Origin of the sequence: Acetobacter sp. (assembly GCF_047723915.1) — a bacterium.
GTDB lineage: Bacteria > Pseudomonadota > Alphaproteobacteria > Acetobacterales > Acetobacteraceae > Acetobacter.
Window position 1 is genome coordinate 1 of the sequence record NZ_JBDOBQ010000027.1, and the last position, 41959, is coordinate 41959.

At 62.9% G+C, this 41959-nt stretch carries 37 protein-coding genes; 24 read left to right on the top strand and 13 right to left on the bottom strand.

Features of this window, described 5'->3' with window-relative positions; translation table 11 throughout:
* Both ABF990_RS12270 and ABF990_RS12275 read left to right on the top strand, forming a co-directional pair.
* On the top strand, positions 1-809 hold an 809-nt coding region (locus ABF990_RS12270), incomplete at its 5' end, for a DNA/RNA non-specific endonuclease (protein ID WP_415500390.1).
* A gap of 126 nt (positions 810-935) precedes the next feature.
* A complete protein-coding gene (locus tag ABF990_RS12275) occupies positions 936-1625 on the top strand; it encodes a YfdX family protein (protein WP_415491434.1) in 690 nt (229 codons plus the stop codon).
* A gap of 172 nt (positions 1626-1797) precedes the next feature.
* Here ABF990_RS12275 and ABF990_RS12280 read toward each other — a convergent pair whose 3' ends face one another.
* On the bottom strand, positions 1798-3216 hold the full coding sequence (locus tag ABF990_RS12280) for a helix-turn-helix domain-containing protein (protein WP_415491435.1): 1419 nt from the start codon (positions 3214-3216) through the stop codon (positions 1798-1800).
* A gap of 131 nt (positions 3217-3347) precedes the next feature.
* Between ABF990_RS12280 and ABF990_RS12285 the strand changes: the two genes are divergently transcribed.
* Genes ABF990_RS12285 through acs form a run of 4 tightly spaced genes read left to right on the top strand, consistent with a single transcriptional unit; the run spans position 3348 to position 9090 of the window.
* Positions 3348-4910: an MmgE/PrpD family protein gene (locus ABF990_RS12285; protein WP_415500391.1), complete on the top strand. Its 1563-nt coding sequence runs from the start codon at positions 3348-3350 to the stop codon at positions 4908-4910.
* Between the two features lie 52 nt (positions 4911-4962).
* Positions 4963-6129, top strand: coding sequence for a 2-methylcitrate synthase (prpC, locus tag ABF990_RS12290; protein ID WP_415491437.1), 1167 nt, complete (start codon positions 4963-4965; stop codon positions 6127-6129).
* The gene (gene prpB, locus ABF990_RS12295; RefSeq protein WP_415491438.1) at positions 6126-7058 is read left to right on the top strand and encodes a methylisocitrate lyase; all 933 of its coding nucleotides are present in this window, start codon (positions 6126-6128) and stop codon (positions 7056-7058) included. Before prpC ends, prpB begins: the two co-directional genes overlap by 4 nt.
* A gap of 49 nt (positions 7059-7107) precedes the next feature.
* Positions 7108-9090, top strand: coding sequence for an acetate--CoA ligase (gene acs / locus ABF990_RS12300; protein WP_415491439.1), 1983 nt, complete (start codon positions 7108-7110; stop codon positions 9088-9090).
* A gap of 88 nt (positions 9091-9178) precedes the next feature.
* On the opposite strand, the gene ABF990_RS12305 is transcribed toward acs, so the two are convergent.
* Together ABF990_RS12305 and ABF990_RS12310 are read right to left on the bottom strand one after the other, a co-directional pair.
* A complete protein-coding gene (locus tag ABF990_RS12305; protein ID WP_415506627.1) occupies positions 9179-10345 on the bottom strand; it encodes an acyltransferase family protein in 1167 nt (388 codons plus the stop codon).
* Positions 10346-10387: 42 nt separating this feature from the next.
* On the bottom strand, positions 10388-10684 hold the full coding sequence (locus ABF990_RS12310) for a hypothetical protein (protein WP_415500393.1): 297 nt from the start codon (positions 10682-10684) through the stop codon (positions 10388-10390).
* 239 nt (positions 10685-10923) lie between these two features.
* Between ABF990_RS12310 and ABF990_RS12315 the strand changes: the two genes are divergently transcribed.
* The 5 genes from ABF990_RS12315 to ABF990_RS12335 all read left to right on the top strand — a co-directional run bounded on the left by ABF990_RS12315 (position 10924) and on the right by ABF990_RS12335 (position 16562).
* Positions 10924-12207 carry an MFS transporter gene (locus ABF990_RS12315; RefSeq protein WP_415500394.1) on the top strand — a complete coding sequence of 428 codons (1284 nt, stop codon included), beginning with the start codon at positions 10924-10926 and terminating at the stop codon, positions 12205-12207.
* 132 nt (positions 12208-12339) lie between these two features.
* The gene (locus tag ABF990_RS12320; protein WP_415491442.1) at positions 12340-12927 is read left to right on the top strand and encodes a DUF1643 domain-containing protein; all 588 of its coding nucleotides are present in this window, start codon (positions 12340-12342) and stop codon (positions 12925-12927) included.
* Positions 12928-13107: 180 nt separating this feature from the next.
* On the top strand, positions 13108-14328 hold the full coding sequence (locus tag ABF990_RS12325) for an aminopeptidase (protein WP_415491466.1): 1221 nt from the start codon (positions 13108-13110) through the stop codon (positions 14326-14328).
* A gap of 12 nt (positions 14329-14340) precedes the next feature.
* Positions 14341-14889 carry a hypothetical protein gene (locus tag ABF990_RS12330; protein ID WP_415491443.1) on the top strand — a complete coding sequence of 183 codons (549 nt, stop codon included), beginning with the start codon at positions 14341-14343 and terminating at the stop codon, positions 14887-14889.
* Positions 14890-15014: 125 nt separating this feature from the next.
* Positions 15015-16562 (top strand): hypothetical protein, encoded by a 1548-nt coding sequence (locus ABF990_RS12335; protein ID WP_415491444.1) that lies wholly within the window; start codon positions 15015-15017, stop codon positions 16560-16562.
* Positions 16563-16888: 326 nt separating this feature from the next.
* On the opposite strand, the gene ABF990_RS12340 is transcribed toward ABF990_RS12335, so the two are convergent.
* Both ABF990_RS12340 and aspS read right to left on the bottom strand, forming a co-directional pair.
* Positions 16889-17791: an EipB family protein gene (locus tag ABF990_RS12340; RefSeq protein ID WP_415491445.1), complete on the bottom strand. Its 903-nt coding sequence runs from the start codon at positions 17789-17791 to the stop codon at positions 16889-16891.
* 73 nt (positions 17792-17864) lie between these two features.
* Complete coding sequence (aspS, locus tag ABF990_RS12345) at positions 17865-19661, bottom strand: aspartate--tRNA ligase (RefSeq protein ID WP_415491446.1); 1797 nt, start codon at positions 19659-19661, stop codon at positions 17865-17867.
* 223 nt (positions 19662-19884) lie between these two features.
* Here aspS and ABF990_RS12350 point away from each other — a divergent pair, with 223 nt between their 5' ends.
* From ABF990_RS12350 to ABF990_RS12410, 13 genes are all read left to right on the top strand, one after another.
* The gene (locus ABF990_RS12350) at positions 19885-20487 is read left to right on the top strand and encodes a 50S ribosomal protein L25/general stress protein Ctc (RefSeq protein ID WP_415491447.1); all 603 of its coding nucleotides are present in this window, start codon (positions 19885-19887) and stop codon (positions 20485-20487) included.
* A 98-nt stretch (positions 20488-20585) separates the two neighbouring features.
* Positions 20586-21167 (top strand): aminoacyl-tRNA hydrolase, encoded by a 582-nt coding sequence (pth, locus tag ABF990_RS12355; RefSeq protein WP_415491448.1) that lies wholly within the window; start codon positions 20586-20588, stop codon positions 21165-21167.
* Positions 21167-22261, top strand: coding sequence for a redox-regulated ATPase YchF (gene ychF / locus ABF990_RS12360; protein WP_415491449.1), 1095 nt, complete (start codon positions 21167-21169; stop codon positions 22259-22261). Before pth ends, ychF begins: the two co-directional genes overlap by 1 nt.
* An 85-nt stretch (positions 22262-22346) precedes the next feature.
* The gene (locus tag ABF990_RS12365) at positions 22347-23711 is read left to right on the top strand and encodes a glutamate-5-semialdehyde dehydrogenase (RefSeq protein ID WP_415491450.1); all 1365 of its coding nucleotides are present in this window, start codon (positions 22347-22349) and stop codon (positions 23709-23711) included.
* A 28-nt stretch (positions 23712-23739) separates the two neighbouring features.
* Positions 23740-24426: a nicotinate-nucleotide adenylyltransferase gene (locus ABF990_RS12370; RefSeq protein WP_415491451.1), complete on the top strand. Its 687-nt coding sequence runs from the start codon at positions 23740-23742 to the stop codon at positions 24424-24426.
* An 86-nt stretch (positions 24427-24512) separates the two neighbouring features.
* Positions 24513-24965 carry a ribosome silencing factor gene (gene rsfS / locus ABF990_RS12375; protein WP_415491452.1) on the top strand — a complete coding sequence of 151 codons (453 nt, stop codon included), beginning with the start codon at positions 24513-24515 and terminating at the stop codon, positions 24963-24965.
* Between the two features lie 189 nt (positions 24966-25154).
* Complete coding sequence (locus tag ABF990_RS12380) at positions 25155-25610, top strand: 23S rRNA (pseudouridine(1915)-N(3))-methyltransferase RlmH (protein ID WP_415500396.1); 456 nt, start codon at positions 25155-25157, stop codon at positions 25608-25610.
* 152 nt (positions 25611-25762) lie between these two features.
* A complete protein-coding gene (locus ABF990_RS12385; RefSeq protein ID WP_415491454.1) occupies positions 25763-27256 on the top strand; it encodes an FAD-linked oxidase C-terminal domain-containing protein in 1494 nt (497 codons plus the stop codon).
* A gap of 15 nt (positions 27257-27271) precedes the next feature.
* Positions 27272-28501, top strand: coding sequence for an FAD-binding protein (locus ABF990_RS12390; protein WP_415491455.1), 1230 nt, complete (start codon positions 27272-27274; stop codon positions 28499-28501).
* On the top strand, positions 28494-29819 hold the full coding sequence (gene glcF, locus ABF990_RS12395) for a glycolate oxidase subunit GlcF (RefSeq protein ID WP_415491456.1): 1326 nt from the start codon (positions 28494-28496) through the stop codon (positions 29817-29819). Before ABF990_RS12390 ends, glcF begins: the two co-directional genes overlap by 8 nt.
* A gap of 107 nt (positions 29820-29926) precedes the next feature.
* The gene (locus tag ABF990_RS12400; RefSeq protein ID WP_415491457.1) at positions 29927-30670 is read left to right on the top strand and encodes a (Fe-S)-binding protein; all 744 of its coding nucleotides are present in this window, start codon (positions 29927-29929) and stop codon (positions 30668-30670) included.
* Positions 30667-32094, top strand: coding sequence for a lactate utilization protein B (locus tag ABF990_RS12405; RefSeq protein WP_415491458.1), 1428 nt, complete (start codon positions 30667-30669; stop codon positions 32092-32094). The genes ABF990_RS12400 and ABF990_RS12405 overlap by 4 nt, the downstream gene beginning before the upstream one ends.
* Complete coding sequence (locus tag ABF990_RS12410) at positions 32091-32681, top strand: LutC/YkgG family protein (protein ID WP_415491459.1); 591 nt, start codon at positions 32091-32093, stop codon at positions 32679-32681. The genes ABF990_RS12405 and ABF990_RS12410 overlap by 4 nt, the downstream gene beginning before the upstream one ends.
* Positions 32682-32909: 228 nt before the next feature.
* Here the strand turns inward: ABF990_RS12410 and murA are convergent, their stop codons facing one another.
* The 8 genes from murA to ABF990_RS12450 form a co-directional block, all read right to left on the bottom strand.
* On the bottom strand, positions 32910-34172 hold the full coding sequence (gene murA / locus ABF990_RS12415) for a UDP-N-acetylglucosamine 1-carboxyvinyltransferase (RefSeq protein WP_415491460.1): 1263 nt from the start codon (positions 34170-34172) through the stop codon (positions 32910-32912).
* A 4-nt stretch (positions 34173-34176) separates the two neighbouring features.
* On the bottom strand, positions 34177-34731 hold the full coding sequence (dcd, locus tag ABF990_RS12420) for a dCTP deaminase (protein WP_415491461.1): 555 nt from the start codon (positions 34729-34731) through the stop codon (positions 34177-34179).
* Positions 34722-34934, bottom strand: coding sequence for a hypothetical protein (locus ABF990_RS12425; protein ID WP_415491462.1), 213 nt, complete (start codon positions 34932-34934; stop codon positions 34722-34724). The genes dcd and ABF990_RS12425 overlap by 10 nt, the downstream gene beginning before the upstream one ends.
* Before the next feature lie 237 nt (positions 34935-35171).
* Positions 35172-36971: a carbohydrate porin gene (locus tag ABF990_RS12430; RefSeq protein WP_415500397.1), complete on the bottom strand. Its 1800-nt coding sequence runs from the start codon at positions 36969-36971 to the stop codon at positions 35172-35174.
* 410 nt (positions 36972-37381) lie between these two features.
* Positions 37382-38242, bottom strand: a complete 861-nt coding sequence (gene hpnK, locus ABF990_RS12435) for a hopanoid biosynthesis-associated protein HpnK (RefSeq protein WP_415491464.1) — start codon at positions 38240-38242, stop codon at positions 37382-37384.
* Between the two features lie 84 nt (positions 38243-38326).
* On the bottom strand, positions 38327-39754 hold the full coding sequence (gene hpnJ, locus ABF990_RS12440) for a hopanoid biosynthesis associated radical SAM protein HpnJ (protein WP_415500399.1): 1428 nt from the start codon (positions 39752-39754) through the stop codon (positions 38327-38329).
* A 127-nt stretch (positions 39755-39881) separates the two neighbouring features.
* Positions 39882-41081 (bottom strand): bacteriohopanetetrol glucosamine biosynthesis glycosyltransferase HpnI, encoded by a 1200-nt coding sequence (gene hpnI / locus ABF990_RS12445; protein WP_415492540.1) that lies wholly within the window; start codon positions 41079-41081, stop codon positions 39882-39884.
* Positions 41082-41165: 84 nt separating this feature from the next.
* Complete coding sequence (locus ABF990_RS12450) at positions 41166-41828, bottom strand: ABC transporter substrate-binding protein (protein WP_415492541.1); 663 nt, start codon at positions 41826-41828, stop codon at positions 41166-41168.
* Between the last annotated feature and the right edge of the window lie 131 nt (positions 41829-41959).

A 41959-nucleotide genomic window follows, 5' to 3' on the forward strand; every position in this document is an offset into this window, starting at 1 on the left:
CCAGTGCCAGTGCCAGTGCCAGTGCCAGTGCCAGTGCCAGTGCCAGTGCCAGTGCGGCGGATGACGCCCCCCAGTGTCAGGCGTTCAGCCCGGGCGATGTCCTGCCCACCATCACGCGGGCTTTCATGCTCGAGCACACGCAGGTTCTGTGCAACCAGGGGTATGCGGTCATGGTGTCGGCCGTGACCCACACCCCCCTTTGGGTGGCCGAACATCTGGTGCCTGCAACGCTTGACCGTGCGGCGGCACTGGAACGGACCGGCACGTTCCATATGGACCCACGCTGGGTGGGGGGCAGCACATTGCAGGATTACGCCCATTCCGGTTACAGCCGGGGCCACATGGCCCCCAGCGCCGACCAGGGCGATGACGATGCGCAGATGGAAACTTTCGCTCTTTCCAATATCGTGCCGCAGACAGCCATACTGAACCAGGGAATCTGGGCGCGGATCGAACGGACCGTGCGCGACATGGCGTATCAGGATGGGGAATTATACGTCGTGACCGGCCCTGCTTTTCATGGGCACCCGGTCCCGACCATTGGCGCAAGTCATGTTTTTGTACCCAGTTCGACCTGGAAGGCAGTGTATGACCCACGCCGTGACCGCGCTGGCGTATATGTCTGCAAGAACCGTCGCGCCCACGTGCCGTGCGATGTCGTGACCGTGGCGACGCTGATACGCAATACCGGGGTCGATCCCTTTCCCGCGCTGTCAGCCCAGGTCAAGGCGCGTTTCTGGCATCTGCCATCGCCGCACAAGGGCCGGGGTGGTCATGGCCATGCGCAGAACACGCCGGATCAGGGGTGAATGCGAAAGAGATGGTTATCCCGGCCTTGAAATTTACACGCAGCAGATGACCGCCTGCGCGGCTATACAGTCACGGCAAAAAAATTTACTGTGATTTATTGGCGTGATTTTCAAGGAAAGATGATAATGACCATTAAAAAATCTTTAATACTTGCGGCAACCTTCATGGCAACCCTGTCTTCGGCCCATGCGGCCAGCCTGCATACGGATTGGGAAAAATTTCAGGCCGGGCGTGCCATGCACCATCTGTCGGCCGATGGCCAGAAAGCGATGGTCGATGTGCTGCAGGCCCGTGACCTGCTGAGCCAGGGCAAGGTCGATGCCGCCATTCCGCCGCTGTACGACGCGCAAAAGCGCCTGGCGGCGGCGGGCAAGGACAATCGCAATTTCGTGGCGGCGGAAAGCCAGTTGCAGCCCGTGCCGCAGCGCCCGGCCCCGGCAAGCCACAAGCCCAGCACCGGTACCGTGACCTGGATTCCCGTCGGGGGCGAATTTATCGTGACCGATACGCTGGCGCCGGAAAAGAAGGCAGCCGCCCAGGCAGCAAACCAGCAGCTCAAGGCGGGCCAGACCCAGCAGGCACAGCAGACATTGCAGGTTGTGGGTGAGGATGCCGACTTTATCGTGGCTCTGGCACCGCTGGAACAGGCCGAAGGGGCGCTGAACCGTGCGACCGTGTTCACCGAAGGCCGTCAGGCTCCGCAGGCGGTGGAAGCGCTGGACGACCTGCTGAATGGTGTTGTTTTCGTCTCGGACGATTTCTTTGCCCAGGCCGTGCCGTCCAAGGGGCAGGCTTCTGCTAAAAAGAGCCAGTAACAGGCTGGGACCGTGCCGGTTGGTACCATGCCGGTCATGAGACCGGCATGGTCTCGGTAACGGTCCCGTTTTCTCTGGCGGTTCCGACCTGACGGAGAAAACGGGGTTTTATGACAAGGCTGGTGGGGCTTGCAGGCCCTACCAGCCTTGCGCCTGTTGTCGCTGTGCGTTCTCAGCTTTTTTCGGGCAGAGCCCTATAGGGCACGACGCCTCTTGCGTCATTCCCCGTATCGAGTGTGCGGCCCGATACCGGCAGGGAGCGATGGCTGCAATCGTCACGCACGCAGGCCCGGCAGCCCGGGCCGATCGGCACCACCAGGCTGCTGTCATCCAGGTTCAGGCCGCTGGCGTAAACGGTCTTGGGCGCGTCGGACAGCCTGCATCCCAGCACGATCGCGATCTGGCGGGGTCTGTCGCCATAGGTCAGCCCTTCGCGGCTGACGGTGCGGGCCACGTTCAGGTAAACCGAATCGTCCGTGGTCTGCGACAACTGCACCTGCACCTGCCCCGGTGTCGCAAAGGCGCGGAACACGTTCCACAACGGGCACGGGCCGCCGAACCGCGCCTGCGAGAACCGGTTGGCGGAAAAGCTTTTCAGGATATTCCCCGCGATATCGAGCTTGAGGAAATAAAAGGCAATGCCTTCCTGCCCGGGGCGTTGCAGGGTGCTGAGCCTGTGACTGACCTGCTCGAAACTGACGCCGAAATGCCGGCGTATGCGGTCGATGTCGTAAAGCGTCTGTTCCGCAACGTGTAAAAAGCGGCCGTAGGGCAGCAGCAGCGCCCCGGCGAAATAATTGCCCAGATACACCCGGGCCAGCGCCTGGGCATTGCCGTCGCGCGGGCCTTCGCGCCGGAGGATACGGGCCATGAGCGGGTTGTATTCAAGCTGGCCGATAATCTGCGCCAGACAGAACAGCGTACTTTCGGGCGGCTGGTTGTGCGGGAGCAGGATACGCCGTTTCTGCCGGTCTATGCGCCAGACCAGACCACGGGCTTCCAGCGTGGTGTCGCGGTCTATGTCCAGCCCGTGGCGGGTGTGCAGATGGGCGGCCAGAGCCTGCTCCAGCGCGCCATCCTCGATCGCGAGCCGTTCGTAGAACTGTTCCGCCGCCCGGTCCAGGTCGTGAAAATAGTTCCTGTGGTCCTGCACCCAGTTGCCGACGGTTTCGTAAGGTTCCAGCGGGGGGCTTGTGTCCTTCTCGTGGTCGCTGCGGGCCATGTCGAACGTATAGGCCCGGTACAGTGTCAGGAACGCCTCGCACAGGTCGGGATTATGTCTTGCCGCATCGGACATTTTTGCAAGCGGTAAAGGACTGTCCTTGAAAATGGGGTCGGCCAGGACTTCGCGCAGGGCCTGCACGCGGTGGGCTTCGCGCGTGTCGGTAAACCAGGCCGGACCAAGGCCGAAGCGTTCGCACAGGGCTGCAAGCTGGTGGTCGGGCAGGGGGCGGTGGTCGCGCTCCATCTGGTTGAGATAGCTGAGCGAAATATCGAGCAGGCTGGCAAGGGCTGCCTGGGTCAGTCCTTCGCGCTGTCTGAGCTGGCGTAACCTGGGGCCTGCAAAAAGTTTTGTTTTTGATTTTGGCATGCTGGCGGACTTCGCAAACTTTGCAAACGGGACCATTCCCTTCGCCTCTTTCTACTCTTATCCGTCTGCTGTTCCACACAAGACTCTGCGACAGTCAGCCCACACACCAAACGGAACAAAGGGTTGGTTCAATGCAGTATCATGACGTGCGCGTGCATCCCGAAAGTGATCGTCTGCCCCGGGCCGAACAGCTTGCATGGAAAATCGCCCAGGTGGCGACGGATCCTGTCGGGGTGGAAGACAGTGTCGCGGACATGATCGTCAACCGCATGATCGACAATGCGGCTGTTGCCGTGGCGTCGGTGAACCGCCACCCGGTCATGAGTGCGCGGGCCGAGGCTCTGGCCCATGTCCGCCCCGGCGGTGCAACGCTTTTCGGCATGGGGCCGGATGTGCGGGTGCATGCGGAATGGGCGGCCTGGGCCAATGGCACCTGCGTGCGTGAACTCGATTACCACGACACGTTCCTGGCGGCGGAATATTCGCATCCGGGCGATAATATTCCCGGTATTCTGGCGGTGGCGCAGCAATGCCAGCGCAGCGGTGCGGACCTGATCCGGGGCATTGCCACGGGCTACGAAATCCAGATCGACCTGGCGCGCGCGATCTGCCTGCACCAGCACAAGATCGATCATGTCGCCCATCTCGGGCCGTCCGTGGCGGCGGGGATCGGAACGCTCCTGCGCCTGCCTCCTGCTATCGTCTACCAGGCCATAGGTCAGGCGCTGCATGTGACAACGGCCACACGCCAGAGCCGCAAGGGCGAAATTTCGTCCTGGAAGGCTTATGCTCCCGCCCATGCGGGCAAGATGGCGGTGGAGGCGGTCGACCGCGCCATGATGGGCGAGACCTCGCCCACCCCGATCTACGAAGGGGAAGATGGCGTTATCGCCTGGATGCTGGACGGCAAGACGGCGCAGTACCGCGTGCCCCTGCCCGAAGCGGGTGAGCCCAAGCGCGCGATCCTGTCCTCCTTTACCAAGGAGCACTCGGCCGAATACCAGAGCCAGGCGCTGATCGACCTTGCGTTCCGCATGGGCAGGCGTGTCAACGACTGGGACGACGTGCAGGACGTGCTGATCGAAACCAGCCACCACACCCATTACGTGATCGGCACCGGCTCCAACGACCCGCAGAAGTTCGACCCGAACGCCTCGCGCGAGACGCTGGACCACTCGATCATGTATATCGTGGCCGTGGCGTTGCAGGACGGGGCGTGGCACCAGGTTAAGTCCTATGCCCCCGAACGGGCCCGCAGGCCCGACACGGTGCGGCTGTGGCGCAAGATTCATACGGTGGAAACGCCGGAATGGACCGCGCGTTACCACGAGACGGACCCGAACAGGAAAGCGTTTGGCGGGCGTATCATCATCCGCATGAAGGACGGTTCGGTCATCGAGGATGAACTGGCCGTGGCCAATGCGCACACGCTTGGGGCTACGCCATGGAAACGTGCCGACTATATCGGCAAGTTCCGCATGCTGGCCGAAGGCGTCGTCCCGCAGCAGGAGGTGGAACGTTTCTTGCAGGTCGTGCAGTCCCTGCCTGACCTCAAGGCCGGTGAACTGCACAGGCTTGAAATTCTTGTTCCGCGCCAGGACCTGCAACAGAACACGGCCGAAGGCATTTTCAACTTCGGGCAGGTTCAGGCCGGGGCCGCTGTGGGCAGGCAATCCGCCGAACTGATGTCGTAAGGCATATCGAGACAGTTTCCAGGATCGGACTTGACGGTCAAGGAGAAGAACAATGACAACCGAGCTGTACAGAAAACCAAAGAAATCTGTGGCACTTTCAGGAACGGTTGCGGGCAACACGGCGCTGAGCACGGTGGGCCACAGCGGGGATGACCTGCATTACCGGGGGTATGACATCCGGGATCTGGCCCGGTCCTGCACGTTCGAGGAAGTCGCGCACCTGCTCATTCATGGCTACCTGCCCAACAGTGCCGAACTGGAAGGGTACAAACGCCATCTGGCCAGCCTGCGCGATATTCCCGATATCGTGCGGGCTACGCTGGAGCGTCTGCCTTGCGCCACCCACCCGATGGACGTGCTGCGTACTGCTGTGTCTGTACTGGGCTGCGCCCTGCCTGAACGCAGCGACTGCCCCAGTGCCGGTGCGTGCGAAATTGCGGACAGGCTGGTGGCCTCCGCCGGGTCCATGCTGCTGTATTGGTACCATTACGCCACCCATGGCCGGCGGATCGAAACCCATACGGATGACGACAGCACGGGCGGGCACTTCCTGCGCCTGCTGCACGGCACCACCCCGCCCGAGGACTGGGTGCAGGCCATGCATACCTCGCTCATCCTGTATGCCGAGCACGAGTTCAATGCCTCCACCTTCACCTCGCGCGTGGTGGCGGGTACGGGGTCGGACATGTATTCCGCCGTGACCGCGGCCATCGGCGCATTGCGCGGGCCCAAGCATGGCGGGGCGAACGAGGTGGCACTCGATATCCAGCAGCGCTACCGCACGCCGGACGAGGCCGAGGCCGATATTCGCCGTCGCCTGGCGGAGAAGGAAGTCATTATCGGCTTCGGGCATCCGGTCTATACCATAGCCGATCCGCGCAGCGACATTATCAAGGATGTGGCGCGCAACCTGTCGCGCCGCAACGGAGCCATGCGGCTGTATAATGTCGCGGAACGGATCGAGCAGATCATGGCCGAGCAGAAAAAGATGTTTCCGAACCTCGACTGGTTCAGTGCTGTGTCCTACAGCGCGATGAGCATCCCCACGGCCATGTTCACGCCTGTTTTCGTCATTGCCCGTGTCACGGGGTGGTGCGCGCATATCATGGAACAGCGCCGGGATGGAAAAATCATCCGTCCTTCGGCCAATTATACCGGGCCGGATGCCCGCCCCTTTGTTTCCCTGCGTGAGCGGGACGGACTGGAGAACGCAGCATGACCTATCTTGTAGGGCGGGACCTCCCCGCGACCTCCGCCGGCAAACGGTTCCGCGACATGATGGCGCGCAGGGGTATCCTGCGCATGCCCGGCGCGCATAACGGTCAGGCGGCGCTCCAGGCCAAGGATAACGGGTTCGAGGCCCTTTACCTGTCAGGTGCCGCCATGACGGCCAGCATGGGCCTGCCGGATCTGGGGATCATCACGGTGGATGAAGTGTGTTTCTTCATTCGTCAGATCGTGCGGGCATCGGGCCTGCCGCTTCTGGTCGATGGGGATACCGGTTATGGCGAAACCCTGAACGTCATGAACATGGTGCGGGCATTCGAGGATGCAGGGGCGGCTGCCGTGCATATCGAGGATCAGGTCCTGCCCAAGAAATGCGGCCATCTGAACGACAAGAAGCTGGTTTCGCCCCAGGATATGGCGCAGAAAGTGGCCGCCGCCGCCAAGGCCCGGCGCGATATGATCATTATCGCCCGGACCGACGCGGCCGGGTCCGAAGGGCTGGACGGAGCAGTGGCCCGCGCCCGCCTGTATTATGAGGCCGGGGCCGACGCCATTTTCCCCGAAGCGCTGATTTCGCAGGACATGTTCACGGAATTTGCCCGCAGGCTGCCCGATGTGCCCCTGCTTGCGAACATGACGGAATTTGGCCGCACGCCGTATCTGACGGCTGCCGAGTTCGAGGAACTGGGCTATGCCATGGTCATCTGGCCGGTCAGTTCGCTGCGTGTGGCCAACAAGGCGCAGGACACGCTATACAAAACCATAGCGCGCACCGGCGGCACGCGTGATATGCTGGAACAGATGCAGACGCGTGAGGAACTGTACCGCACCCTGCGTTATTATGACTACGAGTCTCTCGATGCGGGAATAGTCGCGACGGTCCTGCCTCATATCGGCCATACCGATCGCGACGCCGCCTAGTTTTTGCCTTTCTGTCCCCAGAACAATAAAAAAACAGGGAAACGGAAATATGTCAGACCATACAGTGATCCAGGCCAGCCATTACCAGGGCTACCCCGCAACCATGACGCGCGCGCAGCTTGACGCCATGACCAGACAGGCCCGCAAGGACCCTGATGCTTTCTGGCTGGAACAGGCCGGGCGCGTACACTGGCATAAAAAGCCCACACGCGGCTTTGATGGCAGTTTCGAGGGGGATGTCTCCATCAAATGGTTCGAGGACGGGCTTTTGAACGTGTCCGTCTGCTGCCTGGACCGTTACCTGACCGACAAGGCGGATCAGGTCGCCCTGATCGCCCACCGCGAAGGCCATGGCCCGGCTGAAAAGCTGACCTACGCCATGCTGCATGAACGCGTGTGCCGTCTGGCCAATGCGCTGACCCATCTGGGCGTTGAAAAAGGGCAGCGTGTGGCCATCAACCTGCCCATGATTTCCGAAGCGGTGGTGGCCATGCTGGCCTGCGCGCGGATCGGGGCGGTGCATGTGGTGCTGTTCGGCGGTTTTTCGGCCGATGGCATTGCCGAACGTCTGGTTGATAGCGGGTCCGTGGCGGTTATTACCGCCAGCGTGGCGTATCGGGGTGCTAAGCTCATTCCGTTCAAGGAAACGATGGATACCGCCCTTTACAAGGCGGGGGCCGACAGTGCGGTGCATTCGGTGCTGGTGGTCCGCACATCCGACGATGCGGTGCCGATGCTGCCCGGTCGTGACCATGACTATCACGATTTTGTCGACGGGTTCGAGGTGGACTTCGTGCCTGTCGTCATGAAGGCGGAAGACCCTCTGTTCATGCTGTATACCTCGGGCAGCACGGGCAAGCCCAAGGCGGTCGTGCATGCCTGTGGCGGGTATATCGTGTGGGCATCCTACACGATGGACATGGTCTACACCCAGCGCCCGGGTGACGTGCTGTGGTGCACGGCCGATGTCGCCTGGATTACGGGCCACAGTTCGGTGGTGTACGGGCCGCTGGCCAATGGCGGCACCACCATGATTTCCGACAGCCTGCCCGCCCACCCCCATCCGGGCCGGTGGTGGGATTTGGTGGATGAATACAAGGTCACCATGCTGTTTTCCTCCCCCACGGCGGTGCGCGCCATGATGGCGGATGGCGATGATGTGGTGAACCGCCATGATCTCGGTTCCCTGCGGCTTCTGGGGATCGCGGGCGAACCCATCAGCCCCGACGCTTGGCTGTGGTACCACGACGTGGTGGGCAAAAAGCGCTGCCCGGTTGTGGACACGTGGTGGCAGACGGAAACCGGCGGGATTGTTCTGGGGCCTATCCCCGGCGTGCAGTCGCTCAAGCCCGGTTCGGCCACAAAGCCGTTGCCGGGGGTTGAAATGGCAATAACGGATACGCGCGGGCGTGTCGTGCAGGGTGTGGCGGAAGGCGGCCTGTGCATTGCCCGTTCGTGGCCGGGTCAGGCCCGCACGATCTGGGGTGATCATGCGCGGTTCTGCCAGACCTATTTCAGCAAGGTGCCGGGGCTCTATTTCACAGGCGACGGCGCCAAGCGTGACGCGGACGGATATTACTGGATTACCGGCCGCATGGACGATGTCATCAATATTGCCGGGCACCGGCTTGGCACCGCCGAAGTGGAGGATGTGCTGGGCGAAGATCACCGGATACTGGAAAGTGCGGCGGTGGGCGTGCCCCATCCTGTCAAGGGCGAGGGGCTGGTGGTTTTCATCATGCCGCGCAAGGACAGCGCGACCGAACTGACGGAGGACGGCATTTCACGGCTGATTACCCAGCGCCTTGGCCGTTACGCCGCACCCGAGGCGATCTATTTCGTGCCAGATCTGCCGCGGACCCGTTCGGGCAAGATCGTTCGCCGCCTGCTGCGCAAGATCGCCTCGGGCGAGACCGAAAACCTGGGCGATCTGTCCGCGCTGATCGATGTGTCGGTTGTGGGGGCGGTGTGTAACCGGGTCTGGGGTGCCATGGCCTTTGGTGGGAGCGAACCTGCGCGCGCACGCGCCTGATCCGGGCATGTTGCCTTTCTGAACGTCGGGTTTTTGTATCTGGTCTCTCCAGGTCGCGGGTTTTGCGGCCTGGAGAATTTTGTGGTGTTCAGCGCGCGGGCCAGATCCATTTGCGCAGGCGGTGCAGGCCGCCAAGGGTGGGTTCGTCCACAAGGCGGGTGAATATATAACCGGCTATGAGAATCACGGGAACATAGGCGACGGCCATCAGCGTCAGCCGCATGGGCCATGGCAGCACCCCGGACACGGCCATACCCGCAAAAAGCGTGCAGAGCAGCGGCACATGGGTCAGATACAGGCCGAAGGAAATCCGGCCAAGGAACTGCGCGGGCCAGGCCATGAGAACGGACCGGACCGCCCGGAGGTGGCGCACGGAATAGACAAGGCCTATCGCCCCCAGCGTTACCCACAGCGACATGGTTGTGTCACCCGGCACAAGTGTGGGCATGTGGTTCAGCACCGACAGCGTGGGGTACAGGTCAAGAAAAGGCGTTGTCAACATGCCCAGCAGCAGGGACAGCGCAAAAAGAATGGCGTGAGAGAACTGCGAATACTGATGCGTCATCCGGGTTTCATAAATCAGGGCGCCCGCGAAAAACGCCGTGTAGGCAAAGCGCTGTATGCACAGCGTTGCGATCAGCCCTGTTATGAGACAGTACAGCCGGAATCTGAAAACAGGCCGTGAATACAGGAGATAAATGACGCACGATCCCAGGAATTCCTTTTTCATGGTCCACAGCACGTTGTTGAATGCGGAATCGCCCGTGTAAAACACATCCACCAACCCGTTCCTGAACGCGGCCATGAAAGAAGGAAGGTCCCGACCGTACGTGTCGTAAAGCCACAGGCTGCCAAGGGCTGCACGTGCGGATTCAAGATCGGATGCGAAAAATTTCAGTAATAACCAAGCGTATACGGTACTGGCACAGGCGGGAACAGCCAGCCGGAAATACCGCACCCCGCAGTTCAGCAGGGCAGGGTAAGCCAGTTTGGAGGCTGTCAGGGCAATGACAAAGCCCGAGAGCACGAAAAAGATCGCAACAGGGAAAGAGCCGTTGAACAGAAGGGCAAGAGGCGTATGCGCGATCCATGCGGGAGAGGCAGAGTAGATGGGCAACCACGCGGGCAGAAAAGCGCATACAAAATGTGAAAACGTTACAACCAGTGCCGCAACACCGCGCAGGCCGTCAAAAACGGTGTCCCGTTTTGGCGTGCTGGCGGATGGATGAACGGGAGAGGCCTGCATGTCTGGCATTATGATCGGAAGAATGGAGCCCACGATAATTGAACACCTGGATCAGGGTCGTATCTCCGCGGGGAAAATATGAGGGGGCACGTCCTGCAGGCCATGATCCGTATTACGGACCAGCGGGGCATAAAGTTCCGCCGCCAAAGGCTGCGATGGCGGGAAAGGGTAGATATGCCAGGGCCCTGCTGCATCCAGCGGGGGAGAAAGGCGCACAACAGACACGCCCGGCCGCGCGACCCTGACCGGCGCCACAGCGCCACGGCAGACGGAGGGTATGCCGGCAACGGACGAGGATAAAAGCACCAGAGCAGCAAGGGCCGAGACTGCGGGTAAACCGCGAACCATGAAATGTGCCTTTAAATATATGACGAAAGCATAGGATATTGCGGGGTAGGGGATGTCTAAATTATTTATTATAGTGTGAATGCATTATGGTAATCTGTTTCCGTATGGTCTTGCGATACAATTACTGTATAAATATTAAAAATCCCTTTGTGTGTCCGGCTTTCCAATCCGGCGGAATGGCGTATTCGTGAATGCCACGGCATGGCGAAGGGGTGTGTACCGTGCCACAAAGAGCGCGCATGGCCGACTTGCGGCAGCGTGCAGGACAAGGAGTGAAGCGAGTGGCTGCTGTGGCTCCTCAATCGGTCGATCGTGCAACGGCCCGCCATGTCGTGGCGGCATCGTTTTTAAGCTGGATGCTGGATGCCTGTGATTTTTTCATTGTGCTGTTCACCCTCGATAACGTGGCCCACAGCTTCGGCGTCTCGCTCGAAGCTGTTCTGCTGGCCCCTACGCTTACGCTCGTCACCCGGCCTGTCGGTGCGTTCCTGTGCGGGCGGGCGGCGGATAAATACGGGCGCAAACCAGTGCTCATGGCCACGATCGGGGTTTATTCACTGATCGAGGTCCTGTCGGCGCTGTCGCCCACTCTGGGCGTTTTCCTGGCCCTGCGGGCGCTGTTCGGCATTGCTCTGGGCGGCGTATGGGGCGTTGGCACGTCGCTGATCATGGAAAGCGTTCCCACCACGTGGCGGGGAACGGCCTCGGGTATTCTGCAGGCCGGGTATCCGGCGGGGTATCTGCTGGCCTCGCTCATGTTCCTGCTGCTGCCGGTGCTGGGGTGGCGCGGGCTGTTCATTCTGGGCGGGTGTTCGGTGGTGTCGGCCCTGTATATCGGGTTGAGGGTGCCCGAAAGCCCCGACTGGCTGGCCCGTCATGCGCAGGGTGGTGCCAATGCACAGGCCGGAGCTCAGCAGCAGCCGGGCATGCTGGCCGTGGTGCGGAACAACACCGCGCTCTGTATCTTCGCCGTCACCCTCATGACCGGCTTCAATTTCATGAGCCACGGTTCGCAGGATCTGTACCCCAAGGTCTTTCTGGCACTTGAGCGGCATATCAGCCCCCCGTCCATTACCACCATGGTGGTGATCTACAACGTGGCGGCCATGGCGGGCGGGATGGTTTTTGGCATGCTGTCGCAAAAAATCGGGCGGCAGTACGCCATTGCCGTCGCAGCACTGGCTACCCTGCCATTGCTGCCGCTATGGACCCTGCCGCATTCCCCCGTTCTGCTTGGCGTGGGGGCTGCGTGCATCCAGTTCTGTATTCAGGGGGCCTGGGGTGTTGTGCCCGCGTATCTGAGCGAGCTTTCGCCCGCCTCCGTCCGGGCGACCTTTCCCGGTCTGGCCTACCAGTGCGGCAACCTGATCGCGGCCAGCAACGCGCTGCTGCAAACGCAGATCGCGGGCTGGCTGGGTGTCGGGCTGGCCCCGGCACTCATGATGACGGTTGGCGGCGGCGCCGTGGCCGTTCTTGTCCTGACTGTGCTGAACGCCCGGCTGAACTGGCGCACGACGGCATAGCGAGCGCGCACCACACATGCACCTTCCTGCCCATGACCTGTGCGCACGGCCCCAGGCGGGCCTGGGCGGTTTGTGCGCAGGTTCCGTCTGGCTTAAACAGCAGGCTGGTCGTGTCATTCGCGCAGGAGCATCATGAAGGATCTGTTCGCAAGCCGGAATCACCATGTGGGAACGTCCCGCCCGCTGAAACTGTCCGGCGATGTTGTCAGCCAGGCGACCTATGGCGGCCCGGGCGACTGCTACCGCTACACGCTCAAGCGTGTATGGGACCCCGACGGGCCGCTGGTGATGTGGCTGATGATGAACCCGTCCGTGGCAACCGAACTGGGGGATGACCGTACGGTTGCCAAATGCCAGCGTTACGCGCGCGCCTGGGGGTATGGGGGCATGTTCGTGGGCAACACGTTCGCCTACCGCTGTACGGACCAGCTCCGCCTGCTGGAAGTGGCCGACCCCGTAGGGCCGGGGAATGACAGCGCCCTGCTGGCCATGGCGCATGAGGCCGACAGGGTGATCGTGGCTTACGGGTCGCCCCATCACAAGCAGTTGCGCGCCCGCGGGCCTGAGGTTGTGCGCATGCTGCAAAGCCACGGTCTGGCGGTTTACGCGTTAAGGCTTGGCAAGTCGGGGCGGCCCTGCCACCCGCTCTATCTCCCCGCCGATCTGACCCCCCAGCGTCTGCCGGACGCCGCCCCGGACCCTGCTCCGGACGCCGCATGACGGAACCGGGCCACGGCTGCGCGTGTTGACTGGCAGGCCACTTCGGTATCCGATAGCGCGACACAGCACAGAAGGCCGGTACCGTCCGGGCTGCTGCCATGCGGGAGGAAAGAGGACATCGTGACAGGAACGAACACGCACGAGGCGGGTGACTATCTGACCTCGGCCGAATTTGCTTTCATGCTGGACCGCCTGGCCGAAGTTGGTGTCAGGACCGGGCTGAATGTGGCCCCCGGCCAGCAGGTGATCCTGACCGCGCCGCTGGAGGCAGTGCCTCTGGTGCGTCGGATCACGCAGCATGCCTACCGTGCCGGTGCGTCGCTGGTGACGACATTCTACGCCGATGACGAAACCACGCTGGCCCGCTATCAGTACGGGCACGAAAACACCTTCGACACCGCTGCGGGCTGGCTGGCCAAAGGCATGACCGAAGGGTTTCGCGACGGTGCGGCGCGCATGGCCATTACGGGTGGCAACCCCACGCTGCTGGCCGGTCAGAACCCGGATCATGTCTCGCGCGCCAGTCGGGCGGCCTCGGCCGTCAATCGCCCGGCCATGGAGATCATTACAAATTTCGATGTGAACTGGTGCATCGTGGCGGCGGCCACTCCGGCCTGGGCGGCGCAGGTTTTCCCCGCCCTGCCCGCAAAGGAAGCGCTGGCAAAACTCTGGCAGGCCATTTTTTCGGTCTCCCGCCTGACCGGGGCCGACCCCGTGGCGGACTGGGCGGCCCATAACGCGGTTCTGCATCGCCGGGCGGAATTTCTGAACACCGCACGGTACGCGGCCCTGCATTTTACGGGGCCGGGCACAGACCTGACCGTGGGCCTGGCCGACGGCCATGAATGGGCGGGCGGGTCCGAACAGGCTGGCAACGGCGTCATGTGCAACCCCAACATGCCGACGGAAGAGGTGTTCACCACGCCGCACCGGCTTAAGGTCGAAGGGGTTGTGGCCAGCACCAAGCCGCTTTCCTACCAGGGTACGCTGATCGATGGCATTCGCGTACGGTTCGAGGCCGGCCGGATTGTGGATGTCCATGCCGATCGCGGGCAGGATGTGCTGGCACGCGTGCTCGACACCGATGAAGGCGCGCGCAGGCTGGGAGAGGTCGCACTTGTGCCGCATTCATCCCCTATCTCGGGCAGCGGCATCCTTTTCCAGAATACGCTGTTTGACGAAAATGCCGCCAGCCATATTGCCCTGGGGCAGGCCTATACAAAATGCATGCGCGACACACAGGGGCAGGACGAAGCAGCCCTGGCCGCGCGGGGTGCGAATAGCAGCATGATTCATATCGACTGGATGATCGGGTCCGGCGCGGTGGATGTCGACGCACTTGACGCGGCCGGGGCCAGAATACCCCTGATGCGCAAGGGCGAATGGGCGAATGACGTATAAATGGGATACAGCATGATGAAATCGAGCAAGATGTCTTTTTTCCGCAATGGCGCGTTGGGCGTGCTGGGTGCTGTCTCCCTTCTGGCCGTGGCGTCCGCGCAGACCGTGGCTCCGGTGGGTGCGAACGGGCAGCCCCCCAGCCTGACACCGGAGCAGCAGGCCACCATGCAGCGCGACGCGAACACCGCCCTGCACTACAAGCTGGCCCCCAACGTGCTGCCGCGCCTGACATCGGCGCTCAAGGCCATTCAGGCCGCCGGTATCCAGCCGCCGTCGCAGTTTGGCATGTCGCTCGACCAGCAGATCGGGCTGGTCGAACAGGTCAAGGGGCTGGACGGTATTCTTAAAGCCAACGGTTTTACCGCGCGTGATTTTGTCATGAGCCTGACCTGTGTGGGCCTGACCGCAAGCCTGATGAATGTGCCACCGAATCAGGCAGGGAGTTCACCCCTTGTGCCCGATGCCGCCAATACGGCCCTGCTCAAGAACAATAACGCACAGTTGCAGGCTCTGGCCGAGGTGCTGCGCGGTGGCCAGTCAGGTGGTGGCCAGCAGCAGTAACGGCTGTCAGGCCGGGTATGATCCTGGTCTGTTAATGACTTTGTAACGGTTTGCGATGTTCCCTGATCCGGGGCGTATAGGCCCGGATCAGGGGCTGTGACTGAACGGACCGGAGAAACAGGATCATGACAACACCGCAGGTCACGGGGTCTTCATGGTCCGACACCACTGCCAGGCTGGCCGTGGCCCTTTATGATCTTGCCGCCACGGACCAGACGGCCCTGGGCGACAGCGCGGGCGCGGTGTCAGCGCTTGCTGACCGGATCGAGCTTTCCCCCCAGGCGCTTGAGGCGCTCAGCCATGCAATCCAGGCTGAGGCCGCAGGGGGCGAGCGGACCCAGGCCATGTCGCAGGCGGGGCTGGTCGCGGCTTATGACCCGGCCATGGTGGCCGCTGGCAATACCGGTAAAAAAACCACCGTCGCGGACGTTCTCATGGCCCTGGAGCGCTTGATGCGTCCTGCGGTCAGCCCCGATGATGTCGCGGGTGGTGGAACAACGCGCTGGACCCCCGTGCTGCGGTCAAGCGGCCCAGCCCAGCCACCAGCCGCCACGGCGGCGCAGCCCGGCGTTCCGGCAGGGGCGGGGGCCACCATGGCGTCCGCCGTGGAAGGTGGTGCCGGGCAGTCTCCGGCACAGTCGGCTGCGAGCCTTCCCCCCGACCCGACGGAAACGACCCCGGCTTTCGATGTCGGGTCCTTTGCCGACCTTCCGGGTGGGGTGGATGGCTCTATAGTGCTGCCTGCCCCCGGTCAGCCTGTGTCCGTGCAGCAGGCGCTGCGCGGGGCAGTGCAACTGGCGGGCCTGGACGCCATGCGGGCTGCGGGGCCGGATGCCGTGTCGGACGCAGCGCCCGGGCTTTCCTCTCTCACCCCGCAGGATGCCGCCGCCGGGGTGGCGGTGCGGGCCGATGGGACAGGGCACATGTCTGCAACGCAGGCCTGGGCCACGGCCTACGATATGCCGGTCGACGAACTTGTTCCCATGTTGACGCAGGTTGGCGGTGGCGCCATGCAGGCGGCTGCGGAATCCGATCCGTCGCCACCAACCGGCAACGCCGGGGCCGGTCCGGCGCAGGGCGCGCTTTTGTCGCTTTCCCTGCAAATGCTGGAGGCCGTGCTGGAAAACCCGGATGACGCGCTGTTTCAGGCGTTTCGCCCTGCTAGCCCCACCCACGGGCCACTGGCACAGGCGGGCCACGTCATGCGCGATGCGTCAGGGGTGGCGGGGCAAGGTCTTGAACAGGCGCGTGCAGCGCTGGATATTTTGCTGAATGCCCGTATACGCGCGCCGCGCGGCATGTTTTTGGCGCACGGGCTTGCGGGATTGCGCGGAGAGCCAGCCTTTCAGGGCACGGGGCAGGGTGTATATGCTCTGCCCGCCACGCATCCGGACAGCACCGGGGCGTTTCCCGCTACGGCGGCAGGTGTGAGCGGTTTCGACCTGGCCCATTTGTTACCCGAAATGCCCCTGAACGCCGAAATGCTCGGCGGGTCGGCCCTTGTGTCGGTGTTTGTCATGGGCTGGGCCCTTCTGCTTTCGGGGTATCAGCCCCGTGGCTATCTGCCTGTACCCTGGGCCCGGCGGGGGCGTGGTGAACAGCGCTGTCGTGACAGGCAGGCCCAGCCCGATGCGCCCGTAAGCCCTGCGGGTTCTCCGCCACCCGCACGCTAGCCGGAAGAACCCGTCACATGGTGCCGTGACAGGCCAGCCCGTATCGCAGGTTATCGGTCTTGCTGCCGGGCGGTCGCTCAGGCTGTTCAGGTACCGGGGCAGCCTCTTCCGGCATGCATGATCCATACATTTCAGGCGGGGGCGGGATCATTCGGAATACGCCATCACGCCCGAAAGGTGGCCGTGGCGGGGTTCCACTTCGCCCCTGGTCCGGTCTGTCGTCGCGACCGCCCTGAGGGAACCTGCATCGACCATGACATAAAGCCCGTGTTCCGGGGCTACGCAGGTGGGGGCGTGCCCGGCATGCCGGGGTAAGGTATGGGGGCTTAGCGCGGCGTGTCGGGTTTTGTCGGCCGTGTTCGTGCCTGATGTGTGCGTGGGCAGGCAGGTTCGGAAAGGGTGAGTTTTTTTAATGCCCCTTTCATTCTGTAATCACCAAAATCCATATCCAGCCGGTCGGACACGCCATTGGCAAAATAGCGCATGCCAATTTCATAGGTGGGGGTCATGCTCTGGGCCGCGCGGTCGAAAAACGCGATATGCACGCGTGTCGCGGCAAGGCCGTTCAGGGCGGGCAGGATGTCATTTGCGGGGGGAATGGCCCAGCCCAGCAATGTGGCGTAGGTGTCTTCCGGCCCATCGGGCAATGTGCCGTCGAACAGCGGTGTCGCCAGTTCCGTCCGCCCGTTCCGTGCGGCAAGGATAATGGCGCGCATATGGGCTATGGGGAACAGGGTGCCCGCTGGCAGGCTCAGGCTTTTGGCAAGCGGGCGGTCATATGTCACCCGCCCAGATCCGTCCGGGTTCAGGCTTGCCTGCCCGCTGACGGTCTGCGCCAGCACGCCATCGTGTATTTCCTGGGTCACAAACATCAGGTGACGCCCATCCGCGCTCTCCTGGGCCGTGTATTCGGCCACCATGCGCTCTGGCCCGTGGGCTTTCGTCACGCTTTCAATGTCCAGCCGCTGGCGCGTGGTCCAGCCCGTGCAGGTCTGCTGGATTACGTAGTTCATGCTGCCGGTTGCCGACAGCGTCTGCCGCCCGGCGGATTCCACAAGCCCCAGCTCATAGACCGCATGTTGTGACGCAACATGCACATCAGGCGGCGCGACCGTGTTCCGCAAGGGTGTGGGGGAAGGGGGAAGGGGGCTGCCGGTGGCAGGGAGGCATGTCACCGTAACGGAGCAGGCGCAGAGAAGGATAAATACCGGGGCAGAGCGGGAGGTCATGCCCCTAGCAAAAAGCATCCGGCACGGTCATGCAACCGGCGCGGATGCGCATGGCGGCCCCAAAAGCCCGAAATCAGTCTTTTTTGACCGCCGGTTTGGGCTTGGGCAGGCTGATGGCGAGCGAGAGTTCCTTCATGCGCTCTGGCGGGACCGGGGCGGGGGCGCCCATCATCAGGTCTTCGCCCTGCTGGTTGAGCGGGAACAGGATCACTTCACGGATATTGGGTTCATCGGCCAGCAGCATCACCATGCGGTCCACGCCGGGGGCGGAACCGCCATGCGGGGGCGCGCCGTAGCGGAAGGCGTTGAGCATGCCGCCAAAGCGGGCTTCCACTTCGCTTTCGGGGTAGCCCGCGATCTCGAACGCCCGGATCATGACCTCTGGCAGGTGGTTACGCACCGCACCGGACGACAGTTCGATCCCGTTGCACACGATGTCGTACTGGTAGGCCAGAATATCCAGCGGGTCTTTGGTGTTCAGCGCGTCCAGCCCGCCCTGCGGCATGGAGAACGGGTTGTGCGAGAAGTCGACCAGCCCGGTTTCCTCGTTGAGTTCATACATCGGGAAATCGGTCACCCAGCAGAAGCGGAAGGCATTGCGTTCGATCAGGTCCAGTTCTTCGGCAATGCGGGTGCGCACAAGACCGGAGAACTTGGCAACCTCCAGCCCTTTGCCAGCGGCGAAGAACACCGCGTCACCCGCCTGCAGGCCCAGTCTGGTGCGAATGGCCTCGACCCGGTCGGCTTCCAGGTTCTTGGCGATCGGCCCCTGTCCGCCTTCGGCCGCGAAAGTGATGTAGCCCAGTCCGCCCGCACCGTTTTCACGCGCCCAGCTATTGAGCTTGTCAAAGAACGAGCGCGGCCTGTCCCCCGCACCGGGGGCCGGAATGGCGCGAATTTCCCCGCCATCGGCGGCAATGCGGGCGAACAGGCCAAAGCCCGAACCCGCAAAGGCGTCGGTCACGTCGGTAATGCGCAGCGGGTTGCGCAGGTCGGGCTTGTCGGAGCCGAATTCCTTCATGGCGCGGGCATAGGGAATACGCTCGAACGGTGCGGTGCTGACCGTGCGGTCCTTGCCGAATTCGGTGAACAGCCCGGACATGACATTTTCCAGCACGGCGAAAATTTCGTCCTGGGTGGCGAAAGCCATTTCGAAGTCGAGCTGGTAGAATTCCCCCGGTGACCGATCGGCGCGGGACGCTTCGTCGCGGAAACACGGTGCGATCTGGAAATAGCGGTCGAACCCGGCCACCATGGCAAGCTGCTTGAACTGCTGGGGGGCCTGCGGCAGGGCGTAGAACTTGCCGGGGTGCATGCGTGCGGGCACCAGGAAGTCACGCGCCCCTTCGGGGGAGGATGCGGTCAGGATCGGGGTCTGGAGTTCGATGAAGTCCAGATCCGTCATGCGGCGGCGCAGGCTTGCGATCACGGCGGAGCGCAGGCGGATATTGCGGTGCACCTTGTCGCGGCGCAGGTCGATATAGCGGTAGCGCAGCCGTACTTCGTCGGAATAATGTTCGTGGCCCGCCACCTGCAGCGGCAGGACGGCGGCGGCGGACTGCACCACGAACTCCCGCGCGCGCAGTTCGATATCGCCTGTCGCCAGTTCCGGGTTGCGGGTTACCTCGTCACGCAGGACAACCTCGCCCGTGACGGTAATAACGCTCTCGACCCGGACAGGCTCCGCCGTTTCCATGACGGGGGAGCCCGCGGGAATGACGATCTGGGTTATGCCGGTTTCGTCGCGCAGGTCTATGAACAGCAGCCCGCCATGGTCCCGCTTGCTGTGAACCCAGCCAGACAGGCGTGCGGTGGAGCCCGCGTCGCTTGCGCGAAGGGCCGAACAGCTATGGGAACGGTAAGGGTGCATGGTTTTGTCCTGAACTTCTGGCCCGGCTTGGGGCTGTTACCTGTTTTAAGACCTGTAGTGCCGGAGGAAGCAGGGCAGAGGCGGTTATGTCAAGGCTGCATGGCGCCATGGGCCCATGGCGGGGGGCGGTAAAACTTGCCTGGGTCGTGCTTTTCCTGTATGGCGCAGCCACCGCGCGGGCACCCCTGGAGGCCTGCGTGTTCAAGTTTTAGGAGAGTTTGACGTGTCCAAGATTACATCGATCGAAGCTGAAGTGCGCGCGAAGGCTGGTAAGGGGGCAGCGCGGGCAACAAGGCGTGCGGGCCTGGTGCCGGGCGTTGTGTACGGTGGCAAGCAGGAACCTGCCCTGATCGCGCTTGATCCGCGCATTATCGTAAAAGGCCTCCAGACATCCGGCTGGCGCTCCCGCGTGTACGAAATCAAGGTTGGCGACAAGACCGAACGCGCCCTGGTGCGTGACGTGCAGCTTCACCCCGTGAAGGATTCGCCCGTTCACATCGACTTCCTGCGTCTGGCTGCCGGCGCACGCGTGCATGTGGAAGTGGCCGTGCATTTCGTGGGTGAAGACAAGTCGCCCGGCATCAAGCGCGGCGGCGTTCTGAACATCGTGCGTCACACGGTCGATGTGGACGTGGACGGTGAACACATTCCCGAACACTTCACCGTTGATCTGAGCAAGCTCGACATCAACGACAACGTGCGCTGGGACGACGTGCAGGGCACGGCCGGTGCGACCCCCATCTCCCACGAGCCCAACTTCGTGGTTGCCAGCATTGCCGCTCCCAGCGGTGGCGCGGCTGACGATGCGGAAGCAGCGGCTTCCTGATCCGGTCACTGACACTCTGGATCGTGTAGAAAGCGCGGGGGCGTGTGCCTGGGGCACATGCCCCCTGCTCTTTTGCGAATGTTAGGCGGATAGACGCGATGCTGCTCTGGGTCGGGCTGGGCAACCCCGAGTCTTCCATGCGCCGGAACCGGCATAATGTCGGGTTCATGGCGGTGGAGGCCATTGCCGCGCGATACGGGTTTTCGCCCTGGCGCAGCCGTTTCAGGGGCGAGGTGGCCGAAGGCCGCGTAGGCGGCCAGAGAGTGCTCGCCCTCCTGCCACAGACATATATGAACCGCTCGGGCGAGAGCGTGCAGGAGGCAGCCGCCTTCTACAAGATTGCACCCGAGGCGATTACCCTTTTCCATGACGAACTCGACCTGGTTCCGGGCCGCCTGCGGGTCAAACGGGGCGGCGGTGCGGCCGGGCATAACGGCCTGCGCTCGACCGACAGGATGCTGGGCACGCCCGATTACTGGCGCGTGCGTATAGGAATCGGCCATCCTGGCGCCAAGGAGCGGGTGCATGGCTGGGTACTGGGCAATTTTACACAAACAGACCAGCAGGAATGGCTGGACCCGCTGCTGGACCGTATGGCCGACGCCGCCCCGTTGCTGGCGCAGGGGCATGCGGACCAGTTCATGACACGGGTGGCACTGCCGGAAGGGAGCAAGGGCTGATGGGTTTCAACTGCGGTATTGTGGGTCTGCCCAATGTGGGCAAGTCCACCCTGTTCAATGCGCTGACGGCCACTGCCACGGCGCAGGCTGCCAACTATCCGTTCTGCACCATCGAGCCCAATGTGGGCCGTGTGGCGGTGCCCGACCCCCGGCTGGACAGGTTGGTGGAAATCGGCAAGTCGCAGCGCAAGGTGCCGACCAGTCTGGAATTTGTCGATATCGCGGGTCTGGTGCGTGGCGCATCGCGCGGGGAAGGGCTGGGCAACCAGTTCCTGGCCAATATCCGCGAGGTGGACGCCATTATTCACGTGCTGCGCTGCTTCGAGGATGACGACATCACCCATGTCGAAGGCGGTGTCGACCCGGTTCGGGATGCGGAAATCATTGAAACCGAACTGATGCTGGCCGACCTCGACTCGCTCGAAAAACGCCTGCCCAACCTGCAGAAGCGCGCGCGCAACCGCGATGCGGAGGCCGTGGCCCAGCTTGCGGTCATGGAACCGCTGATGGAAGCCCTGCGCGAAGGCCGCCCGGCGCGCGCCGCCATTCCCAGGGGGGAGGAGGAAACGGTCCGCCGCCTGCAGCTTATGACCAGCAAACCCGTGCTGTATGTCTGCAATGTGGAGGAGGACTCGGCGGCCACTGGCAACGCGTTCTCTGCCCAGGTGCAGGCCCGCGCCGCAGCCGAAGGGGCTGCGGTAGTGATCGTGTCCGCCGCGATCGAGGCCGAGGTCAGCCAGCTTGAAGACGAGGAACGGCGCGAATTTCTTGAAGGGCTGGGCCTGAGCGACAGCGGGCTGGATCGCGTGATCGCCGCAGGCTACGGCCTGCTGGGCCTGCGCACCTACTTCACGGTCGGCCCGAAGGAAGCCCGTGCCTGGACCATTACGAACGACACAAAGGCCCCGCAGGCGGCCGCTGTCATTCACAATGACTTTGAGCGGGGCTTCATTGCCTGCGAAACCATCGCGTTCGACGATTATGTCCGCTATGAAGGGGAAGCTGGCGCCAAGGAAGCCGGTCGCCTGCGGGTCGAGGGGCGGGACTATGTCGTGCAGGATGGCGATGTCCTGCTGTTCCGCTTCAACGTCTGATACCCTCGTCCATCATCTCGTCCACCACAGGGGTTGTGTGCTTGCACCAGCCCCGCGACCCAACACGGAGACAGGAAACACCGTCATGATTACGGAGGGAGGAAGTCCGCAGCCTGTGCTGACCCAGGGCATGTCCACTTTGACGCAGGGGAATGTGCAGGCAGGGCCAGCAGACACTCCGGCGCAAGGGGCCACGGATGCCACTGCGGACGAAAGCCCCATGGCCGTTCTGGCCCGCCGGGCCCGGCATGCGGCGCGGCTGCTGGCGCAAAGCTCCTCCTCCGAACGGGACAAGGCGTTGTGGGCCGCCGCCAGCGCGCTGCGTGCGGCCAGCGCGGATATTCTTGCCGCCAATGCCCGTGATCTGGCGGACTATACGGGAAGTGAGGCCTTTCGCGACCGTCTGGTCCTGACCGCCGAGCGGGTGGAAGCCATGGCCCGCGGGCTGGAAGACATTGCCGACCTGCCCGACCCCGTGGGCCAGGTGCTGGACGAATGGAGCCGCCCCAATGGCCTGCATATTCGCCGCGTGGCAACACCTGTAGGCGTGATCGGCGTCATTTATGAAAGCAGGCCCAATGTCGGGGCGGATGCGGCCGGGCTGTGCATCAAATCCGGCAACGCGGTGCTGCTGCGTGGCGGTTCGGAGAGCGTACACAGCACGCGCGCCATTCACGGCGCCATCCAGGCCGGGTTGCGGGTTGCCGGCCTGCCCGAGGACACGGTGCTGATCGCCCCCGACGCCGACCGGCGCCATGTCGCGGACATGCTGGCCGCCGCCGGGTTGATCGACCTGATCATTCCGCGTGGCGGGCGTGGTCTGGTCGAACGTGTTCAGCGCGAGGCCCGCGTGCCCGTTCTGGCCCACGCCGAAGGGCTGTGCCACACCTATATCCATGCCGCCGCCGACCCGGCCATGGCCCGCCGTATCGTGCTCAATGCCAAGATGCGCCGTGTCGGTATTTGCGGCGCGACCGAAACGCTGCTGATCGACGCGGCCATCGCCCCCGGCCTGCTGCCGCAGATCGTGGCCGACCTGGCGGAGACGGGCTGCACCTTCCGGGCCGACGCACGAGCCGTGCGTATCGTGCCCGGCCTGCCCGCCGCCACCGAAAAGGATTTCGAGACCGAGTGGCTGGACGCGGTGCTGAACGTGGCTGTGGTGGACGATCTGGATGCCGCACTCGATCATATTGCGCGCTATGGCTCATCCCATACCGAGGCGATCGTCACCGCGGATGAGGCCAGTGCCATCCGTTTCATGAATGGTGTCAGCAGCGCGGTGGTGATGTGGAATGCCTCCACCCAGTTCTGCGATGGCGGAGAATTCGGTTTTGGCGCCGAAATCGGCATTGCCACAGGGCGTTTCCATGCGCGGGGGCCGGTCGGGGTGGAGCAGTTGACCACATTCCGCTACGAGGTGCTCGGCAACGGTCAGATCCGCGCGTAAGTGCGGGCTGCGGGATATGCAAAAGCCCATGCCAGATTCCAGCGCGACAGCGATTCCTCAATGGGGGGACAGCCGTTGCTGCCGTATTGGTCTGCTTGGGGGCTCTTTCAACCCGGGACATGTCTGGCACCGTGCCATTGCGTATCGCGCGCTGGTGGAACTGCAACTCGATCAGGTGTGGCTTATGGTCTCGCCTGGCAATCCGCTCAAGGTCGGGCAGGAAATGGCGCCTCTTGCGCAGCGCCTGCATACGGCGCGGCAACTGGCTGACGGCAGGCGCGTTGTGGCAACGGATATCGAAGCCCGAATCGGAACGCGCTATACGGTGGACACGCTCAGGATTCTGAAAAACCGCTTTCCACGGTCCCATTTCGTATGGCTGACCGGGGCAGACGGGTTTGCCGGGCTGTCCTTATGGAAAGGGTGGCGCAGGCTGGTACACTGCGTGCCGATCGCGGTATTTCCGCGCCCGGGCCTGAATGCGCGCGCCCTGCGCGGTGCGGCGGGGGCCTATATGGCGCGCTGGCGCATTCCCGCGCGGCAGGCCGGTCGCCTTGCTTCACTTTCTCCCCCTGTGTGGGCTTTCCTTCCGGGGGTGCAAAACAGTATATCTGCAACACAGATTCGGCGGCAGGGTGGGTTCATTATTCCTGCCGGTTCGTTCGTGACCCCCGATTTACGCAAGACGTTACGCAAGACAGGAGAGCCGTCATAGCCAGAAAACCCCCCGCCGAGACGCCGGCACGCACCCGTTCGTCCACGACCGCCGCACGCGGCAGCCGGGCGACCCCCACGCCCGCAGTGCCGGGTGCGACCGCTGCTCCCGGTTCGGTCCGCAAGAAGGCGGCCGCCGCTGGCCCCAGGACGCGCACCAAGCGCGAAGCCGTGGCCCCGGACCTGATCGAACAGTCCCTGAGCATCATCACGACCAGCCTTGAGGACGACAAGGCGGAAGATATCGTCGTGATCGACCTGACCGGCCGCGCCTCCTTCGCGGACCGCATGGTTGTGGCCACGGGCCTTGCGGACCGGCAGATCGCGGCCATGGCGCAGCATATCGAGCGCAAGCTGCGCGAGATCGGCATCAAGCGCGTGCTGGTCGAAGGCGCCAATGGTTCGGACTGGGTGTTGCTGGATACGGGCGATATTGTCGTCCATCTGTTCAAGCCCGAAGCCCGGAGCCTGTATGGGCTTGAAAAAATGTGGGGCGCGGAACTGGACGAAAACAACGAAGACAGCGTGACCCGTCTTTAAGGTGTGCCCGGGATACGCGCCGTTTCCACATAACTCCGCGCCGCGTCTCTTGCGGGCGGGGGCGTTCCGTATTCCCGGTGCCGTTTACGTTGTCGTCCCTCCGGCAAGGACATGGGGCATCTATGGCCGGCGCGGTGCGGGGTGCCTTGTAGCGGGGGGGCAGGGGCTTTGCGCCCATGGGGGGGCGGCATGAGGCTGGTTGCCGTAGGCCGCATGAAAGACAAGGCCGAACTCGCGCTGGTGGAGCGTTATCTCAAGCGGTTGCGTCCCCGGCTGGATATTGTGGAACTGGCCGACGGGCGTGGCAGTGCCGAGGAAATCAAGCGGCGCGAGGCCCAGGCCATTCTGGCGGCCATTCCCGCCCAGAGCTGCGTGATCGCTCTGGATGAAGCCGGGCAGGCCCGTGACAGTATCGCATTTGCCCATGCCATGCAGGGCTGGATGACGGCGGGGCGCGTGCCCTGTTTTGTCATTGGCGGTGCCGAAGGGCTCGATGCCTCGGTGCTTGCGCGGGCCGATGGCGCAATGTCATTCGGTGCCATGACGTGGCCGCATATGCTGGTGCGGATCATGCTGGTTGAACAGATATACCGTGCTCAGGCTATTCTGGCGGGGCATCCCTATCATCGGGCCGGACGGCCTTGATGGCATGGGGTGTTGTGCGCAGGAGTGCGTGCAACGCAGAACAGGGTCTTGTGGCAGTGTAAGCGATGCGTGTTTTGCTGTGGCCCTCGATTTGTTATAACGTCATGAGAGTGTGACCGCTCGCGGCTGCATAGCAAGAGAGAGAAAACGCCATGCAGATGCCACGGCCCGACCAGTCCGTCATAGACCGGCGTGAAATGCTGGCCAGGGGCCTTGCACGGATTGTCGGAGCCCAGTGGGTTATTGTGGACGAGGCCGAACGCCGCCCGTATCAGTGCGATGGCATTACGGCCTATATGGCCATGCCCCTGCTGGTGGTGTTGCCGGGCACGGCCGAGGAACTGCGGCAGGCGCTGCGGTTCTGCCACGATAACGGGGTAAAGGTGGTGCCGCGCGGGTCCGGCACGTCCCTGTCTGGCGGGGCGTTGCCGCTGGAAGACGGCGTGCTGCTGGTCACATCGCGGCTGTGCGAGATCCTGTCCATCGACCGCGAAAACCGCGTGGCCCGTGTCCAGCCCGGCGTGCCCAATATCAAGATCAGCGAAGCGGTCCGGCATCTGGGGCTGTGTTACATGCCCGATCCTTCCAGCCAGTTGATTTCGACCATCGGCGGCAATGTGGCCGAAAATTCGGGCGGCGTGCATTGCCTCAAATACGGCGTCACCGCCAACCATATCCTGGGAATGGAGGCGGTGCTGATTACTGGCGAGGTCATCAGCCTGGGCGGGGCGTTTCTTGGAGCGGCCGAGGGTGAAATGGACCTTATGGGCGTGCTGACCGGTTCCGAGGGGCTGCTGGCCGTGGTGACGGAAATTGCCGTCAGGCTGGAACCCCTGCCCGAAGTGGCGCGCGTGATCTCCATGAGCTTTCCATCTGTCGAGAAAGCCTGTGCCTGTGTGGGTGCTATTATCGGCACGGGTATTATCCCCGCCGGTCTGGAGTTCATGGACCGCAAGGTGCTCGATGCCGTCTCGACCCTGATCCGCGAGACGTTCGATCCCCGGACCGAGGCCCTGCTGCTGTGCGAACTCGACGGCACGGCGGTGGAGGTGGATGCGCTGGTTCAGGTGGTGAACGACGTCGCCCGTGACCAGGGGGCGATTGAAACGAAGGTCAGCACCACGGAAGAAGAACGCGAACGCATATGGAGCAGCCGCAAGCTGGCTTTTTCCGCCATTGGCAAGTTATGTCCCGATTACTACTGCACGGACGGTACCATTCCGCGCAACAGACTGCCCGATGTTCTCAATAAAATGGCGCAACTGTCGGAACAGTACGGTCTGGACTACGCGAACTGCTTCCACGCGGGGGATGGCAACCTGCACCCCATTATCATGTATGACGCGGCCAGGCCCGGCGACCTGGAAAAAGCCGAGGCATTCGGGGCCGACGTTCTGATCGCCTGTGTGGATGCAGGTGGCGTGCTGAGCGGTGAACATGGGGTTGGCGTGGAAAAGCGCGATTTGATGACACACCAGTTCTCGGCAACGGATCTGCACCAGCAGCAGATGGTTAAATGCGCGTTCGATCCGCAGGAACTGCTGAACCCCGGCAAGGTGTTTCCTACCGCGTGCCGCTGTGCGGAATTCGGACGCATGCATGTCCATAAAGGCAATGTCCGCTTTGCGGATATTCCACGGTTCTGAGCGGGCAGGAACACGATGACACAGACCCAGGCGGATACCACGATCCAGCGCCCCGCGACCACGCAGGATGTAGCCGATATCATCATGGATGCAGCACAGGCCGGGCAGGGGCTCGCCATAACGGGCAATGGCACGCGGCCGGGGCTTGGTAACCCGGTTGCAGCCCCCATCACCCTGTCGCTGGGCGGTCTGGACAAGGTGGATTTTTACGACCCCGAAGATCTGGTCATACGCGTGGGTGCGGGGATCACGCTGGATGAGGTGGAGGCCATTGTGCAGGCCCGTGGGCAGTACCTGCCGTTCGAGCCGCCCCGTTATGCCGGGCTTTATGGCACGGACCCGCGCCGCTGCACGCTGGGGGGCGCAGTTGCCACCGCCCTGTCCGGCCCGCGACGGATATTGAGCGGGGCCGTGCGGGATTTCGTTCTGGGTGTGGAAGGGGTGAACGGCCAGGGCGACGTGTTCAAAGCCGGTGGCCGCACCATGAAAAACGTAACCGGTTACGACCTCAGCAAGCTGGTCACCGGGTCTTACGGCACGCTGGCGGCGCTGACATCGCTCACGATCAAGGTGCTGCCGGCTCCCCGGGCGGAAATAACCCTTGTTCTGCCGGCCGCGACCCTTGCCGACGACATAGCACTGTTCTGTGCCATACGGGCGCTGCCGCTGGGCGTGGGCGGGCTTGCGCGCCGCATGAACGACGACGGAACCTGCGACGTGGTGATCCGTGTTGAAGGCACCCAACCGGGTGTTGCGGGTAACCGCCTGGTGCTGGAAGGGTTTTTGCAGAGCCGGGGTGGCGCGCGCGCCATCGCGCAGGAAGAAAGTCAGTCCCTGTGGGCCGATATACGTGAACTGGCCAGCCTGCACCCGCGGGCGGATGAACTGGTATGGCGTGTGAACCTGCCCGCGACATCCACGGCGGATTTTGTGGCGCGCGCGCGCGCGGCAGGGTGTATCGGCCGTTTTTTCATCGACTGGGCGGGTGGGGTCGTTTTTTCCACCATGCGGGGCGTACAGCCCGAGGTCGACGTGCTGCGGTACCGGAAAATGGCCGAAGCCATTGGTGCGAAAGCAACTCTCCTGCGCGCACCGCAGGAGGTGCTGGCCCGGTTTGGCGCGTTTCCGCCGCTATCCGCCGGGGTGGCGGCACTGGCGGGGCGCACACGCGCGGCATTTGACCCGGCGGGCATTCTCAACCCCGGCCGCATGAGCCTTCAACCGCAGGAGACGGGGCATGCTTAGCCATATCCCACAGGCCGCCCAGGACGCGGACCCCAATATCAGCCTCGCGAAGGATATTGTCGGCACCTGCGTGCATTGCGGGGTCTGTCTTTCGCGCTGCCCGACCTACGCCGTGCGGCATGAGGAAAATGACAGTCCGCGCGGGCGTATTTTCCTGATCAAGTCCATGTACGAAAAAGGTGGCGCGCCGGATGCCAGAACAGTCGAACATCTGGACCGCTGCCTGACCTGCCTGGCCTGCGAAGCCATCTGCCCGTCGGGCGTCGAGTATTCCAAACTGATCGCGCATGGACGCGAATATGTGGAGGAGCATTACCGGCGCCCGCTGGCCGAACGTGTCATTCGGCGCCTGCTGGTCACCATGCTGCCGCGACCCGGCCTGTTTCGCGCGGGGCTTGCGGCCGGTCGGCTGGCGCGGCCCATGCGGGGCCTGTTTTCGGGCACGTTGCGCGCCATGCTGGACATGGTGCCAACCCGCGCATTGCCGCGACCCAGCCCGGTCGACAGGCCGCAGGTTTTCAGGGCCGAACTGGCGCCGGGGGGTGTGCGGCGCAAGCGGGTCGCTCTGCTGAACGGCTGCGTGCAGACCGTGCTCGACACCGCGATCAACGAGGCGACCGTCAGGCTGTTGCAGCGCCATGGGGTGGAGGTTGTGGTGGCCCAGGGTTCGGGCTGCTGCGGTGCGCCCGCCGAACATATGGGGGACGAACACCGCGCCCTGCCGCTGGTCAAGGCCAATATCGATGCATGGCTGCGTGAGGCCGACGGGCCTGACGGGCTTGATGCGATCATCATCAACACCTCAGGCTGCGGGACATCCATCAAGGCGTATGGCCATGCCCTGCGGCTTGATCTGCAATGGGCGGAAAAAGCGGCCCGTGTGTCCGCCATGGCGCGCGATATCAGCGAATTCATGACCGAAATCGGGCTGAATATTCCCCAAAACCCGCATAATCTGCGCGTTGTCTATCACTCCGCCTGTTCCATGCAGCATGGCCAGCGGATTGTGAACCAGCCCCGCGACCTGCTGCGGGCGGCGGGTTTTACCGTGCTGGATGTGCCCGAAGGGTATCTGTGTTGCGGGTCTGCGGGAACCTATAACCTGCTGCAACCCGAGATTGCGACAACGCTGAAGGAACGCAAGCTGCGTAATATCCGCTCGGTCAACGCGCAGCTTGCCGCCAGCGGTAATATCGGCTGCATGACCCAGCTTGCGGGCGAGGTGGGCATTCCCTTCGTGCATACGGTCGAATTGCTGGACTGGGCGACTGGCGGGCCTGAACCTGGCGCGCTGGCCGGGCTTGTGTCGGCTGCATAACAGACCCACCGATGGTTGGCGGGTCGGGCGGGGCGCAATGGTGGCATTCCGTCTGTTTTGGAAAAAAATGACCGTCCGTGGAAGGACGGTCCTAACCGGGGGTGGGTATGAAAATAGGGTTGTTCGTTCCCTGCTATATCGATGCGTTTTATCCGAAAACGGGTATCGCCACGCTGGAACTGCTCGAACGGCTGGGGCAGGATGTGGACTATCCCATGGACCAGACCTGCTGCGGGCAGCCTATGGCCAATTCGGGCTGCAACAAGGACGCAGCGGCGGCGGAAGCGTTGTTTGTCAAAAACTTCGCGCGGTATGACGCCATTGTCATGCCCTCGGGCAGCTGCGCACACCATGTGCGGGACAATTTTGACGCCATTCCCCAGACGGATGAAGTCAAGCATGTTCGTAAAAACACTTACGAACTGGTCGAATTTCTGCATGACGTGCTCAAGGTCGAGGATTTTCCCTGGGCTGAATTCCCCCACAAGGTCGGGCTGCATAACAGTTGCGGCACGCTAAGGGCGCTGCGCACGGCCAGCATGTCGGAACTGGGAGAGCCCTTTTTCTCCAAACCGATGGACCTGCTTGCAAAAGTAAAAGGCATTTCCTTCGCCTCCCCGAAGCGGCCGGATGAATGCTGCGGCTTCGGTGGCACGTTCTCGGTCACGGAGGAAGCGGTGTCCGCCAAGATGGGGGTCGACAAGGTGCGTGACCATCATGGTGCGGGGGCTGAATACATTGTCTCGGCCGATACGTCGTGCATGATGCACCAGCAGGGCTGCGCCGAGCGCGCGGGTGTTCCGATCCGCTTTATCCATATTGCCGAAATTCTGAACGGAGCACGGGAATGAAAGTCAAACCTGTCAATCATGCCCGGGCGGCGGCGGAATTTATCGACGATACGCCCCACATGACCTTTCACGATGAACGCCTGTGGGACCTGCGCCAGAAGCGCGACCAGCAGATGCATATCCTGCCCGAATGGCAGGACCTGCGCACGCTGGCGTCCCAGATCAAGGAACATACGCTGGCCAACCTGCCGGAGTATCTTGAACAGTTCGAAGCCAATGCCAAAAAGAACGGCATTCATGTGCACTGGGCGGCGGATGCGGCCGAGCATAACCGGATCGTGGGCGAAATTCTTGAAAAGCACGGTGCCAAGTCGCTGATCAAGAGCAAGTCCATGGTGACCGAAGAATGCAACATGCGCGAATACCTGGAACCGCGCGGCGTTGTCGTGACCGAAACGGATCTGGGCGAACGCATCCAGCAGCTTGATGACCAGATGCCAAGCCATATCGTGGTGCCGGCCGTCCATAAGCTGATCCCTGATGTTGCCAAGCTTTTTGCCGAACACTACCACACCGACCCCAATGACGATGACGCGCAGTCCCTTGCGTGGCAGCAGCGTCTGGCCGCGCGTCCGGTCATTCTCTCAGCCGATGCGGGCATGACGGGGGGTAACTTCCTGGTGGCCGAAACAGGTACGTTCGTCGTCTGCACCAACGAAGGCAATGCCGATCTGAGTGCGACCGTGACGGGGCTGCATATCGCTACACTGGGGATAGAGCGGCTGGTGCCGCGCATGGCCGATCTGGGCGTGTTCGTGCGCCTGCTGTCGCGCAGTGCGCTGGGCTCGCCCATTACGCAGTACACCACGCATTTCCGTGGCCCGCAGGACGGGGGGGAAATGCATGTGGTGCTGGTGGATAACGGTCGTTCGCACCGCCTTGGCATGGAGGAATTCTGGACCTCCCTCAAATGTATCCGCTGCGGGGCGTGCATGAATACATGCCCGGTTTACCGCCGTTCGGGCGGGTTGTCCTATGGGGCGGTCTATTCGGGGCCGATTGGCGCGATTATCGATCCCACCTTCAATGAACGCAAATACAGCACCCTGCCATTTGCCTCGACCATGAACGGCAGTTGCACCAATGTCTGCCCGGTCAAGATCAATATTCACGAACAGCTCTACAAATGGCGGCGGGTGTTGGCCGAACACCACGAACTGCCGTTTGTCAAACGCGAGATCATGCATATGGCAGGCAAGCTGATGGGCCAGCCCAAGCTGTACCGCGCTGCCATTAGCGGTACGGAGGTGGCGCTCAGCACCATGCCGCGCTTTGTGCTCTATAACTGGCTGAACCCCTGGGGTAAGCACCGGGAACTGCCGCACCCTGTCAGCCAGACATTCCATAACTGGTACAAGAAAAACCGGGTGGATGCGGGCAAGGCCACCGCGAAGGCCACTGCCAAGAAAGGGGAAAACGCATGAGTTCGCGTGATGCCATCCTGACCCGCCTGCGCGACAACCGCCCGGCCCCGGCCGAACACCCGCTGCCGCCGGTGGCCCGGCTTGGTGACATGGATAACGGGCAGGCCAGGTTCGAGAACAGCCTGCAAATTCTGGGCGGGCAGATTCTCGAACGCCAGCAGGGCGATACACTGGCCACGGCCATTGCCCGCCGTTTCCCTGATGCCCGGCTGATCTGTTCCGCCGTGCCGGAGTTTGACGGTACGATCCGCATTCAGGATCTGGCGTCTCCCCAACAGGCGGCAACGGTTGACGTGCTGGTGGTGCGCGCACCCTTCGGCATTGCGGAAATGGGTTCGATTTTCCTGAGCGAAGCGCAACTGCACAATCTCAATTCCGCAGCGCATCTGACACAGCATATCGTGGTCATTCTCTCTCCCGCCGATTTGACCGCGAACATGCACACCGCCTATATCGAGCGGCCGGAGTTCAAGACCGCGAAATACGGCGTGCTGATGAGCGGACCCTCCGCCACGGCGGATATTCAGGGCGTGCTGATCCGTGGGGCGCAGGGCGTGCGCTCTCTGAGCATATGGTGGGATAACTGACCCACGCCGCAGTCCGGGTTCAGGCATGTCCTGACCCGGGCTTGCACGGGGCCTTGTATCGGGGCTGAGCGGGGTGGGGCGTTCTGTCGCACCGGTGTGACCGGGGCTTGCCCCGGCAGCCACCAGCCGGCTACCGGCCAAACCGTGCGGCAAATCGGCAGAAGCAGGTTTTTTTACAGGTAACGCCCCTGCCGTATTAGGCGCAGGGGCGCATTACAGGTCTGTTGTTCAGTCGTGCAGGCGTTCGATCTGCGCGCCGCAGGCGGCAAGCTTGCGTTCCACAGCCTCATACCCACGGTCCAGATGGTAGACGCGGCTGAGAATGGTTTCCCCGTGGGCGGCAAGCCCGGCCAGAATCAGCGAGAACGAGGCCCGCAGGTCGGTCGCCATGACCGGTGCCCCCGACAGGCTGTGCACGCCGCGAATAATGGCGGATGAGCCATGGACGTTGATGCGCGCCCCCATACGGTTGAGTTCGGGCACATGCATGAACCGGTTTTCAAAAATGGTTTCCGTGATCATGGACGCGCCTTCGGCCACGGAAAGCAGGGCCATGAACTGGGCCTGCATGTCGGTGGGGAAGCCGGGATAGGGTTCGGTCATGATATCGATGCCGCGTAGCGCACCCGTGCGGCGCACACGCATGGCGTCGCCCTCCTGGGTGACTTCCACGCCGGTTTCCTCCAGCGCGCGCGCCACGGCACCCAGATGGTCCACATGGCCGCCGATCAGGCGCAGGTCCCCCCCGGTTATGGCGGCGGCACAGGCATAGGTGCCGCATTCGATCCGGTCGGGCATGATCCGGTGTTCCGTCCCGTGCAGGGCCTCTACCCCCTCGATGACGATGGTGCCGTTGCCAGCCCCTTCTATCCGTGCGCCCATGGCGTTCAGGCAGTTGGCCAGATCCACCATTTCAGGCTCGCGCGCGGCGTTGATGATTTCTGTCCGCCCTTTGGCCAGGGTGGCGGCCATCATCAGGTTTTCCGTCGCCCCGACAGAGGCGAAAGGCAGGAGAATGCGCTCGCCTTTCAGCCCGTTTGGCGCCCTGGCGTTGATATAGCCGTTCTCGAGCGTGATTTCGGCCCCGAGCGTTTCCAGCCCTTTCAGGTGCAGGTCCACCGGCCGGGTGCCAATGGCGCAGCCACCGGGCAGCGACACGCGGGCCTTGCGGCAGCGAGCCAGCAGCGGGCCGAGCACAAGAATGGAGGCCCGCATTTTCGACACGATGTCGTAGGGGGCTTCCGTGTTGGTAATATCCCCGCCGACCGACAGGACTGAGCCGTCGCCCGACAGGTCCTGCACGTCCAGCCCGTGCTGGCCCAGCAGCGCGCGCATGGTCATGATATCGGCAATGCGCGGCACGTTGGTCAGGGTCAGGCGTTCGGCTGTCAGCAGCCCGGCCACCAGCAGTTTCAGCCCCGCGTTCTTGGCGCCGCCGATAACGATATCGCCCCGCAGAGGGCGCCCGCCATGAATGACAAAACGGTCCATCGGGTTACATCCGTGGCGTGGCAACGCCACGCTGGCCCATATACTTGCCCGCCCGGTCCGCGTAGCTGATCTCGCACGGGCTGTCGCCCTTGAAGAACAGGAACTGGCAGATACCCTCATTGGCGTAAATGCGTGCCGGCAGCGGGGTGGTGTTGCTGATCTCGATCGTGACTTGTCCTTCCCATTCGGGTTCGAGCGGGGTCACGTTCACGATAATGCCGCAGCGCGCATAGGTGGACTTGCCCAGGCACACCACCAGCACGTCACGCGGGATGCGGAAGTATTCCACCGTATGGGCCAGCACGAAGCTGTTGGGCGGAATAATGCATTCATCCGCCTTGCGGGACACAAAGCCTTCGGGGCTGAAGTTCTTGGGGTCCACAATGGCGTTGTTCACATCGGTGAAAATGCGGAAATCGTCGGCCACGCGCGCGTCGTACCCGTAGGATGACAGGCCGTAGGAAATGACCCCTTCACGGCGCTGGTTTTCAACAAACGGTTCGATCATGCCGTGGTCCGTCGCCATCTGGCGGATCCATGTATCGGGCATCACGGGCATGTCTTGTTTTCTCCAGGAGGGGTGTCTGTCTCGGGCCGGGCGGTATCGGGTGTGCTGTCCTGGCGGGTGCGTGCCTGTTCCTTGCGGCGGTGCAGGTTGGCGCGCAGGGCGGCGGCCTGCCGGGCCTGACGTTCGGCACGGGCGGCCTGGGCCTTTTCGGTCAGCCGCGGGCTTGCGGGTGGGGTATCGGGTATGTCGGTCATGCCGGTATGCAGCGGCCAGTCGCACGCGGGTTGAACAGTCCTTTGCTGACTAGCAGAGGCAGCCTGCCATGCCTAGGGCCTTGGCCGCGGAATAGCCACGGCCCCCGGACTGGTGGATATGGGCCACCGGTCCGGGGGCATCATGCTGGGCGTCAAGCAGGGGCACCACACAGGAGCAGGAACGGACGCACCGGCCCGAAGCATCCACGCTTTTCAGGCCGGGCGTTCCGTGCGCGTTTACAGGTTGGCAACCACCTTCAGCCCCATCATGGCGGCATTGGGGATGTGGCTGGTTTCGCCCGGGTGGATCAGGTACTGGAATTCGGGCTGGATCAGCACGCCCGGAGCCGCATCGATCCCGTAATATGCCTCGATCACCTGTGAACTGTTTTGCACGCCGCGAATGGTGCTGCCCAGAGAGTAGCCATGCTCCAGCGCCAGTTCCTGGCTTTGCCGCCGCCGGTCGCTGACCTTGTACCACGAATACAGAACGCCCGCCCGGTCCGTCACGCGTTTGGGGATCAGCCCCACCAGCGAAAAGCCCGCATAGGCCTCGTCAGACACGTTGACCGTTCTTGGTGTCAGATGGACATATCCTGCCATCAGGTAGCCGCCGGCCATCATGTTGCGTCCGCCCAGCCGGTAGACCATCTGGTCGGTTTCGAGCCAGAAAATATCGGTCGGGGCCGAGCGCGTACCTGGCAGGCGGGCCGCGATCTTGGCGGGCAGGACAGACCCGATCTTGTCGGCATAGCGCGTGGTGTCATGCGCGTAGCCGATCACGTAATGGCCCGGCAGGCGGTTGCGGGTCAGGAAAGGCTGCCACGTGAATTCGATAGGCAGTGTCAGGCCGGTAGTGTTTTCCGCCCCCCATGCCCAGCCCGAAGGGTTGTCCTGCAGGGTGTCGACCGAATACGCCCCCACCTGCAGGGCCGTGTCCCGCGTCGGGCGGAAGCGGATACGCGCCCCCCAGGTGGCCTTGGGGTACACGCTGAATGCGGGAGCCTGTTTCAGGGCCACGGGAGCCGAGCAGGTGACCATGAACGAGCACAGCAAAGGAGATGTCGCATACACATGGGTCAGTGACATGCGCCCGAAAATGAGATCGAGCGTGTTGTTGCGCATTTTCTTTTCGGCATACATGTCCACCAGATGGGCGGCGACATTGCCCGACAGGGTGTAAACTTCCTGCAGGGCCACGTAATATTCGCCAACCCGTGTGTTCTGTATGGCTTTGCCCGCGCGTTCCAGCACCAGCGTATGCACGGACCAGCCGTTGAGGCTGCGCGCCATCCGCCCCAGGTCGAACGTGCCCTGCAGGGTCAGTTCATGCACGTAGCTCGTGCCTTTCTGGCCCGGCAGGCCGCCATCGAACAGGCCCATCATTTCCCCCTTGTAGGAGAAGGTGAAGGTAAAGCCCTTGTCGCGCAGCCGGTTGCGGAACGGCATGAGCTGCGGGATCAGATGGCCCGTTCCCGCTGTGGGTACGTAGTACGGGTCATCCAGATCGGCATGACGCTGGGCGTCCAGCCAGGCTGGCAGCAGGGCCGACGGGCCTTCTCCGTCGCTTATGGCTTCCAGTTCGATCTGGTGGGGCGTGTGTTTGCTCTCCGACGGCATGATGGGGGAAATACCCAGTGTGGCAAACCCCGGTGACGGCAGGAGCGGTACGCCGCTTGGCGGAATGGGCGTGTTGGGCGGACGGCGCAGCACGGCAGGGTCCGGCCCGGTCACGGTAATCTCGGTCGGTGCTCCCGCCTTGATGGCAGGGTACGCGCCGTCATGCGCTGACGTGGGATGGGAGTGCACCGCTGCGGGCGAACGGGGCTGGGCCTGCGTGGAGCGGGCATGAACAGGCATGCCAGTCTGGCCTGTGCCTGCGCTGGGACTCTGGGCCTGGACCTGGTTCTGGGCGTAGGCGGCAGGCAGCGGCCACAGCGCTGCCATGGCAAGGCTGGCGCAGCCCGCGTGCAGAGCGGTGAACGAACGATAGCGCATACGGCCGCGCAGGCCGCGGCTGGTGGGAGCGGGAGTCATTGTGAAACGTCCTGTTACGACGGCTGCCGCTGACAGGCGCTGGCCGGGGGCAATCCCGGTGCGGCCTGCCATGTGGGCAGTCATGCCAATGCATAAGGGCCGGCGCGCAATGACAGCATCGCGGCCCGGCCGGTTCCGGTGCAGAGCCGGGTGGGGCTAGACCCGCATGACGCAGGAAAAGGCCACGCGGGGGGGCGTAACAGGAGCAGGGGAACGCAACATGTGCGCAGGCAGATAAGACATGGGACCAACCGTTCTTTTTTATTTATGTTTTTGTCGGCCCGTCATCACAGCCAGAATATAAAACTGCCGTCAAGAGGTGATGCGCAACATTGTTACGTGAAAATTGAAAAAAATGGAATAAAGCGAAAAAATATCCCGAATAATTGTTATAACAATAATATTCTCGTTCAGCCTGCCCGTGGTGCGGGAATGTCCTGCCAGCCGCAAAGCCGCGTGTGCGACTGTTCAAGCCCGACCCGGAAACCGCCCGAACACAGGGCGTCGAACTCGCCTTCATGGTCGTAGCCGGGCATCAGTCGCTGGATCAGCGCATTCTTGTGTGTTGCGGGGTGGAAATAGATTTCCGAAACACCGTCGGGCAGGTGGGCCGCCAGTGCCGCCACGCGGTCTGCGGTCATGTGTCCGCTCCAGGCCAGGCCAAAGCACCAGTCATTGGCGCGCATGCCTGCACGCCGCACCTGGTGGCGTAGCAGCCGGGTCCAGTGGCGCAGGGCGGCATCGCCCAGCGTGTCCGTGTAAGTGCCCGCCGCCATGAGGGGGGCCGGCGGCTCCAGGGGAATACGCACCGCGTTCAGGCCGTAACGCTGGCCGATCTCGATCATCAGCGCGCCTACGGTGGGGTGCAGGTGCATGTGCTTGTGGGCGTTTGCGTGGTCCAGCCGCAGGCCGGTACGGGCGAATGCCTCGAACTGGGCAGTAATTTCGCGCCGCAATTCGCGTCGCCCTTCGGGGCGGAAGAAATAGTCGACACCCAGCCCCAGTTGCGAGGAGGAAAACCAGCCAGTCCCGTCCGTGACCAGTGGCAGGCGCGTATGGGGCAGAACGGCGGGGCCTTCGATCGTGACAAGATGCAGGCCGACATTGAGCGTGGGCAGGCGGCGCGCCCGCTCCACCGCGTCCTGTGCCGCTTCTCCCGCGACCATCAGGCTGGCGGTGGACAGCAGGCCGTCGCGATGGGCGATCTCTATGGCTTCGTTGACTTCGACCGACATGCCGAAATCATCGGCGGAGATAATGGCGCGTTTCATGGGCAGGCTCCTTCCGGCCGGTGTTTAGCACCGGCGCGCAAGGGCTGCCATGGCCGCGATAGCGGTGCGGCCATGGGGCTGGGTTCAGGCTGCCTTGCGGTCCTTGAGGAACTGGAAGAATTCCACACCTTCGCGCAGGCGGCGCTTCATCATCTGCGGGGAGGTGATCATTTCGCCAAGGATGGAAGCAATCTTCGGCGCGCGGAAATAGAACTTCTTGTAGAATTCTTCCACGCTGCTGAAAATTTCGGTGTGGGACAGATGGGGGTAGTGGAGCGGTGCCATCTGCACGCCGTTTTCGTCCAGCAGTTCGGCGTTGGTTTCGTCCAGCCAGCCGTTTTCCGTCGCTTCCTTGTGCAGGGCCGTGCCGGGATACGGTGCAGCCAGAGACACCTGGAGCGTATGCGGGTTGATTTCCTGCGCGAAGCGGATGGTTTCCTGGATGGTTTCCTTGGTTTCGCCCGGCAGGCCCAGAATGAAGGTGCCGTGAATCTTGATGCCGAGTTCATGGCAGTTCTTGGTGAACTCGCGCGCGACTTCAACGCGCATGCCCTTCTTGATGTTGTGCAGGATCTGCTGGTTGCCGCTTTCATAACCGACCAGCAGCAGCCGCAGTCCGTTGTCACGCAGCACTTTCAGCGTATCGCGCGGCACATTGGCCTTGGCGTTGCACGACCAGGTTACGCCCAGCTTGCCCAGTTCGCGTGCAATGGCTTCGGCACGGGGCAGGTCGTCGGTGAAGGTGTCGTCGTCGAAGAAGAATTCCTTCACCTGCGGGAAATACTGCATGGCCAGACGGATTTCAGCCGCAACGTGCTGCGGGCTGCGTGTGCGGTAACGATGCCCGCCAACGGTCTGCGGCCACAGGCAGAACGTGCAGCGCGACTTGCAGCCACGACCCGTATAGATCGAGATGTAGGGGTGCATGAGGTAGCCGATGAAGTAGTCCTCGATGCGCAGGTCGCGCTTGTACACCTCGGTCACGAAGGGCAGGCTGTCCATGTCCTCGATCATGGCGCGGTCGCGGTTGGCGACGATCTCACCATTTTTGTTGCGCCACGTAATGCCGTCCACGTCCTTGAAGTCCATGCCGTCGGCAATGTCCTTGATCGTGAAGTCGAATTCGTTGCGGGCCACAAAGTCGATCGGCGCACCCTTGAGCAGGCTTTCCTCGGGCTGGACGGCGACTTTCGCGCCCACCATGCCGATCTTGAGGTTGGGGTTCACGTCCTTGAGCATCTGGGCCACCTGCACGTCCTTGGCAAAGGACGGGGTGGAGGTGTGCAGCACCACCAGATCGCGGTTCTTCACGTCTTCCAGCACAGGCTCCATGCCAAGGCGGGCGGGCGGCGCGTCGATCAGGCGGCTGCCTTCCACCAGGGCCGCGGGCTGGGCCAGCCATGTCGGATACCAGAAAGACTTGATTTCGCGCCGTGCCTGATAGCGCGAACCCGCACCACCGTCGAAGCCGTCAAAGGTGGGGGGCTGGAGAAAAAGGGTTCTCATCGTCATCGGTTACTATCCTGACAAGAAAGGCGTGAAGGGGATCGAAGGCCTGCTCCGGTGCAGGGCTGGGAGACTGACGTCTGCTTTGGAGTAGGCAATTACTCCGCCGGGGAGGGAAAATACAAGTCTCGGATTAGGGGGGCGGTGTTGCAGTGCCCTGCTGGCTGGCCGAAAAGGCGCCCGGCACGGCGGGCGGGGCTGTGGGGTGCGGGCCGACATGCATGGTCTGCCCGCGCCAGTGTACTTCCGTCCCGCTTGCGCTGCCCAGCATTATCGCGGCGGACAGCCAGTCCCGCAGGGGCAGCAGCAGCACCGGCCAGAGCGGGCGTGACCCCACGGCCCGGTCGATGATCAGGGCCGTAACCGCGCGAACGCCCCATACGGCCCAGAAAAACGGCAGGGTCCATGCCGCATGGACCTGGAACAGCACGGCCAGTGTGGCCCAGAACAGGGGTAACTGGATGGAGGACGCGGCGTAGCCCGCCGGGGCCAGGGCGCAGACAGTGCGGCCCCAGCGCAGTTCGTGGTGCATGAGGTCCCCAAAGCCGGATTCGGCAATGGTGGTCCAGGTCATGCACTCGGCAATGGTGATGTTCAGCCCCTGCTGGCGGATCAGCCGGCCCAGCAGGGCGTCGTCGGCCACATGGTCCACAAGGGCTTCAAGCCCGCCGACCGCATCCAGCGCAGTGCGGCGCAGTGCCATGGTCGCGCCCAGACAGTCCTGGCGGCCAAGATAGCGCGACAGAATGACCCCGGGCAGGAAGTTGTGGTTGATCTGGCAGGCCGCCAGAGCCTGAACCAGTGTGGGCAGGGCGGGCAGGCCCGCGTAAAGTGTCGTGACAAGCCCGGTGCCCGGCGTGTTCAGCGCTGTCACGATATGGCGCAGATAATCCGGGCCGACATGGATGTCAGAATCGGAAATGACCAGAATGTCATGCTTCACATGGGGCATGACATTCATCAGGTTGCTGATCTTGCGGTTGATCCCGTGCAGCGTGGGGTCGACCACAAGCTGCATGTCCAGCCGGGGGTGGCGGTGCTGCAGGCGGCGGACGATAGCGACCGCCGCGTCATCAGCCTCGCGCACCCCGAACAGGATCTGCATCTGCGGGTAGTCCTGCGTGCAGAAACTTTCCAGAGCTTCTTCCAGCAGGGGTTCAGCCCCGTATAGCGGCTTGAGAACCGTTACGGGGGGCGGCTGTACAAGGGGTGTCGGACGCCGTTCCGCCCGCCTGAAACGTGCAAGCAGACCGGCCCCCAGCATGGCCTGGACACATCCCGTGCCCGCCACTGCCGCGCAGCCCATGGCCAGAACCGGCAAAACGACGCTCATGGCCGGTCTGTCATGGGCCTGACCGGCAGGCCTGTTGTCTGTCTGCGACACCGCACGCTTGGGGTCCTGCCTGCTTTGAAGTTCTCAGTTGCTGGAGTAGCTCTGGACCTTGCGTTCCAGAAAGCTGATGAGGCCAGGCACACCGCTTGAGATCAGCGTGGAACTGAAATCAGAACGCTGGGCGGCCGCCTGGCTGATATGGGTGTCGGTCAGCAGCACGTCGGTAATTTTCCAGGCACCGTTCTCGTTCTGCATGAGATAGTCGACTTCCGTGCCGGGCATGGAATCCTCGGACCCCAGATGGGTCTGCACGATCTTGCCGCCACCCACGGGTGAATCCGTGACGGTGGGGGCGACCGTAAAGCGCACGTCGGAGCCGGGCTTGAAGTTCGAGACGTAGCGAGCCGCCGTATAGTTGCGGAACGCCGCCAGCAGCTTCTGTTTCTCGTCGGGGGCCAGCGTATTGTAACGCAGCCCGATCGATGCCTTGAGAACAGCGTCCAGGTCGTAGCTCTGGTCTATCGCGGCGGCCACAGTCTGGCTGCGCTGCGCGAAGCTGTCATGCGAATTCTGGATCTGGTCCAGCGCCTTGTACAGAACGGCAATCGACCCCTGCGGCGTTGCTGTCGTTGCGGCAGAAGCGGACTGGGCGAAGGCAGCGGGAGCGGACAGGCCGGCTCCGGCCACCGGTAGCAGCGCCATGCTCATGCTGAGCAAGACGCCTGCACGGAAAGACATACGTTTCATGGATTACGATTTTGTGCCCATTGCGCGGTTTGGCAAGTTCTCTGCAAGCATGCCACCGATGTTCGTAGCGTCAATGCCCAGTGCGGAGAGCGCTGTTGCGACGATATGCGGAGCGTTGAGACCAGCCTCGT

Bases quoted from the DNA above. Each gene is read 5' to 3' on its own strand.
- hpnK (WP_415491464.1), bottom strand. From the start codon at position 38,242: ATGAAACGCGCCATTATCTCCGCCGATGATTTCGGCATGTCGGTCGAA.
- ABF990_RS12335 (WP_415491444.1), top strand. From the start codon at position 15,015: ATGACAACACCGCAGGTCACGGGGTCTTCATGGTCCGACACCACTGCC.
- prpC (WP_415491437.1), top strand. From the start codon at position 4,963: ATGACAACCGAGCTGTACAGAAAACCAAAGAAATCTGTGGCACTTTCA.
- ABF990_RS12320 (WP_415491442.1), top strand. From the start codon at position 12,340: ATGAAGGATCTGTTCGCAAGCCGGAATCACCATGTGGGAACGTCCCGC.
- ABF990_RS12410 (WP_415491459.1), top strand. From the start codon at position 32,091: ATGAGTTCGCGTGATGCCATCCTGACCCGCCTGCGCGACAACCGCCCG.
- ABF990_RS12405 (WP_415491458.1), top strand. From the start codon at position 30,667: ATGAAAGTCAAACCTGTCAATCATGCCCGGGCGGCGGCGGAATTTATC.
- hpnJ (WP_415500399.1), bottom strand. From the start codon at position 39,754: ATGACGATGAGAACCCTTTTTCTCCAGCCCCCCACCTTTGACGGCTTC.
- ABF990_RS12305 (WP_415506627.1), bottom strand. From the start codon at position 10,345: ATGCCAGACATGCAGGCCTCTCCCGTTCATCCATCCGCCAGCACGCCA.
- ABF990_RS12285 (WP_415500391.1), top strand. From the start codon at position 3,348: ATGCAGTATCATGACGTGCGCGTGCATCCCGAAAGTGATCGTCTGCCC.
- ABF990_RS12390 (WP_415491455.1), top strand. From the start codon at position 27,272: ATGACACAGACCCAGGCGGATACCACGATCCAGCGCCCCGCGACCACG.
- ABF990_RS12450 (WP_415492541.1), bottom strand. From the start codon at position 41,828: ATGAAACGTATGTCTTTCCGTGCAGGCGTCTTGCTCAGCATGAGCATG.
- ABF990_RS12330 (WP_415491443.1), top strand. From the start codon at position 14,341: ATGATGAAATCGAGCAAGATGTCTTTTTTCCGCAATGGCGCGTTGGGC.
- ABF990_RS12385 (WP_415491454.1), top strand. From the start codon at position 25,763: ATGCAGATGCCACGGCCCGACCAGTCCGTCATAGACCGGCGTGAAATG.
- ABF990_RS12425 (WP_415491462.1), bottom strand. From the start codon at position 34,934: ATGACCGACATACCCGATACCCCACCCGCAAGCCCGCGGCTGACCGAA.
- pth (WP_415491448.1), top strand. From the start codon at position 20,586: ATGCTGCTCTGGGTCGGGCTGGGCAACCCCGAGTCTTCCATGCGCCGG.
- ABF990_RS12280 (WP_415491435.1), bottom strand. From the start codon at position 3,216: ATGCCAAAATCAAAAACAAAACTTTTTGCAGGCCCCAGGTTACGCCAG.
- ychF (WP_415491449.1), top strand. From the start codon at position 21,167: ATGGGTTTCAACTGCGGTATTGTGGGTCTGCCCAATGTGGGCAAGTCC.
- acs (WP_415491439.1), top strand. From the start codon at position 7,108: ATGTCAGACCATACAGTGATCCAGGCCAGCCATTACCAGGGCTACCCC.
- ABF990_RS12430 (WP_415500397.1), bottom strand. From the start codon at position 36,971: ATGACTCCCGCTCCCACCAGCCGCGGCCTGCGCGGCCGTATGCGCTAT.
- ABF990_RS12365 (WP_415491450.1), top strand. From the start codon at position 22,347: ATGATTACGGAGGGAGGAAGTCCGCAGCCTGTGCTGACCCAGGGCATG.
- ABF990_RS12315 (WP_415500394.1), top strand. From the start codon at position 10,924: ATGGCCGACTTGCGGCAGCGTGCAGGACAAGGAGTGAAGCGAGTGGCT.
- ABF990_RS12310 (WP_415500393.1), bottom strand. From the start codon at position 10,684: ATGGTTCGCGGTTTACCCGCAGTCTCGGCCCTTGCTGCTCTGGTGCTT.
- glcF (WP_415491456.1), top strand. From the start codon at position 28,494: ATGCTTAGCCATATCCCACAGGCCGCCCAGGACGCGGACCCCAATATC.
- ABF990_RS12340 (WP_415491445.1), bottom strand. From the start codon at position 17,791: ATGACCTCCCGCTCTGCCCCGGTATTTATCCTTCTCTGCGCCTGCTCC.
- prpB (WP_415491438.1), top strand. From the start codon at position 6,126: ATGACCTATCTTGTAGGGCGGGACCTCCCCGCGACCTCCGCCGGCAAA.
- ABF990_RS12380 (WP_415500396.1), top strand. From the start codon at position 25,155: ATGAGGCTGGTTGCCGTAGGCCGCATGAAAGACAAGGCCGAACTCGCG.
- murA (WP_415491460.1), bottom strand. From the start codon at position 34,172: ATGGACCGTTTTGTCATTCATGGCGGGCGCCCTCTGCGGGGCGATATC.
- ABF990_RS12370 (WP_415491451.1), top strand. From the start codon at position 23,740: ATGCCAGATTCCAGCGCGACAGCGATTCCTCAATGGGGGGACAGCCGT.
- dcd (WP_415491461.1), bottom strand. From the start codon at position 34,731: ATGCCCGTGATGCCCGATACATGGATCCGCCAGATGGCGACGGACCAC.
- ABF990_RS12400 (WP_415491457.1), top strand. From the start codon at position 29,927: ATGAAAATAGGGTTGTTCGTTCCCTGCTATATCGATGCGTTTTATCCG.
- ABF990_RS12325 (WP_415491466.1), top strand. From the start codon at position 13,108: ATGCTGGACCGCCTGGCCGAAGTTGGTGTCAGGACCGGGCTGAATGTG.
- aspS (WP_415491446.1), bottom strand. From the start codon at position 19,661: ATGCACCCTTACCGTTCCCATAGCTGTTCGGCCCTTCGCGCAAGCGAC.
- ABF990_RS12275 (WP_415491434.1), top strand. From the start codon at position 936: ATGACCATTAAAAAATCTTTAATACTTGCGGCAACCTTCATGGCAACC.
- hpnI (WP_415492540.1), bottom strand. From the start codon at position 41,081: ATGAGCGTCGTTTTGCCGGTTCTGGCCATGGGCTGCGCGGCAGTGGCG.